54 protein-coding genes (1 of these 54 running past the window's edge) are annotated in these 57,671 nt (G+C 34.0%); 25 read left to right on the top strand and 29 right to left on the bottom strand.

What is annotated here, in order from left to right; genetic code table 11:
• The 3 genes from ACM55G_RS09980 to ACM55G_RS09970 all read left to right on the top strand — a co-directional run.
• Position 1: a 1-nt sliver of a DEAD/DEAH box helicase gene (locus ACM55G_RS09980; RefSeq protein WP_416843775.1), read on the top strand. It extends 1,928 nt beyond the left edge of the window; only 1 of the gene's 1,929 nt is visible here; its start codon lies off the left edge, out of view; the stop codon is cut by the window's left edge — 1 of its three bases falls inside, at position 1.
• A gap of 86 nt (positions 2 to 87) precedes the next feature.
• A complete protein-coding gene (locus ACM55G_RS09975; protein WP_416843774.1) occupies positions 88 to 855 on the top strand; it encodes a carboxypeptidase-like regulatory domain-containing protein in 768 nt (255 codons plus the stop codon).
• A gap of 124 nt (positions 856 to 979) precedes the next feature.
• Positions 980 to 1,135 carry a hypothetical protein gene (locus tag ACM55G_RS09970; RefSeq protein WP_416843773.1) on the top strand — a complete coding sequence of 52 codons (156 nt, stop codon included), beginning with the start codon at positions 980 to 982 and terminating at the stop codon, positions 1,133 to 1,135.
• A 434-nt stretch (positions 1,136 to 1,569) separates the two neighbouring features.
• Here ACM55G_RS09970 and ACM55G_RS09965 read toward each other — a convergent pair whose 3' ends face one another.
• Entirely contained in the window at positions 1,570 to 3,030 is a 1,461-nt protein-coding gene (locus ACM55G_RS09965) for an aminoacyl-histidine dipeptidase (protein ID WP_416843771.1), read from the bottom strand.
• 109 nt (positions 3,031 to 3,139) lie between these two features.
• On the opposite strand from ACM55G_RS09965, the gene ACM55G_RS09960 reads away from it, so the two are divergent.
• Entirely contained in the window at positions 3,140 to 4,204 is a 1,065-nt protein-coding gene (locus ACM55G_RS09960; RefSeq protein ID WP_416843770.1) for a DUF3810 domain-containing protein, read from the top strand.
• A 48-nt stretch (positions 4,205 to 4,252) separates the two neighbouring features.
• Here the strand turns inward: ACM55G_RS09960 and ACM55G_RS09955 are convergent, their stop codons facing one another.
• Together ACM55G_RS09955 and ACM55G_RS09950 are read right to left on the bottom strand one after the other, a co-directional pair.
• On the bottom strand, positions 4,253 to 5,467 hold the full coding sequence (locus ACM55G_RS09955; RefSeq protein WP_416843769.1) for a 3-oxoacyl-[acyl-carrier-protein] synthase III C-terminal domain-containing protein: 1,215 nt from the start codon (positions 5,465 to 5,467) through the stop codon (positions 4,253 to 4,255).
• Between the two features lie 628 nt (positions 5,468 to 6,095).
• Positions 6,096 to 7,400 carry an NAD(P)/FAD-dependent oxidoreductase gene (locus ACM55G_RS09950; RefSeq protein ID WP_416843768.1) on the bottom strand — a complete coding sequence of 435 codons (1,305 nt, stop codon included), beginning with the start codon at positions 7,398 to 7,400 and terminating at the stop codon, positions 6,096 to 6,098.
• A 285-nt stretch (positions 7,401 to 7,685) separates the two neighbouring features.
• On the opposite strand from ACM55G_RS09950, the gene ACM55G_RS09945 reads away from it, so the two are divergent.
• Both ACM55G_RS09945 and ACM55G_RS09940 read left to right on the top strand, forming a co-directional pair.
• Positions 7,686 to 8,189 (top strand): RNA polymerase sigma factor, encoded by a 504-nt coding sequence (locus ACM55G_RS09945; protein ID WP_416843977.1) that lies wholly within the window; start codon positions 7,686 to 7,688, stop codon positions 8,187 to 8,189.
• Positions 8,186 to 8,818: a hypothetical protein gene (locus tag ACM55G_RS09940; RefSeq protein WP_416843767.1), complete on the top strand. Its 633-nt coding sequence runs from the start codon at positions 8,186 to 8,188 to the stop codon at positions 8,816 to 8,818. The genes ACM55G_RS09945 and ACM55G_RS09940 overlap by 4 nt, the downstream gene beginning before the upstream one ends.
• Before the next feature lie 41 nt (positions 8,819 to 8,859).
• Here the strand turns inward: ACM55G_RS09940 and ACM55G_RS09935 are convergent, their stop codons facing one another.
• Positions 8,860 to 9,669: a lysophospholipid acyltransferase family protein gene (locus ACM55G_RS09935; RefSeq protein ID WP_416843766.1), complete on the bottom strand. Its 810-nt coding sequence runs from the start codon at positions 9,667 to 9,669 to the stop codon at positions 8,860 to 8,862.
• 136 nt (positions 9,670 to 9,805) lie between these two features.
• Positions 9,806 to 10,447: an NUDIX hydrolase gene (locus ACM55G_RS09930; RefSeq protein WP_416843765.1), complete on the bottom strand. Its 642-nt coding sequence runs from the start codon at positions 10,445 to 10,447 to the stop codon at positions 9,806 to 9,808.
• Positions 10,448 to 10,544: 97 nt separating this feature from the next.
• On the opposite strand from ACM55G_RS09930, the gene ACM55G_RS09925 reads away from it, so the two are divergent.
• Positions 10,545 to 10,985 (top strand): DUF4268 domain-containing protein, encoded by a 441-nt coding sequence (locus tag ACM55G_RS09925; protein WP_416843764.1) that lies wholly within the window; start codon positions 10,545 to 10,547, stop codon positions 10,983 to 10,985.
• Positions 10,986 to 11,152: 167 nt separating this feature from the next.
• Here the strand turns inward: ACM55G_RS09925 and ACM55G_RS09920 are convergent, their stop codons facing one another.
• From ACM55G_RS09920 to guaA, 11 genes are all read right to left on the bottom strand, one after another.
• Positions 11,153 to 11,563: a hypothetical protein gene (locus ACM55G_RS09920; RefSeq protein ID WP_416843763.1), complete on the bottom strand. Its 411-nt coding sequence runs from the start codon at positions 11,561 to 11,563 to the stop codon at positions 11,153 to 11,155.
• Between the two features lie 3 nt (positions 11,564 to 11,566).
• A complete protein-coding gene (locus ACM55G_RS09915; RefSeq protein ID WP_416843762.1) occupies positions 11,567 to 12,511 on the bottom strand; it encodes an NAD(P)H-dependent flavin oxidoreductase in 945 nt (314 codons plus the stop codon).
• Between the two features lie 16 nt (positions 12,512 to 12,527).
• Positions 12,528 to 14,141, bottom strand: coding sequence for a S8 family peptidase (locus ACM55G_RS09910; RefSeq protein ID WP_416843761.1), 1,614 nt, complete (start codon positions 14,139 to 14,141; stop codon positions 12,528 to 12,530).
• 130 nt (positions 14,142 to 14,271) lie between these two features.
• The gene (mnmA, locus tag ACM55G_RS09905) at positions 14,272 to 15,459 is read right to left on the bottom strand and encodes a tRNA 2-thiouridine(34) synthase MnmA (protein WP_416843760.1); all 1,188 of its coding nucleotides are present in this window, start codon (positions 15,457 to 15,459) and stop codon (positions 14,272 to 14,274) included.
• 83 nt (positions 15,460 to 15,542) lie between these two features.
• The gene (locus ACM55G_RS09900) at positions 15,543 to 16,253 is read right to left on the bottom strand and encodes a toxin-antitoxin system YwqK family antitoxin (protein ID WP_416843759.1); all 711 of its coding nucleotides are present in this window, start codon (positions 16,251 to 16,253) and stop codon (positions 15,543 to 15,545) included.
• A gap of 89 nt (positions 16,254 to 16,342) precedes the next feature.
• Positions 16,343 to 18,247 (bottom strand): membrane protein insertase YidC, encoded by a 1,905-nt coding sequence (yidC, locus tag ACM55G_RS09895; RefSeq protein WP_416843758.1) that lies wholly within the window; start codon positions 18,245 to 18,247, stop codon positions 16,343 to 16,345.
• Between the two features lie 82 nt (positions 18,248 to 18,329).
• Positions 18,330 to 19,943: a CTP synthase gene (locus ACM55G_RS09890; RefSeq protein WP_416843755.1), complete on the bottom strand. Its 1,614-nt coding sequence runs from the start codon at positions 19,941 to 19,943 to the stop codon at positions 18,330 to 18,332.
• Between the two features lie 151 nt (positions 19,944 to 20,094).
• A complete protein-coding gene (locus tag ACM55G_RS09885; protein WP_416843754.1) occupies positions 20,095 to 20,328 on the bottom strand; it encodes a DUF3820 family protein in 234 nt (77 codons plus the stop codon).
• 76 nt (positions 20,329 to 20,404) lie between these two features.
• Positions 20,405 to 20,806: an OsmC family protein gene (locus ACM55G_RS09880; protein ID WP_416843753.1), complete on the bottom strand. Its 402-nt coding sequence runs from the start codon at positions 20,804 to 20,806 to the stop codon at positions 20,405 to 20,407.
• Positions 20,807 to 20,866: 60 nt separating this feature from the next.
• Positions 20,867 to 22,822 carry a LysM peptidoglycan-binding domain-containing protein gene (locus tag ACM55G_RS09875; RefSeq protein ID WP_416843752.1) on the bottom strand — a complete coding sequence of 652 codons (1,956 nt, stop codon included), beginning with the start codon at positions 22,820 to 22,822 and terminating at the stop codon, positions 20,867 to 20,869.
• A gap of 129 nt (positions 22,823 to 22,951) precedes the next feature.
• Positions 22,952 to 24,481, bottom strand: a complete 1,530-nt coding sequence (guaA, locus tag ACM55G_RS09870) for a glutamine-hydrolyzing GMP synthase (protein WP_416843751.1) — start codon at positions 24,479 to 24,481, stop codon at positions 22,952 to 22,954.
• 198 nt (positions 24,482 to 24,679) lie between these two features.
• On the opposite strand from guaA, the gene ACM55G_RS09865 reads away from it, so the two are divergent.
• A complete protein-coding gene (locus ACM55G_RS09865) occupies positions 24,680 to 25,207 on the top strand; it encodes a hypothetical protein (protein ID WP_416843750.1) in 528 nt (175 codons plus the stop codon).
• 26 nt (positions 25,208 to 25,233) lie between these two features.
• Here ACM55G_RS09865 and ACM55G_RS09860 read toward each other — a convergent pair whose 3' ends face one another.
• Positions 25,234 to 25,932 carry a hypothetical protein gene (locus ACM55G_RS09860; RefSeq protein ID WP_416843749.1) on the bottom strand — a complete coding sequence of 233 codons (699 nt, stop codon included), beginning with the start codon at positions 25,930 to 25,932 and terminating at the stop codon, positions 25,234 to 25,236.
• Between the two features lie 120 nt (positions 25,933 to 26,052).
• A complete protein-coding gene (locus ACM55G_RS09855; RefSeq protein WP_416843748.1) occupies positions 26,053 to 26,640 on the bottom strand; it encodes a hypothetical protein in 588 nt (195 codons plus the stop codon).
• A gap of 287 nt (positions 26,641 to 26,927) precedes the next feature.
• Between ACM55G_RS09855 and ACM55G_RS09850 the strand changes: the two genes are divergently transcribed.
• From ACM55G_RS09850 to ACM55G_RS09825, 6 genes are all read left to right on the top strand, one after another.
• Entirely contained in the window at positions 26,928 to 27,320 is a 393-nt protein-coding gene (locus ACM55G_RS09850; protein ID WP_416843747.1) for a RidA family protein, read from the top strand.
• A gap of 49 nt (positions 27,321 to 27,369) precedes the next feature.
• Positions 27,370 to 28,617, top strand: coding sequence for a voltage-gated chloride channel family protein (locus ACM55G_RS09845; protein WP_416843746.1), 1,248 nt, complete (start codon positions 27,370 to 27,372; stop codon positions 28,615 to 28,617).
• 70 nt (positions 28,618 to 28,687) lie between these two features.
• Complete coding sequence (locus ACM55G_RS09840; protein WP_416843745.1) at positions 28,688 to 29,692, top strand: DHH family phosphoesterase; 1,005 nt, start codon at positions 28,688 to 28,690, stop codon at positions 29,690 to 29,692.
• Between the two features lie 4 nt (positions 29,693 to 29,696).
• Complete coding sequence (gldI, locus tag ACM55G_RS09835; RefSeq protein WP_416843744.1) at positions 29,697 to 30,344, top strand: gliding motility-associated peptidyl-prolyl isomerase GldI; 648 nt, start codon at positions 29,697 to 29,699, stop codon at positions 30,342 to 30,344.
• Between the two features lie 16 nt (positions 30,345 to 30,360).
• Positions 30,361 to 31,476, top strand: a complete 1,116-nt coding sequence (locus ACM55G_RS09830) for a peptidylprolyl isomerase (protein WP_416843743.1) — start codon at positions 30,361 to 30,363, stop codon at positions 31,474 to 31,476.
• A 31-nt stretch (positions 31,477 to 31,507) separates the two neighbouring features.
• Positions 31,508 to 32,725: a peptidylprolyl isomerase gene (locus tag ACM55G_RS09825; protein ID WP_416843742.1), complete on the top strand. Its 1,218-nt coding sequence runs from the start codon at positions 31,508 to 31,510 to the stop codon at positions 32,723 to 32,725.
• Between the two features lie 382 nt (positions 32,726 to 33,107).
• On the opposite strand, the gene ACM55G_RS09820 is transcribed toward ACM55G_RS09825, so the two are convergent.
• Positions 33,108 to 33,548, bottom strand: coding sequence for a hypothetical protein (locus tag ACM55G_RS09820; RefSeq protein WP_416843741.1), 441 nt, complete (start codon positions 33,546 to 33,548; stop codon positions 33,108 to 33,110).
• Between the two features lie 459 nt (positions 33,549 to 34,007).
• Between ACM55G_RS09820 and ACM55G_RS09815 the strand changes: the two genes are divergently transcribed.
• From ACM55G_RS09815 to ACM55G_RS09800, 4 genes are all read left to right on the top strand, one after another.
• Entirely contained in the window at positions 34,008 to 34,265 is a 258-nt protein-coding gene (locus ACM55G_RS09815; RefSeq protein ID WP_416843976.1) for a tyrosine-type recombinase/integrase, read from the top strand.
• Positions 34,266 to 34,420: 155 nt separating this feature from the next.
• On the top strand, positions 34,421 to 36,109 hold the full coding sequence (locus tag ACM55G_RS09810; RefSeq protein WP_416843740.1) for a phospholipase D-like domain-containing protein: 1,689 nt from the start codon (positions 34,421 to 34,423) through the stop codon (positions 36,107 to 36,109).
• Between the two features lie 372 nt (positions 36,110 to 36,481).
• On the top strand, positions 36,482 to 37,030 hold the full coding sequence (locus ACM55G_RS09805) for a hypothetical protein (RefSeq protein ID WP_416843739.1): 549 nt from the start codon (positions 36,482 to 36,484) through the stop codon (positions 37,028 to 37,030).
• Positions 37,031 to 37,232: 202 nt separating this feature from the next.
• Entirely contained in the window at positions 37,233 to 37,766 is a 534-nt protein-coding gene (locus ACM55G_RS09800) for a GNAT family N-acetyltransferase (protein ID WP_416843738.1), read from the top strand.
• A 50-nt stretch (positions 37,767 to 37,816) separates the two neighbouring features.
• Here the strand turns inward: ACM55G_RS09800 and ACM55G_RS09795 are convergent, their stop codons facing one another.
• Together ACM55G_RS09795 and ACM55G_RS09790 are read right to left on the bottom strand one after the other, a co-directional pair.
• A complete protein-coding gene (locus ACM55G_RS09795) occupies positions 37,817 to 38,170 on the bottom strand; it encodes a hypothetical protein (RefSeq protein WP_416843737.1) in 354 nt (117 codons plus the stop codon).
• 6 nt (positions 38,171 to 38,176) lie between these two features.
• Positions 38,177 to 38,494, bottom strand: a complete 318-nt coding sequence (locus tag ACM55G_RS09790) for a hypothetical protein (RefSeq protein ID WP_416843736.1) — start codon at positions 38,492 to 38,494, stop codon at positions 38,177 to 38,179.
• Between the two features lie 454 nt (positions 38,495 to 38,948).
• Between ACM55G_RS09790 and ACM55G_RS09785 the strand changes: the two genes are divergently transcribed.
• The 3 genes from ACM55G_RS09785 (at position 38,949) to ACM55G_RS09775 (ending at position 40,891) form a co-directional block, all read left to right on the top strand.
• Positions 38,949 to 39,302 carry a hypothetical protein gene (locus ACM55G_RS09785; protein ID WP_416843735.1) on the top strand — a complete coding sequence of 118 codons (354 nt, stop codon included), beginning with the start codon at positions 38,949 to 38,951 and terminating at the stop codon, positions 39,300 to 39,302.
• Positions 39,299 to 39,964, top strand: coding sequence for a CPBP family intramembrane glutamic endopeptidase (locus ACM55G_RS09780; protein WP_416843734.1), 666 nt, complete (start codon positions 39,299 to 39,301; stop codon positions 39,962 to 39,964). Before ACM55G_RS09785 ends, ACM55G_RS09780 begins: the two co-directional genes overlap by 4 nt.
• Before the next feature lie 213 nt (positions 39,965 to 40,177).
• Positions 40,178 to 40,891 carry a DUF6629 family protein gene (locus ACM55G_RS09775; RefSeq protein WP_416843733.1) on the top strand — a complete coding sequence of 238 codons (714 nt, stop codon included), beginning with the start codon at positions 40,178 to 40,180 and terminating at the stop codon, positions 40,889 to 40,891.
• Between the two features lie 12 nt (positions 40,892 to 40,903).
• Here ACM55G_RS09775 and ACM55G_RS09770 read toward each other — a convergent pair whose 3' ends face one another.
• From ACM55G_RS09770 to ACM55G_RS09760, 3 genes are all read right to left on the bottom strand, one after another.
• Complete coding sequence (locus ACM55G_RS09770) at positions 40,904 to 41,503, bottom strand: GNAT family N-acetyltransferase (protein WP_416843732.1); 600 nt, start codon at positions 41,501 to 41,503, stop codon at positions 40,904 to 40,906.
• A 323-nt stretch (positions 41,504 to 41,826) separates the two neighbouring features.
• On the bottom strand, positions 41,827 to 42,183 hold the full coding sequence (locus tag ACM55G_RS09765) for a hypothetical protein (protein WP_416843731.1): 357 nt from the start codon (positions 42,181 to 42,183) through the stop codon (positions 41,827 to 41,829).
• Between the two features lie 61 nt (positions 42,184 to 42,244).
• Positions 42,245 to 43,423 carry an AIR synthase related protein gene (locus ACM55G_RS09760; protein WP_416843730.1) on the bottom strand — a complete coding sequence of 393 codons (1,179 nt, stop codon included), beginning with the start codon at positions 43,421 to 43,423 and terminating at the stop codon, positions 42,245 to 42,247.
• Between the two features lie 330 nt (positions 43,424 to 43,753).
• On the opposite strand from ACM55G_RS09760, the gene ACM55G_RS09755 reads away from it, so the two are divergent.
• A complete protein-coding gene (locus ACM55G_RS09755; protein WP_416843729.1) occupies positions 43,754 to 44,035 on the top strand; it encodes a DUF4242 domain-containing protein in 282 nt (93 codons plus the stop codon).
• A gap of 70 nt (positions 44,036 to 44,105) precedes the next feature.
• Here the strand turns inward: ACM55G_RS09755 and ACM55G_RS09750 are convergent, their stop codons facing one another.
• Positions 44,106 to 46,295: a glutamine synthetase III family protein gene (locus ACM55G_RS09750; RefSeq protein WP_416843728.1), complete on the bottom strand. Its 2,190-nt coding sequence runs from the start codon at positions 46,293 to 46,295 to the stop codon at positions 44,106 to 44,108.
• A 375-nt stretch (positions 46,296 to 46,670) separates the two neighbouring features.
• Here ACM55G_RS09750 and ACM55G_RS09745 point away from each other — a divergent pair, with 375 nt between their 5' ends.
• On the top strand, positions 46,671 to 47,705 hold the full coding sequence (locus ACM55G_RS09745; protein ID WP_416843727.1) for a glutamine synthetase beta-grasp domain-containing protein: 1,035 nt from the start codon (positions 46,671 to 46,673) through the stop codon (positions 47,703 to 47,705).
• A 181-nt stretch (positions 47,706 to 47,886) separates the two neighbouring features.
• Positions 47,887 to 48,846 carry a TerC family protein gene (locus ACM55G_RS09740; protein ID WP_416843726.1) on the top strand — a complete coding sequence of 320 codons (960 nt, stop codon included), beginning with the start codon at positions 47,887 to 47,889 and terminating at the stop codon, positions 48,844 to 48,846.
• Between the two features lie 71 nt (positions 48,847 to 48,917).
• Here ACM55G_RS09740 and ACM55G_RS09735 read toward each other — a convergent pair whose 3' ends face one another.
• Complete coding sequence (locus ACM55G_RS09735; protein WP_416843725.1) at positions 48,918 to 49,412, bottom strand: hypothetical protein; 495 nt, start codon at positions 49,410 to 49,412, stop codon at positions 48,918 to 48,920.
• 89 nt (positions 49,413 to 49,501) lie between these two features.
• Between ACM55G_RS09735 and ACM55G_RS09730 the strand changes: the two genes are divergently transcribed.
• Entirely contained in the window at positions 49,502 to 50,074 is a 573-nt protein-coding gene (locus ACM55G_RS09730) for a DUF1543 domain-containing protein (protein ID WP_416843724.1), read from the top strand.
• A 76-nt stretch (positions 50,075 to 50,150) separates the two neighbouring features.
• Here ACM55G_RS09730 and ACM55G_RS09725 read toward each other — a convergent pair whose 3' ends face one another.
• The 3 genes from ACM55G_RS09725 to ACM55G_RS09715 all read right to left on the bottom strand — a co-directional run.
• Positions 50,151 to 52,487: a T9SS type A sorting domain-containing protein gene (locus ACM55G_RS09725; RefSeq protein ID WP_416843723.1), complete on the bottom strand. Its 2,337-nt coding sequence runs from the start codon at positions 52,485 to 52,487 to the stop codon at positions 50,151 to 50,153.
• 491 nt (positions 52,488 to 52,978) lie between these two features.
• Positions 52,979 to 55,084 carry a T9SS type A sorting domain-containing protein gene (locus ACM55G_RS09720; protein WP_416843722.1) on the bottom strand — a complete coding sequence of 702 codons (2,106 nt, stop codon included), beginning with the start codon at positions 55,082 to 55,084 and terminating at the stop codon, positions 52,979 to 52,981.
• 726 nt (positions 55,085 to 55,810) lie between these two features.
• On the bottom strand, positions 55,811 to 57,671 hold a 1,861-nt coding region (locus ACM55G_RS09715; RefSeq protein ID WP_416843721.1), incomplete at its 5' end, for a T9SS type A sorting domain-containing protein.

Here is a 57,671-nt window from a genome sequence, read left to right as displayed (position 1 = left end):
ACATTTAGTTAATTTTCTTATAATTATATAGAGAAACTACAAAATATTTAATCCTCTTTTATTACTTTTAAAGTTTTAAATGAGTTTATGAAATATTTTGTAGTTTTCTTTTTTTTAGTACTATCTGCAACCGCTTTCGCGCAAGTTATAGAACATTCCCAAAGAGTTAATGGTATTATTATTAACAACAGTTCTAAGCAACCTTTGTCTAATGTAAATATCATCAACATCAATAAAGTTAGAGGCGCAACTACCGATTCGAGAGGATATTTCGAAATTGATGTGCAACCAAACGACACTTTACACTTTACCATCTTAGGCTTCCAATCTTTAAGAGTACGGGTTACAAATGACTGGATAAAAAATAAAAGCACGAAAATTCAACTTACCGAAAAAGCAATTGCATTAGAGGAAGTAGTCATAAGACCTTTTAATTTAACTGGTTATCTGGAAGTTGATTCAAAATTAATTCCTACAAAAGAAAACTACCGTTATAGCATTTCAGGATTAACACAAGGGTATGAAGCAGGTGAATATTCTCCAAATGCCTTTGGTAGAGTACTTGGTTCTATCTTTAACCCTGCGGATATGCTTTATAATTTCTTTGGTAAAAACCCAAAGGACCTCAAAAAGCTAAAAGAAATGAAAAAGGATGATACGGTTCGAAATCTACTCGAATCTAAATTCGACAGAGAAACAATATCTGTACTTCTTGGTGTGGATAAAAATGAATTAGCCGAAATTTTGCAACGTTGTAATTATTCGGAAGCATTCATACAAACAGCAAATGATTTACAAATCATGGACGCAATAAGTGGCTGTTATGAAGAATATAAAATTTTGAAGAAAAAATAACATAACATCTACGGGTTATTCTCAAGACAATTTCAATACTCTGTATGAAAGCAGCTGAGGATTTTCACTCTTAAAATAATTAAATTTGAGTTTTAGCTAACATTTAAATAATCCAACAAAATTCATGTCTAATATACCTTTCCAATACATCAATTGGGACAAAATAGAAAGAACTGAACATAAAGGGGAAACTGGAACCGCTTATTGGCAAACTTTGCAATTAGGAGGGCTCCAAATTCGGAAAGTTATTTATTCTGAAGGATATTTAGCAGATCATTAATGCCAAAAAGGCCATATTGTACATTGCCTTGAAGGTGATTTCATAAGTGAAATGGAGAATGGAGAACAAACGATTCTGTCTAAAGGAATGACGCGTATGTTGTTTCTGATGATTTGAGCTCTCATCGCTCTATAGCCGCTAATAGAGTTGAATTATTAATCATCGATGGGTATTTTCTAAAATAATATTTAAAACAAATCAAAATATTCTATACATTTACTTATATCAAAATTAAAAACAAAATTTAAATAAAATATCATGGCAAAAAGTCAAGACGCAAAGAAAACAGCAAAAAAAGAGCCTTTAAAAACGGCTAAAGAGAAGAAAGAAGAAAAAAGAGATAAAAAAAACAGTCCTAAAAGAGACTAATTCTTTTATAAAAAAACCCTCGTTTATTGCTAAACGAGGGTTTTGTATTTTATTGAAATTCACTATTATTTGACTGGAATATTGGCTAAAATTTCCAAAACAAATTTCCAAAATTTCTGAGAAGAGGAAATACTCGCTCTTTCATCTGGAGAATGCGCACCGTGAATCGTCGGTCCAAAAGAAATCATATCCATATCAGGATAATTAGTTCCCAAAATTCCGCATTCTAATCCTGCGTGACAAGCCACAACTTTTGGTTTCTCGTTATTTTGTTTTTCGTAAATAGCAACCAGGACGTCTAGAATTTCCGAATTTACATTTGGAGTCCAACCCGGATAAGAACCTGAAAGTTCCACTTCACAACCTACTAATTCGAAAGCTGAACGCAAAGAATTAGCCAAATCATATTTAGCCGTTTCTACAGAAGAACGGGTCAAACATCCTATTGAAATTTCACCATCTTTTACAATTACTCTGGCAATATTATTAGAAGTTTCTACCAGGTTCTCCATATCGGCACTCATTCCATACACTCCGTTATGCGCTGCATAAATTGCCCTGATTATCCCTTCCTGAACACCTAAATCCATCACTTTTTTCGGCAAATCACATTTAACGATTTCGATAGTTAAGTTTGGCTCTGTAGTTTTAAATTCACTTTTGATATCATTAATGATTTCTTGCATGTCAAAAATATAAGCTTCATCAAACATTTCGGAAATAATCACTTTAGCAATACTTTCTCTAGGAATAGCGTTACGCAAACTACCACCGTTTATTTCCACCACTTGCAAACCGAAATTTTCAAAAGCATCAAATAACAAGCGGTTCATGATTTTATTGGCATTACCCAAACCTTTATGAATATCCATTCCAGAATGACCGCCATTCAATCCTTTTACGGTAATAATATGCCCTACAGAACCTTCCGGAACTTCCTCTTCGTGGTAACTTCTTGTAGCCGTTACATCGATTCCTCCAGCGCAGCCAATGTCAATTTCATCATCTTCCTCTGTATCTAAATTTAACAGGATTTGGCCTTGTAGAATTCCCCCTTTTAAGTTCAAAGCTCCGGTCATACCGGTTTCTTCGTCAATGGTAAACAAAGCTTCAATAGCTGGATGCGGAATGTCTTTACTTTCTAAAATTGCCATAATTGTGGCGACTCCAAGACCGTTATCAGCACCTAGAGTTGTCCCTCTAGCGCGAACCCAATCACCATCCACATACATGTCTATTCCTTGTGTATCAAAATCAAAAACAGTATCGGCATTTTTTTGATGCACCATATCCAAATGACCTTGTAGCACAATCGCTTTCCGATTTTCCATTCCTGGAGTAGCCGGTTTGCGAATAATTACATTCCTGATATCATCTTCAAAAGTTTCCAATCCCAGACTGTTTCCGAAATTTTTCATAAACTCAATCACACGTTCTTCTTTTTTAGAAGGACGAGGTACTGCGTTCAAATCGGCAAACTTATTCCAAAGTACTTTAGGTTCTAGGTTTCTTATTTCTTGACTCATTTATTTTTGTTTGAGGTTTAACATTTACAAGTACCAAAGTTACAAAGTTTAAATTCTTTTCGATACTAATTGATATTGTAATTATCTTTACATTTTCAAAATTTATCTAGTGAAACCAAAATATTTTCTTTCATTCTTTCTTTTAATCCAAATACTGTTTTTGCAGATTATTTCTTTTTTCCCACAATATGTCGAGCAATTTTACAGTAATGGCTTGTATCCAATTATTGCTAAATTTTTGAGAATTATTTTTGGCACAATCCCTTTTTCAGTAGGTGATTTTATTTATTTTATAGTGATTCTCTTTATTTTAAAATGGTTTTGGAACAAAAGAAAATCCTGGAAACTAGATTGGAAAAACAACATTTTGGCAGTTTTAAGTTTTCTTTCGGTTTTTTATTTTTTATTTCACATCCTTTGGGCTTACAATTATCACCGCCAGCCACTTTTTGAGAAAATGGCAATCCAAAAAGAATACTCAGATGCAGACTTATTGGCTTTCACCAAAAAATTAATCACCAAAACTAACGCTGTTCAAGGTCAGATTACTAAAAACGACAGCTTAAAAGTGGTGTTCCCATATTTGCAAGAACAAGTTTTTGAAATGAACTTGAATGGTTATAAAAATTTATCCAATCAATACTCTTATTTTACATATAATTATTTAAGTACAAAGAAATCAATTCTCAGTTTGCCGTTGGCTTACATGGGTTTTGGCGGCTATTTGAATCCGTTCACTAATGAGGCACAAGTAAATTATCTTGGACCAATGTATAGTTTCCCAATGACAACCAATCATGAAATGGCACATCAAATGGGTTATGCCAGCGAAAGTGAATGTAATTTTATTGGATTTTTAGCTTCAGTAAAAAATGATAATCTATACTTTAAATATTCTGGATACACCATGGCTTTGCGCTATTGTTTAAGCAATTGGCAGGTTCGAAATGAAAAAATATATAAACAATTGTTAAAAACTGTTCATCCGGGAATTTTGAAAAACTACAAAGAAAGTGACACTTTCTGGAAGCAATATAAAACCCCAATTGAAACTGGGTTTCATGCTTTTTATGACCACTTCCTTAAATTAAATCAACAAAAAGACGGTATGGAAGGATATAGTAAATTTGTGAATTTGATGGTGAATTATTATAAAAACAATAATAGGCTATAAACGTAAACCGCTTATAGCCTATTGTCCTTCTTTAATTTTACTCGAATTTTACATTTTTTCAAGCAATAATCCTGTAGCTGTAAGTCCAGGGCCAAATGCCATTGCTACCACTTTTGTTCCTGATTTTATGTTTGGATCATTTACAATTTCATTAAAAATATGTGGAATTGTTGCCGAAGACATATTCCCCATACGCCGTAATATTTCGTAAGACCAAAAACCCTGGTCTTTAGACAATCCAACGGCATCTATCACATAATCTATGATTTTTGGTCCGCCGGGATGTATAGCAAAATGCATATTGGCTTTCTCTTCATCAAGATCCACATGTCCTTTTTTGCAAAGTGTAGTCAAAAAAGGTTTGATATTTTTACGAATAAAAACCGGAACGCGTTTAGAAAGCGTCATTAAAAAATTATACTCCCCTAAATCCCAAGACATATCTTCCAATGAATCTGGAATAATTACCTCATGAGCCGCTATAATTCGCAATCCTTTTTTCTCTTCAAAGGAATCATCTTGCATATACGATTCCTCATCAAATAAAGAATAGCCTATGAATCCATCTGCAAAAAGAGAACAAATCATGGTGTTTGAATTGGAAAACTCAACTAAATTTAAATGGGCTGACAATAATTCAGTGTGAACTATATCGACTCTACCCCTAGTATCACTAGAGCAAAGCAAACTTCTCCCTGTACGAATTGCTGGAAAAGCACCGTAACATCCCATATGATAGGAATGAGTAACTTGAACCGTTTCCCAATCTCTTTCTATTACTGCTTCCTGGGCAACACTAGGAGAAGAATAACCGGAACAAGTAACATGAATCAGATTTTCCGGACAACAAATTTTATTTAAATAAAACTCATCAAAAACATATCCCATTTTTCTTTTAAACCATTCCATTCGGACCTCTATTTTAGGTCCAGAGAGATTTCCCGCCTTCACCTCAAAACCGCTAGGAAAATGGTATGCAGAAGGAATCGTAATATCCATTTCATTTTCAATAAAATCCTCAACATCTTCAAAAATTAAAATTTGTCTACAATTTATGCTTTCTGAAGAAACCGAATATTTATCTACATGATCAGATATAAATTCAAAACTTAATGGCTCAACTCCATTACTTTCATAATTTCCAGATTGTTGGAGATTTTGAAAATGATAATAAAGGAATTTTGTGTACTGATTGAGCTTTGTTTGATCTATTAATTTTCCTACCAAAATGGGATGAAAATTGGAAAGGATTACATTTTCCATTAATTATATCTTAAATTATTACTATAAAATTAATTAAACATAAATTATTACTATAAAATTAATTAAAATTAATTCTAAAAACAATGTCAATAATTTACTGAAACTAAATAATTTCAAGTAACTGATTATCAATTACTTACAAAAGCCATATTTTTGTTAAAATACTAATTATCAATACATTGTAAGAATGATTCTACATTTAGAAATAGTACTGATTATCAGACCTATAGAAATGTCAGCGCAACTTTTATTGTTAAATTTTAAAATATTAATCGCTAATTTACAGGAACCCATTTTCAAGTTAATTCAAACGTTTAAAAAACTTATTTAGTAAACATTTCTGTTTTAAAAATACGATTCAAATAGAGAAATTGAAACCACTATCTTAAAAGATAAAGATTTTGACATGGGGGTTAGGATCCGTTTTTTTGATGATGTGATACTAATTACGATATTCTTTAATTTGCACACAAGAAGCATTTTCTACTTTTATTTCAGTTCCCGATTTTTCCAACAGACTCGTAACTAAATTTCGTTTGAAAACTATTACGTTAGCACCTTTTTTATCATTTTAAAACGTCTAAGAATTAAAATTTCAGGCAACAAGATCCCCTAAAATTATTATATTTCACACCTCATCACTGGTAAAGACAGTAAAACTTTTCTTTTTATACGGGCGGATAATCAATCGTCCTTCGCGGTCAAAACGAATGTAGTTATACACCCAATTCAAGAAAACTACCGCTTTGTTTTTGAAGCCAATAAGAGAGAACAAATGCACAAACATCCAGACAAACCACGCAAAAACACCACTAAAATGGTATTTTGGCAAATCGACAACCGCTTTATTTCTGCCTATGGTTGCCATGGCCCCTTTGTCAATGTATTCAAAAGCTTCCATGGGTTGTTTCCCAATTAATTTAATTATGTTTTCTCCCAACAATTTGCCTTGTTGCATGGCAGGTTGTGCCATCATGGGATGTCCTTGCGGATATGCTTCAGTTTCCATAGATGCTATATCGCCCACAGCAAAAATATTATTGTAACCTACGACTTGATTGTATTCGTTTACTCGAATGCGCGCTACTTTTTCAATCAAAGATTTAGCATCTAATCCGGCAACTATAGCACCTTCTACACCCGCAGTCCAGATTACCGTCGCAGTTTCAAATGTTAAATCAGAGTTGGTAAGAATCGTTCGCCCGTCATAATTAGTAACGCGAACATTTTTCCAGATTTTCACCCCCAAACGTGTTAGAAATTTTTCGGCGGCTTGTGAGGAATGCTCGCTCATGGTATTGAGAATTCGGTCGCCACTTTGAATGAGATTGATTTCCATCTTTGCAATATCAAGATCAGGATAATCTTTTTGCAAAATGGCTTTTTTCATTTCTGCTAAAGCACCAGCCAGTTCTACTCCTGTTGGCCCGCCACCAACGAGTACAAAATTAATAAGGCTATTTTTTTCGATAATGTCAGTGGTTAAAACGGCTTGTTCGAAATTTTCAAGAATAAGACTGCGAATATTGAGCGACTCCGGTATGGTTTTCATGGACATACTGTTGCGCTCTATTTCTTTATTGCCAAAATAATTGGTTTTGGAACCCGTCGCTATTACGAGATAATCATAACTCAGTTCTCCGATTTCAGCAATTACTTTTTGATTTTTAGTATCAATTTCTGCTACCGTAGTTAATCTAAAATAGACATCATCGTATTCATGAATTACTTTCCGGATAGGATATGCGATAGAACCCGCTTCGAGTCCGCCAGTGGCCACTTGATACAATAAAGGTTGAAAAGTATGATAGTTGTGTTTGTCTAAAAGAACAACTTGGACGTCTTTATTTTTTAATTTTCGGGCCAGTGCAAGTCCTGCAAAGCCTCCTCCTATGATGACTATTCGGGGTAAATCTGAATTAGGGATGTTCATATTTAAAAAGTCTGAATTGTTGATACTCAAAGATACAATGTTTTACAATTTTGAATTCTATCATTATTATCAAAATTTTTGTTTGGAAAAAGTTCTTAAGAAATCTAAACGTGTAAATTAGCCCAGATGGCAATGGAAATCCTTTCTAGTCCTGCTTTTTTTCAGGACTGGAAAGATTGTAATGTACAGCGGGACGAATCCTTCTCTTGGATTCTAAAAACTTGTGCTTCCAGAAAAAAAGGGCTACTTTGTAACAAAATCTATCTTTGGATAACTAACGTCTGTATGAGTGATAATTTAGAACATTCTTTTGTAAAGCAGTTGAAGGAAAATCAGAATATAATCCACAAAATTTGTAGGTTGTATACTAATGGCGATGATGCACACAAGGATTTGTTCCAGGAAATCACGATTCAGCTCTGGAAAGCGTTTCCAAAATTTAGGGGTGACAGCAAATTTTCGACTTGGGCGTATCGCGTGGCTTTGAATACTGCAATCACTTTATACCGAAAAACCAAGCGATCCATAAGTACCATTGAGTTTGAAGGGCGGCAACATTTTTTGAACGATGTTGAGTATAATTATGAGGAAGAAGAACAGATAAAACTCATGTACAAGGCTGTTTATCAGCTAAATGATATTGAAAAAGCGTTAGTTTTTATGTATCTTGAGGATAAAGATTACACCGAAATAGCCGAGACTTTAGGAATTAGTGAAGTGAATGCCAGAGTTAAAATGAATAGAATAAAGGGGAAATTGAAAAAAATATTAAATCCATTAGGAGTATGAAAGAGCTGGATTTATTAAAAAAAGATTGGCAAAAGAATGATAATTCTTTTGAACAAGTTTCGGAAATAGAGATTTACAAAATGATTCATAAAAAATCATCTTCGATAGTGAGATGGATTTTGATTATCAGCATTTTGGAAGTTTTATTGTGGACGTCAATTAGTGTTGTTTTTAATTCGGATGATTATTTAAAAAAGATCAAGCATGATGAATTAATCCAATATTTTGAGGTGCTAACCATTTTTAATTATGGCGTAATATTGGTTTTTATTTATTTATTTTATAAAAACTACATTTTGATTTCGACAACTGATTCCACAAAACAGTTGATGAAAGACATTCTAAAAACCCGTAAAACAGTCCAATATTATGTTTGGTATAATCTTGGAATGATTGTTTTTAGCTTAATTATTGGTTTTGTAATTGCCTTTTCTTACAATCCTGACGTAAGCATGTTAAAGGAAAAGATTGCCAACGACGGAAAAATTATGGCCATCACAATAGGCATTCTAATTTTGACTATCGCTGTACTTTTTGGAATATTCTGGTTGTTTTATAAGTTATTGTATGGAATATTGTTGAAAAGATTATATGCCAATTATAAAGAATTGAAAAAGATAGATTTGTAAATAAAAAGAGGGTAGTTCACAATGAACTGCCCTCTTTTTATTTAATATTCCCAACTTCGGGTTTTATTTAATTCTTGCTGTTCTTTGATTATTTCGGTTGGGATAACTTTTAAAAACGAAGGATGTTGTTCAATAGCATATTCTACTTTTTCAACAATTTCATCAATTGTATCGGTATCGTAATCAATATCTAATGGTTCTTTGATGATAAAGGACTGCAGGATTCCTTTCTTTTTCATGCGCAATCCCTTTTTATCAAACGAACGACGGAAACCATCAATAACAATGGGAACAACAATAGGTCTGTGTTGTTTGATTATATGAGCCGTTCCTTTACGAACGGGTTTGAACGATTTTGTAGTTCCTTGCGGAAAAGTGATTACCCAGCCATCTTTTAGCGCAATTTTGATATTTTCAGTATCATCTGGATTTACATCTTTCTTTTCTTCAACATCGACTCCTTTAGCTCTCCAAGTTCTCTCTACCGAAATTGCACCTGCATAGGCCATAATCCTTGGCAATAAACCGGCTTTCATCGTTTCTTTGGCGGCAACATAATAAATATTCATTTTGGGATGCCAGAGGTAACACACGTTTTTAATTGTATCGTCACGCCCGCTTAAACTAGCATTAAAGACATGAAACATGGCTACAACATCGGCAAAATAGGTTTGATGATTGGAAATAAAAAGTACGCTGGTATCCGGTAAATTTCTGATAATTTCAGAACCTTCAATTTGTAATTCGTTAAATCCTCTGTAACGTCTGTGGGTGATTGCTCCGAAGATTCGGATCAGCCATTTTTTTATAAATAATATGTGCCCAAAAGGATTTCTCTTAAACAATACCATAAAACCGTGTCTTTTTTATTAATCTGGATTACAAACGTACGAAAATTATATTTGTAGTTCCTTACTGATTTTTAGCAAAATTTTTAACAAAACATAGTTAATAAATTGATTTTTCAATCCTGGGAAGACGAATCTTTCAACCTAAAACCGCTTTCAAAACTTCTTTCAATTCACTCAACATCATGGCTGTAGCACCCCAAACTATGTGCTCCTCTATTTTAAAAGCGGGAACATTAATTTTACCGGCGTAGGAAGTTACCATTTCAGCATTAATAACTATCTCATCACTCAAAAAAACCGACAAAGGCAATTCAATTATATTTGCAACTTCATTAGAGTCAGGAACAAAACTGATTTCCGCTCTACTAATTCCTAAAAAAGGATATACCATAAAATTACTTGGCGGAATATACAATGCTGTAAAAGGCTTAATAATTTCTATGTCTCTGGGAAGAATTCCTATTTCCTCATGCGTTTCCCGTAGGGCCGTATTAGCAAAAACAACATCTTCCGGTTCAAATTTACCGCCAGGAAAGGCAATTTGTGAAGAATGGGTCCCATCATAGGAACTTCTTACAATTAGCACCAAATGAGTTTTTCCTTTTTTAGGATAGAACAACATCATGACTGCAGCTTTTCTTGATTTTTTATTATCAAATATTCCATTTTTTAAAGCCTCTATTCGTTCTAAAGGCGCCATTTTAATGTGCGCTTCTAATGCAGGAAGCTTTGCTTGAGCAAAATTGGGAACATATTTTAAAAAATCTTGAAAATCCATAATCAAAGTCTATTTTTGCATACCAAAAGATCTTATAAATATAGTTTAGAAAATAACGTTTTACAAATTTTCTAAAATCAAATTCAAATAAATAAAAATGTACAGCAAAGAAGAAACTCAAAAATTAAAACGTGAATTCTGGGTGACTTTCGCAGAAAAATACCCGAGGAAATGGGTACTATACGATACCAAAATAAAGGATTTCTCTTTCAAGTTTTATGTAGATAATAAAAAGGCCCAAGTTTTAATAGATATTGAGCATCGTAACGATGAAAAACGAATTGCCTATTTTGAAAAAATAGAAGCATTAAAAAATATTTTGGAAGACGAATTCATAAAAGATTTGGTTTTCGAAAAAGACTATACTCTAGAAAACGGCAAAACCATCAGTCGCATTTGGGTTGAGAAAACAGGTGTTGGCGTTAGCAATCGCAACTATTGGGATGAAATATTTGATTTTTATAACGAAAAAATGAATGCCCTGGAATTGTTCTATAGTGAGTATGATGAATTTATCAAAGATATTGAGAAAATGTAGAGCGTGACGCGCTAAAAGAAATCGGTCGAGCTAAACGAGTGTTAGTCCTCGCACTTCTTTTCAGGGTGTGGGTTTTTCACTCTTATTCCAAATGCAAAGAATAAAATAACAATCTATTTTAGGGAATTCAAATTGACATAAAAAATCAGCTTTAAGCTGATTTTTATTTACATATTGAAGATATTATAAACTATTATTCTATCATCATAATTGATATATAATTGCTTTCTGTTGCCTTGTTTTTTACGAGTAATGATTGAAAGGGTACAATCATCGCCATTATTATCTTTACATGTAAACGAATAAACAATATCGGTCTCATTTTCTTCGGTGGCTTGATACTCTATAATTTCAAACAATTGGATAACTTGAGAATAAATTACAATTCTGTTTTTATTGGTATCCAATGTGACTAAAATATTGACCAAATCTAAATCAGACCATTTTCCCCATTTCCCATTTTCCTTTTTTTCTAAAACACTAAAACCTGAAGTTTTAAACTTATAGTTTTGGCTGAAGGAATATTGCAGACCTAAGATCATAAAAAGCAATATTACTACTATTTTTTTTCTCGTCATTATTTAAAAATCAAAATTCATTACTTCTCTTATCGCTTTTTCAAAATCGAATATTATTTCTTCAACGATTGCTCCCACTGGTTTTATCTCGTGAATTAAGCCCGCGACTTGACCTATTTCTAATTCTCCTTCTACTAAATCTCCCTCAAACATACCCCGTTTTGCTCTCGCTCTTCCTAATAAACCAATTAAATCTTCTTTTGTTGCGCATTTTTCATAAAAATGCTGAACATCCTGATAAAATTTATTTTTAATCAATCGAACAGGAGCGAGTTCTTTCAAGGTCAATTGTGTGTCGCCTTCTTTGACATTTACAATCGTTTTCTTAAAATTTTCATGCGCTGATGATTCCTCCGATGCGGCAAATCTACTTCCTAACTGAACTCCATCAGCTCCAAGTACCATAGCGGCAAGCATCCCACTACCGGTAGCAATACCTCCGGCCGCGATCAACGGAATCATAATTTTTTCTTTCACCATTGGAATTAAAGTAAACGTAGTGGTTTCCTCCCTTCCGTTATGTCCTCCGGCTTCAAATCCTTCGGCAACTATGGCGTCAACACCGGCATCTTGAGCTTTCAAGGCAAAAACAGAACTACTGACCACATGCACAACAGTTATGCCATTTTCTTTCAAATGAGAAGTCCATATTTTTGGATTTCCAGCTGATGTAAAAACGATTTTCACTCCTTCCTCAACAATAATTTTCATGATTTCTTCAATGTTGGGATACAACATCGGAACATTTACACCAAAAGGGTTTGAAGTAGCTTTTTTACATTTTTGAATGTGTTCCCGCAAGACTTCAGGATACATCGAACCCGCACCTATCAATCCTAAACCTCCGGCATTACTAACTGCACTCGCTAATTTATAACCACTATTCCAGATCATTCCTCCTTGAATAATTGGATATTTAATCTTGAAAAGCTCCGTGATTTTATTCATTTACTATTTGATACTGCTATTGTTTTATTATTTTTCCACTTTTATAAAAAGAATTTGATTCTATTTTATAAATGTAAATCCCTTCAATTAAAGCTTTTAATGAAATACTTGGCGATTCAATTCTGATTTCTTTATCCAGTACTTTTTGACCTGAAATAGAGTAAATACTAATCATCGCTCTATCTATTCCTACTGGTAATGAAATTGTAATAAAATCAATTGTCGGATTTGGATAAATTATAAAATCATCTTTCGAAAAAGTGTTCAATGACAATCCGTTACTCACCGCTAAATTAAAATCTGGAATACCAAACCCGTATTGATTATTAGGCGTTGTAAATCGATCCGCTGATTTTAGTACCAACTGTCTTATTTCGGCATTAGTTTTACTAGGATTTGCCTGCCATAAACAAGCAATCATTCCTGCCATAATAGGACTGGAAAAAGAAGTCCCATTTGCAGTTATAATATTTCCAAATTCATCAGACAAAACATCGGATTGTCCTTGTGCCATAACATCCGGTTTTATCCTACCGTCGGACGAAGGACCTACTGAACTGAATGAAGTCAGTACTTTAGAAGAATTTACTGCACCTACAGCAATTACAGATACTGCATCGGCTGGTGCACCAATGTATGGATCAGCTGTTCCTCCTGAATTCCCCGCTGACACCACCACAATCATACCTCTACTAAACGCAATTTCAGCACCACGCGATATAAAAGTTGTCGTCCCGTTCATTTCACTGTAGGTATGATTATAAGTACTCTTATCATATCCAAAATACCCTAGAGAAGTGTTTATAATATCCGCTCCCAAACTATCTGCTTTTTCCGCTGCTTCCACCCAAAGGGATTCTTCAACAGGATTTTCGGAAGTGTCATCTTCCGTGATAAATAAATAATAGGAAGCATCCGGCGCTGTCCCTACTAATGAATTTTCTTTGTAACCACCCATTGCCGAAAGCACTGATGTACCGTGAGAAACTCCCGTGTAAAAATCCGGATTTCTTAAAACAAAATTATAGCCGCCTAAAATTCGGTTATTATCTCTTAATCTTTGAAAAGGCTGCGCTGTATTAACACCAGGAAAACCAGCATCTAGAACTGCTATTATTTTTCCGGTACCAGTATAATTTTGTTGATGCAATAAATGTCCATTAAGCATCTGGATTTGATTTGCTGATGTTCCATAAGCAAAATCAATTTTGGTCTTCTTATTTTTAGTTACCTTTTTTACTTTGGACAACTTCGCTATTTTTCCAGTTTTATTGAGGAGTTTATTTGCAAAATCTAATTTACTGACAAAAGAAAATGTCATTAATGAATTTATAATTGCCTGTGTTCCCCGAACATGAATTGCATTCAACCATTTGGATTTTGCCATCACAGTAATCCCTGCAACTGCCTTTACTTGACTCACGTATGATGATTCAATAGGAAAGTCTTTAAAATCTAAAACGATATTCTGGTTCGTTCTTCTGTCCAATGCTCTTTGGGAAAGCATTTTTAAAGGTGTATCTAAATAGGGTTGAGAATTGGGTTTGGCATTGAAATACACCCAGGCATCTTCTTGAGAAAAGCCAACGGAAGTAATGAATAAAAAAAGAAGTAAATATATTTTTATCATAATAATAGTATTTCTTTAAGTCAAAAAAACTTCAATAAAATCTATGACTTAAGTTCAAAAAAAAAATCACGGCATTTAAAATTCTGATAAAACACGATTTTTAGTCTTTTTACAAATTGAAAGTACTAAACTAAGAAATTACTCCCGAACCAACTAATTCATCTTCTAAATACCAAGCAACAAACTGTCCTTCGGTTATTGCGGATTGTGGTTCTTCAAATGCAACAAACATGCCGTTTTCAAATTGATGTAAAGTGGCTTTTTGCAAAGGCTGTCTATAACGAATTCTTGCCATAACGTCCATGGTTTCATTATTTCCCAGAGCCAAATCTTTACGAATCCAATGCACTTCAGTTTTTTCTATCTGCAATGCTTTCTTGAACAATCCAGGATGCTGACTTGATAATCCGGTATAAATCGTATTGGTTGTCACATTTGTAGCGATGATAAATAGTGGATCTGTTGTCCCGCCTACATTCAGTCCTTTTCTTTGTCCAATAGTAAAATAATGAGCACCTTGATGTTTCCCCACTTTTTTACCCATTTCTGGAGTATATGGAAGTTTCCTCGCATCAAATGCTAAATCCTCTTCAAGCGTTAAACCTTCTTGCTTTTCATAATTATAAACAGCATCATTTTTATCAATTTGAATAATAAGGCCGTCTTTGGGTTGCAATTTCTGTTGCAAAAACTCTGGTAACCGTACTTTTCCAATAAAACATAACCCTTGAGAATCTTTCTTTTCAGCAGTTATCAAATCCATTTGGGCTGCAATTTCCCGAACCTCCGGTTTTGTCAATTCTCCAATGGGGAATAATGATTTTGCCAATTGCTCTTGTGATAACTGACACAGAAAATAGGATTGATCTTTATTGGTATCGGCACCCGCTTTCAATTGATAAACGGTGTCACCATTCACTTCAATTTCGCTTTTTTTACAGTAATGACCTGTCGCCACATAATCGGCTCCAAGACTCAAAGCGATTTTCATGAAAACATCAAATTTTATTTCGCGATTACAAAGTACATCAGGATTTGGAGTTCTTCCTTTTTCATATTCATTGAACATATAATCAACGATTTTCTCTTTGTATTCTTCGCTTAAATCTACGGTTTGAAAAGGAATTCCTAATTTTTCAGCCACTAGCAATGCATCGTTGCTGTCTTCCAGCCAGGGACATTCATTAGAAATAGTAACCGAATCATCATGCCAATTTTTCATAAAAAGGCCTATGACTTCATAGCCTTGTTGTTGCAATAAATAAGCAGCAACACTTGAATCTACACCTCCCGAAAGTCCTACAACAACACGCTTCATCTTCAAAAAATTATAATTTTATAAAGATGCAAAGTTACAAAGATTTACAATAGGAAAAGGAACGGCTTTACGACTCTTTTATTTTATTTTTTTGATTTTATAGTATTTTCAGAATAATTCATATTCACGTCTTTCACTTTCTTTCCTTTTTCAAAAAATTCCCAAATTCCTGATTTTTTACCAGCTACAAACTGTCCTTTTGAAACTATATTCCCATCAGTATCTTTGAAAATTGCCAAACCATTATATTCGTTATTCTTGAAAATGGATTCTTCAAGCACAATTCCTTTTTCGGTGTATTTCTTATAAGAACCATTTTTTAAATTATTTTTATAAGTGATTTCTTCAGCAATTTTACCACTCGGATAAAAAACAGTTCGCAAACCTTCCAAATTTCCATTTTTATAATTTTCTATAGTCATCACAATTTTTGAAGCTTGGTGATAATACTTCCATTGTCCTTCAAATAATTTATTAACTACCTTCCCCTCGCTAACTTTATTCTTAGCTTGATCGTAAAAAACAGTATAAGCGGAATTGTCATTCGGATTGAATTCTCTCGTGGCTATTATTGATTTTGCTTTGGTATCATCATAAAATTTAAAAACTCCGGTTTCTTTCCCATGCCTGAAAGTTCCTTCGTATCGAGGTCGTTTGGATTCCTCATACATTCCTTTCCATAAACCATGCTTTTTACCGTTTTGATCTAATTTATTGAAATCTGTTTGCGCATGAAGACAAAAGAAATTCAAAAAAATCAAAACAAATATTCCTTTTTTATAAAATGCTTTCATAATAAATACCCTTTTAATAGTAACGAATTCAGATGAATTAAATTATATCTAAAAAAAAATCTCGAAATATATCGAGATTTTTTTAATTTTTATTTCTTTTTGTCTTTCGCCTTTTGAGCTTCGGCTTGTTCCATAACTTCTTGAAGTTTTTTCTGGAATTTACCTTGCTTCTTAGGCTCTTTCAATTTATTCTCTTGTATTTGAGCGTGAATTTTATCACTGTCTACAATGTAATTTTTAATTACGAACATGATTCCTATTGTAATCAAGTTAGAAATAAAGTTATACAAACTCAATCCGGCACCATAGCTATTGAAGAAAATCAACATCATAATTGGCGAAATATAAATCATATACTTCATCATTTTTGCCATATCAGGCATTCCTTCCTGTTGTGGAGCAGCCATTTGTTGATCCCCAGAAGTCATTTTCATATAAAAGAAAATCGCTATTGCAGCCAAAATTGGAAACAAACTAATATGATCTCCATACATAGGAACATGGAAAGGTAATTTTACAACCTGGTCAAAAGACGATAAATCATCCGCCCAAAGGAAACTTTTTTGTCTTAACTCAAATGCCGACGGGAAAAACTGAAACGAAGCATACATAAAAGGAAGCTGAATCAAGGCCGGAATACATCCTGCCATTGGGTTCACCCCAGCTTTATTGTACAACTTCATGGTTTCCTGTTGTTTCTTCATTGGGTCTTTTTTGAATTTTTCCCCCAATTCAGTAATCTCAGGTCGCAACACTTTCATTTTGGCCTGAGACAAAAATGATTTATAAGTAATAGGCGACATTGCAATTTTAACAATAATCGTAAAGATAATTATCGCAATTCCATAAGCGATGTAAGAACTTAAAAATCCGAATAATGGAATAAAAATAAATTTGTTAATCCATCCAAAAATCCCCCAACCTAAAGGAATAATTTTTTCTAAATTTTTATTATATCCTTTTAATGTCTTATAATCCGATGGCCCAAAATACCAGCTCATTTTATAATCTACTTCGCCATTTGTAAATGCCAAAGGAACATTCGCTTTAAATTGTTTGATGTAAGTAGTATCCACTTTTTCATCGACAACTAATTTATGAGATTTCAAGGAAGATTTAGCAAACGGTATATCTGTCAATAAGATAGTACTGAAAAAATGCTGTTTGAAAGCAATAAATCTGACATTTTCTGGTGTTTCTTCTTTGTCTTTTCCATCTCCTACGTTGTTAAATTTCTCGTCTCCATACTCATAGTTAAGTAATGTATAACGGTCTTCGTAAGCAATGCTTTTTTCTGTTCTGTAGGTTTTTAAATTCCACTCTAAATCCAAAGGTTTAGCAGTATTCAACACTTTATTCAATCCTTGTGAACGAATATCAAAACCAACCATAAAATCATTTGGTTTCAATATGTATTTGTATTCTAAAAACTCATTTACACCAGCTTTTAGTTTCATAGACAGTATTTGATCGGCTCCAACTTTGGTTAATGTTGGTTCAAAAAACAAGTCTTTCGTGTTTAAAGTACGATTATCACTGGTTTGTAATTGCAGATTCAAATTAGCATTCTTGTCTTTAATCAATTCCACTAATTGTCCAGAACCTTTTTTAAATTTTTCAAAATTTTTCAAAGTAGCTTCAACAATATACCCCCCTTTATTGGCAACTCTCAATTTTACAAATTCGTTTTCTATTGTTGTAAAACCTTCTTTAGCCGAAGGAAGTGTAGCAGAATAAGCAAAATTTCCTAATGTTTTTTCCAATTGGGCTAATTGTGTAGAATCTCCCGCAACAACACCACCAACAGTTGCCGGTGTAATCATTTTAGCGCTTGCCTCTTTAGCTTTAGCTTCTTTGATGACCAATTCTTTCTTTGCTTTATCAGCAGCAAGTTCTTTATCAGAAGGTTGATTTTGATACATTATCCAAATCAAAATACCAAAAATCAATACAAAACCTATAATCGAATTGAGGTCAAATTTTTTTTCTTCCATTATTTTATTTAAAAAAGTTTATTGTTTAAAGTATAAAATTTTAAGAATACAGCGATTGAACACTAATTCTAAAAACTAAATACTATTTTTTCTTTGCTTGAACTGCCGCTGCAACAAAATTCACAAAAATAGGATGTGGATTTGCAACTGTACTTTTATATTCAGGATGGTATTGAACGCCAATAAAAAATGGATGATCCTCAATTTCAATAACCTCAACTAAACCAGTATCCGGGTTAATACCAGAAGCTACTAATCCTGCTTTTTCCAATTGATTTACATATTCACTATTATATTCATAACGGTGGCGATGACGCTCAGAAATAGTTGATTTACCGTATATTTTATACGCCAAAGTATCTGGTTTCAAATCACATTTCCAAGCACCAAGACGCATGGTTCCCCCTTTGTCAGTGATTGTTTTTTGCTCTTCCATCAAATTTACTACCGGATGAGGCGTTTTGTCATTCATTTCAGTAGAATTAGCTTCTGAAAGTCCAAGAATGTTTCTTGAATATTCAATAATAGCCATTTGCATACCCAGACAAATTCCGAAAAATGGAACTTTATTTTCACGGGCATAACGAACGGTTTCAATTTTCCCTTCAATTCCTCTTTCACCAAAACCTGGTGCAACAAGAATTCCGTCTAATCCCGCTAATTTCACGTCTACATTACCAGCATCGATATATTCTGAATGGATTGAAATAACATTTACTTTGGTTTCATTCGCAGCGCCTGCATGAATGAACGCTTCCAAAATAGATTTGTAACAATCTTGCATTTCTACATATTTCCCAATCAAACCAATGTTTATAGTATGCTTAGGATTTTTTAATCGGCGTAAAAAAGTATTCCAGTTTTTTAAATCCGGAGCTGCTTTTTTAGGCAAATCCAATTTCTTCAAAGCCACAATATCAAGTCCTTCTTCCAACATTAGATTTGGAACTTCATAAATAGTGGAAGCATCAATTGATTGGATAACGGCTTCTCTTTTTACATTACAAAACAAAGCCAGTTTATTTCGTAATTCTTCCGAAATTTCATGCTCTGTTCTACAAACTAAAATATCCGCTTTTATACCGCTTTCCATCAAAGTTTTAACAGAATGTTGCGTTGGTTTTGTTTTTAATTCACCCGCAGCAGCCAAATAAGGAACTAATGTCAAATGAATCACTAAACCGTTATGTTCTCCTAATTCCCATACTAATTGACGAACCGACTCGATATATGGTAACGATTCGATATCCCCTACTGTACCACCGATTTCGGTAATCACAATATCATAATCACCTGATTTACCAAGCAATTGCATTCTATCTTTAATTTCATTCGTGATATGAGGAACAACCTGAACCGTTTTACCAAGAAATTCTCCTCTTCGTTCTTTTTCAATAACCGAAAGATAAATCCTTCCTGTAGTAACATTATTCGCCTGAGAAGTAGGAACATTCAAAAAACGCTCGTAATGACCTAAATCCAAATCTGTTTCTGCACCATCATCGGTAACATAACATTCCCCATGTTCATATGGATTTAAAGTACCTGGATCAACATTGATATACGGGTCGAATTTTTGGATAGTAGTTCTGTATCCCCTTGCTTGTAATAATTTTGCCAAAGATGCCGCTATAATTCCTTTTCCTAAAGAAGAAGTCACACCGCCTGTAACAAAAATATATTTCGTTTGATTCATTCTGTTGTTATTTGTAATGTAGTTGTGTAAAAAACGTGGCAAAAATACAATTATAAATTGAGAAAAAGCTAATTTGAAAATGAGATAATTTGAAAATTTGACAATTCAATACTACACCTATTTTCAAATTAGCTTTTTCCTAATTCATAAATTAAAGCGGTTTTGGATATCGCTTTTTAATGTTCCGAATTAACTCCTCCAATCCATTGAGTTTTAATTCATAAATCAATTGCAATTGTTGTCCTAAATCTCCTTTTGGAAAACCTTTATTGCTATACCAAACCACATAATATTCAGGTAAATCAATAAGATATTTACCTTCATATTTGCCAAAAGGCATTTTGGTATGAGCGAGTTTGACGAGTTGTTTTTGGTTTTGTTCCAAAGTAAGTTCCTAGTTTAAAGTTTATGCTTAAAGTTCAATATATAAACTAAAAAAATTGCCTGAATCTGCTAACGGATTACTTCCAGTTAAAAGTAATTTGTTTCTCGATTTCAGTATTTAAACTTAGGAAAACAGGGCATGTCATCGCGGTTCTTTCAAGAATCGTTTTATTCTTTTGATCCGTTGTTCCTACCATTTCAAAAGTTACTACAATCGTTCCTATTCGTCTTGGCTCGGCATTCATAACTTTAGTTACTTCAGCGGTAGATCCTTTCAAATCTACTTCAATATCACGGGCTTTTATTCCCATAACGGTCATCATACAACTTGCCAAAGCATTCGCAACGGTATCGGTTGGAGAGAAAGCCTCGCCTTTTCCATTATTATCTACCGGAGCATCCGATACGATTTCAGTTCCGGATTGTACATGTATTGACGATGTTCTTAAATCGCCTAAGTAAGTTACTTTTGATGTCATATTTTTTTTATTATTTTATTCTTCTGCCACTAACACTAATTACTGATTATTGAACACTTTTTAATTAGCTTCTTTTATGGTTAAATCGGTGTCATAATATAAGATGTAAACACCTTTATTCGTATATCCACCTTCTTCTTTTTTATAGTATTCAAATTTATTATCTACTTGCTCAGTTGCCATTGCATTTGCAGTTTCTTCATACTTTTTCCCTTGTGACAATCGCATCATGGTATCAAATGTAATGTCAAAACCACGGGTTGCAAAAGCACTAGGGGCAATTTTATTTTTCTTTTTAAACTCTTTATCGAAAATTAAAGCCCCGGGAGATTCATTTTCACGAGTAACAGAAGGATACATCAATTTCAGTTTTGTCAGATTCACAAAATTGATTTCATCAGTATCTAATGTTTCATTCGGTTCTAAAATAACCAACTGTACCCTATACATTGCCATAGCACCCATCATAGTTGCCATTGTTGATTTTATCATCCCCGTATTTCCGGTTTCCATTACCACATAGTTCATTTTATCTTTTACAAATAAACTTTTTAAATTTTCAGGCAACAAACTTCCATTTGCAGCAAGAACCGAAAACTTTACATCTTTATGATTTTCCTTAATAAACTGAATCATTGTTTCTTTTTTCTTATCTACTACAGCAATCATATTGCCACCTTTTGCTCTCATGTAATCAAACATGGTATTTTTGACTACTGCAGCTGTTGGAATTGTTTGGTACAAATTACTGAATGAATTTCCAATATCTTTAGATAAAGGAGAAATCACAGGAACTTGATTCATATTCAATAATTCAGCAGTTTTCTCCACGTTAGTAAGATAAAAGGGACCAACGACAGCATCGGAATTTTCCAGATTATTTTCTTTAATTATAGAAGCAACATTCGAAGTATTTTTAGTTTCCTGCGAATCATAAATTTTCACATCCAAAGAAAGTCCTATTTGTTTTGCCGAATCAATCGCCATCATAGCTCCCGCATAAAAATCTAAAGTCATATTCAGAAACTTGTCTTTTTTCAAACGCATTGCAGTTGAATTGACAGTATCTCCTTCAATTTTCGGCATATTAAAAGGTAAAAGTAACACTAGCTTCTTTCTATCATTACCCCCCATTTTCTTTGACAAAACAGCGTATTCTTTTTTGGATTCGACAGCTGGAATAGTTATTGTTCCGGGAACTTTCAAAATCATTCCTTCCACAACACCTTGAGACAAATCTGGATTCAGTTTCATTAATTCTTCCTGAGTCATACCAAACATTTTTGATAAACTATAAAGTGTTTCTTTCGGCTTCACTTCATAATTCAAATAACTGACAGCTTTTACAGCCTTTACAGGATTTGGTTTTGCAATTTCTTTTTTGGCTTCAACAACTGGGATTGTTTTCTCTATTTTTGGAGCATTTCCCTTGATGACTAATTTATAACCAACAGGTAAATTAGAAACAATTTCAGGATTTTTTTTCTCTAATTCTTGAATAGTAATTCCATATTTTTTGGCAATGGAATATTTAGTCTCCTTTGGAAGTACCTCGTGATAAACTACTTTTTCCTGAATTACAGTAGCAACAGCTATCTTCGGGCTACTTTTGGATGGAATAGTCAGGATTTGTCCAATTTTCAATCCTTCTTTTTCTAAACTTGGATTGGCTTTCTTCAAATCTTCATCTGAAATGCCGTATTTTTTTTCAATACCATACAACGTTTCTTTGGGTGCTACTTCATGAGTTGTAGTTTTCACGATTGATTTAGCTGGGACTGTAGTCTTTTGTTTTGCTCCACTTTTGGGAATCAATAAAATACTATTTGGTTTTAATCCACTTTGCGCATCTGGATTTAATTGATAAATATCATAAGGAGTAACATTGTACTTTATTGCAATCTGACTTATCGTTTCTCCTTTTTCTACTTTATGGGTACTATTTTTTTCTTGTGAAAAAACATTATAGTTAAACAACAAAGCAGTAATACAAATTGCAAAAAAATATTTCATCATTTTAATTATAAATTATTCAAATTATTAATAATGGAACGGTATCAAATTTTATTGCAAAATCTGATACCGTTTATATAAAGAACATTAAAAATAATGAAATTCCAAGAAGGGATTAACAAAAATTTAATCTTATTCCCACTCAATAGTTGCTGGCGGTTTTGAACTAATATCATAAACCACTCTATTTACTCCTTTTACTTTATTGATAATATCATTGGATATTTTCATCAGGAATTCATACGGTAAATGTACCCAGTCAGCCGTCATACCATCCGTAGATTCAACAGCACGAAGTGCAATTACTTTTTCATACGTACGCTCATCACCCATCACACCAACACTATTTACAGGAAGTAAAATAGCTCCGGCTTGCCAAACTTTGTCGTATAATCCCCAAGATTTCAGTCCTTCGATAAAAACAAAATCTACTTCTTGTAAAATTCTAACTTTCTCAGGTGTGATATCACCTAAAATTCTGATTGATAATCCCGGTCCAGGGAAAGGATGTCTTCCTAATAATTCTGGGTCAATTCCTAATGAAGCTCCTACTCTACGTACTTCATCTTTGAAAAGCATGCGAAGTGGTTCTACAATTTTCAATTTCATGTAATCCGGCAAACCTCCAACATTATGGTGTGATTTAATAGTAGCAGAAGGTCCTTTTACTGAAACTGATTCAATAACATCAGGATAAATTGTTCCTTGCGCCAACCATTTTACATCTTCTATAAGGTGAGATTCATCATCAAAAACTTCGATAAATACACGTCCAATAATTTTACGTTTGGTTTCTGGGTCACTCACACCTGCTAATTCAGATAAGAAACGATCTCCTGAATCTACTCCTTTTACGTTTAAACCCATTCCTTTGTATTGATCCAATACATTTTGGAATTCATTTTTGCGAAGCAAACCGTTATTTACAAAAATACAGTATAGATTCTTCCCAATAGCCTGATGCAATAAAACTGCCGCTACAGTAGAATCTACTCCTCCTGAAAGGCCAAGAACTACTTTATCGTCTTGTAATTTTTCTTTTAATTCGGCTACCATTTCACTAACAAAAGCTTTTGGTGTAAAGTTTTGAGAAACTTCAGCAATTTTAACTAAAAAATTCTCCAGCATTTTTGATCCATCTGTAGAGTGAAAAACCTCTGGATGGTACTGAATTGCATATGTTGTTTCGCCTTCAATTTTATAAGCCGCAAATTCGACATCATGTGTACTTGCCAATTTCACTCCGTTTGTTGGCAAAGCTTTAATACTATCGCTATGACTCATCCAAACCTGGCTGTTTTCAGAAACACCTTCAAAGAAAACTTCATTCTCTTTTATAAATGACAAATTAGCTCTACCATATTCTCTAGTGTTTGAAGCCGCTACTTCTCCACCGCTAAAATGGGATAAATATTGTGCTCCGTAACAAACGGCTAGCATAGGAAGTTTTCCTCTAATTTCTGATAAATCAGGATGTGGCGCATCGTCTCCTCTAACAGAAAAAGGGCTACCGCCAAGAATTACTGCTTTATAAGATGATAAATCACTCGGAAAATGATTGTAAGGGAAGATTTCGCAGAATATATTTAATTCGCGAACTCTACGCGCAATAAGCTGTGTGTATTGCGATCCGAAATCTAAAATAAGTACGTTGTGTTGCATGCGCAAAAATACTTTTTATATTTTGAATTGAAAAATTGATTTTAAAAAATATTTATTTAATTTACTGTGTTTAAATAATGCGGCTGCTTCAGTAAAAAGCCAACTGCCACTAGTTCAGAATTGTTTATTTTCTAAAATCAACTTTAGAAAAATAAAAGCTTACTTTTGTATCTCTGATAATCTACTAAAACAAAAAAAATGAAAATAAAGGAATACTTAACCGTTGCAATTTTTGGTCTTCTAGCCCTTTCATGCAATATCATTGATAATTTACTTACCTTTTCAATAAACAACGAAACGTCCGTTACTATTCCAGCTGGAATTCCTGTCAATATACCTTTTGAATTAAGTAGAGATACCCCTTCTAATTCTAGTACCGTATTAGAAAACAACAATACAAAAGCAGAATTAGTTAAGGATGTAAGACTAAAAGAGATGAAATTGACTATAACAGATCCAACTGATAAATCCTTTTCATTTTTGAAATCCATCCATATGTATATTTCTTCAAGTGACGGTAGCGACGAGATAGAACTAGCTTTTTTTGATGATATTAATTCCACTTCAAATATTATAAATCTAACTTGTACTCCAGAAAAATTAGATAAATATATTAAGGCTTCAAGTTTCAAATTAAGAGTGAAAGTCGTTACTAAAGAAACAAATACTCAAAACGTAACAATAAAAACGAACATGAAATTTCAAGTTACTGCTGATCCATTTTAACAAATCAGCCGTTTTTCAATTAAGTTTTATTCTCTAATAATTACAAACTTCCCTTTTACTCCCGCATCCCAATTCTCCCAATAATCAGACTTAATCAGTTTTCCCTTGTCATCATAAATTTGAAATTCCGCTGTATTTCCGCCTAATGCGCCTCTATTTAAAGCTTCTATTTCGAATGTGTTGATTCCTTCTTTAAGAAATATTTTAAATTCCTGATAATTTCCTTTCATTAATAATCGTTCTTCGACTATACTTCCGTTCATCGTCGCTTTGGCTAAATCTCCATCTATCTGCCCAAAATCACGATATTTAATCACAAAAAAATCAGATTTAGTTCTAATCTCACCAAAATTAACATCGATTTTTACCAAAAGCCTTGAATCTTCTTTTAAACCTTCTTTAACTAATGTTTTACCTAAATCCTTTTCCATTTTATCCCTATACACATCTCCTGGATTAATAAAATCATTTTTCGGGGTCATGTTTATGCTGCTAGTTTTTTCTCCAATTTTTAATACGGAACTAGGGGTTTTAGTTGCAGGGCTTTTAAAAACATTTGGGATATACGTTGGCGGTATGTCCGTTTCAGGAGGAACTTCTTTTTTAAACTTCGGATTTTTATTTATAGGAGGAATTGCTTTAAACTTTTTACCAAATTCAATTTGACTGTAGCTTTTTGAAGAAATACCAATACTAATTATTATAAAAAAAAGAATCTGTTTCATATAAAGTGAACATTGATAAATCAATATTTATTAAAAATTTAAAAATAAAAACATAGTATAAACAACAAAAATAGTAATAAATTAATTTTATTTATTTATCGAATTAAAAAAAGAACATTCCTATTCTTTCAATAATAGTAGCGTTGCTTTGTAATCTATCCCAAGATTCCAATGGCTAGCAGAAATAATACTTCCTTTATCGTCATACACTTGAAATTCTGCTGTATTAGGGGGTGCAAAACCTTCGTTCAACGCTTCAAAATCAATCTTATTAATCCCTTTTTCTAATTTTATTTCGAAACCTTTAAAATCTCCATCCAAAACGACCTCATATTCCACTACCTTATCATTTAAATACACTCTAATCTTATCCCCATCAACATAGGCGGCATCACGATATCTAACTTTAGCAGTTAGAGAACCCGTTTTAAAACTTCCTAAATTTTGATTTTTCTTATAATTAACAACCTCTGAATTTTCTGCTTTTTTAGTGATTTTATCAGAATTTACAAAATTTATTTTTGGCACATCAAGGGGAATATCTTGTTTTTTTATAACTTTTGCAGAAGTATTTTTTGGCAATTCTGCCTTTGGCGGAATAACTTTTTTGACTTTCAAATTTTTATCTTTGAGTGGAATTGCTTTAAATTTTGAGCTAAATTCATTCTGTGCATATCCGCTAAGGGACATACATAAAACAATAATCAAAAATAGAATTCTTTTCATAACTTTTTAGATAAACTTATTAGTGCTTGTAAAAAAAACCAATCTTAACGTGACCCAAAATGGCGTATTTTCACTTTCTATAATAACATTTAATTTCCCTTTATATTACATTTTAGAGAATATATATTTACTACAAAACAAAAATCAAAATTGAACTTTTTAATTAAAAATTAGTGTTTTTTATTTCTCATTTTTTTCTAAATTGCAAAAAATATACCAAAAATTAAAATAGGTTCTAAAATTTTAAAAATCAGTTAAAAAACAAACAAATGAAAAGAGAAAACATATTGACAGGCTCACCATGGGAAGACAAAATGGGATATTGTCGCGCAGTACGTATTGGAAATATTATTGAAGTATCCGGAACAGTAGCTATAATTGATGGTGACAAAGTAAAAGCAGACGACGCACACGCACAAACTCTTAATATTTTAGAGCGCGTAGAAAAAATACTTGAAGACCTGAATGTAGGTATGAAAGATGTGATTCGCACCCGAATATTTACTACTGATGTTTCCACATTTGAAGCAGTCGCTACAGCACATTCCAAATTTTTTAAAGACATAAAACCTACAACTGGTTTTTACGGAATTAACCAATTAGTTGCACCCGAATATTTGGTTGAAATCGAATTTACAGCCATTGCTCCTGAAAAATCATAAATTCAGAAAGGATTGTAATACTTTAGCAAAAAAATCCGACAGTTCAATAATGAATTTAGAAAACGCTAAAAAAATAATGCATATCACACTCAAATGGATTTTCATTTGTGCTTTGACAGGCATTTTTTCTGGATCAGCTTCCGCATTTTTTTTAGTGGCCCTAGAATGGGTTACACACTACAGAGAACACAACAATTGGGTTATTTGGTTCTTGCCCTTAGGCGGACTAATCATAGGGTTGTGTTACCATTATTGTGGAAAAGATGTTATAAAAGGCAATAATTTATTGCTGGAAGAATACGAAAACCCACAGAAAACAATCCCTTTAAAAATGGCGCCACTGGTACTTTTAGGCACCTTAATAACACATTTTTTTGGAGGTTCTGCAGGTCGTGAGGGAACAGCAGTACAAATGGGAGGCTCCATTACCGACCAATTTACAAAACTTTTCAAACTTGATAATCCGGAAAGAAAAACACTAATCATTCTGGGAATCAGTGCTGGTTTTGCATCGGTTTTTGGAACACCTTTAGCTGGAGCGCTTTTTGCTTTGGAAGTTTTGTATTTCAGTAAAATCAGTTTCAAAAGCATTCCGTTGTCCTTTATAACCGCTTACATTGCTTATTTCACCGTTGAATTCTGGCACGTAAAACACACTCATTATAGTATTCCTATTATTCCCGAAATGAATTTAACCAACTTATTTTGGGTGATTCTTGCGAGCATCCTTTTTGGTTTGGCCGCCATGTTATTCTCCCGAAGCACGCACTTTTGGAGCGCTTTGTTTTCAAAAACAATATCCTTTCCTCCGCTTCGTCCTTTTATAGGAGGAATAATTCTTTCTTTAGCGATATACTTTATTGGAACCACAAAATACATCGGCTTGGGAATTCCTGTAATCGTAGATGCCTTTTTGAACCCAAATGCTTCCTACGATTTTCTTCTAAAAATACTATTTACAGGATTTACGCTGGGCGCAGGATTCAAGGGTGGCGAAGTAACACCATTATTTTTTGTTGGTGCCACATTAGGAAGTGCTTTATCACTAGTCGTCCCTTTACCGATTGCGCTTTTGGCAGGAATAGGCTTCGTTGCCGTTTTCTCGGGAGCAACCCACACTCCTATTGCCTGTACGGTTATGGGAATGGAGCTTTTTGGGATAGAAAGTGGTATTTTCATTGGTATTGCTTGTATAATCGCTTACTTTGGTTCTGGTTCAGTTGGGATTTACAAAGCCCAAATTGTAAAAGGCGCTAAATACCATTTGTATCAAAAAGTAAAAATAGGGAACTTTTAAACATTGTAAAAGTTTGTTAATTCTACAAATGATTTCAACATTACATTAAAAAAATGTAATTTCGCAAACTATGAAAACACAAGACATTCAAGCGATACAGTTGTTATTATCAACTCCAAAAAAAATTGTAATTATTCCACACAGAGGTCCTGATGGTGATGCTATGGGCTCGACGTTAGGATTATATCATTTTTTATTGAAAAATAACCATCATCCTGTTGTGGTTTCTCCAAATGAATTTCCTGATTTTTTAGCTTGGATGCCCGGATCAGAAACGATCAAAATATACGAGAAAGACAAAGCTAACTGCACCAAAATTCTTGAAGAAGCGGAACTAATTTTTACATTAGATTTTAATGCTTTTCACCGCACAGGAGAAATGGAAACTGTTTTAGCTAAGCTGAAAGCACCATTTATAATGATTGATCACCATCAAAAACCGGATGATTACGCTACATTTACCTATTCAGATACTTCATTTGGGTCAACTTGCGAAATGTTGTACAATTTCATTTGTTTCCTTGGAAAAAAAGAGGCCATCGACAAAACTATCGGGACTTGCATTTACACAGGAATTCTAACGGATTCAGGTTCGTTTCGTTTTCCAAAAACAACTGGAGATACCCATAGAATTGTTGCTGAATTGATTGATTTAGGTGTCGAAAACACCGAGATTCCGAACTTATTATTTGACAACAGTTCTTTTGGACGTTTGCAATTACTGGGACGAGCGCTTCAAAACATGAAAGTGTTAACAGAAAGCAAAACAGCGTATACCACACTTACACAAGACGAGTTAAACTCTTTTGATTACGTAAAAGGGGATACGGAAGGCATCGTAAATTACGGATTAAGCATTAAAGGAATTCTTTTTACGGCAATTTTCATCGAAAATAAAGAAGAAAAAATCATCAAGATTTCATTCCGTTCCCAAGGTGATTTTGATGTTAATCAATTTGCAAGAGACCATTTCCATGGTGGCGGACATCGCAATGCTGCTGGAGGAAAATCAGAAGTATCGATGCAAGAAACCATAAATAAATTTGAGGATTTAATAAAAAAAATAACAATATAAGTACATGAAAAACAGCAAATTAATCGCAGTTGTATTCTTTTTGTTCCTGTTAGTTTCCAGTTGTAAGCAACATCAAGAAGCCCGAAGACCTATTTCTCAAGCTTGCGGAACTTTCATGAAAAAATCTATAGTGCGAAATAAAAAATTAATTGCCAGTGAGGAAGGCCAAATTAATGCTGTAATAAAAAGAAATCCTAAAGCTAAATTTATCGCTTCAACTAAAGGATATTGGTATTCCTATTCGATAAAAAATACGCTGGATACACTAACACCTAAAAAAGGAGATGTCGCGTTTTTTGATTATGAACTCAAAGATTTGAAAGGGAATATTATTTATTCCGAATTAGAATTAAGACCCCAAATTTATTATGTTGACAAACAAAATATTATGATGGGATTGAGAGACGGCATTAAATTGATGCATAAAAAAGAGAAAGTTAATTTTCTTTTCACCTCACACATGGGCTATGGGTATCATGGCGACAATAAAAAAATTGGTACGAATCAACCTTTACTTTGTACGGTGACGTTGCGCGATTTCATGTCGGAAGCTGCGTATAAAAAACAAAATGAAGTAAAACCAGCTGCTGCTCCTGTTCCTAAATCGGAAGTTACCACTGAAATCAAATCACAAGATACTATAACACAATAAAAAAAATAATTTAGAAATGAAAAAAAGTTTCCTGCTCGTATTCCTTGTAATTGCCTCATTTCATTCTTGTAAAGAAGAGCATAACAATCTACCTGATGGTTTATATGCCAAAATAGAAACCAATAAAGGAGAAATTATTGTACAATTAGATTTCGAAAAAGCGCCTATCACAGTGGCTAATTATGTGACTTTGGCCGAAGGAAAAAATGAATTTGTTACCAATGAAAATCTTAAAAACAGACCTTTTTTCGACGGTTTGAAATTTCACAGAGTTATTAAAGAATTCATGATACAAACTGGAGATCCGTTAGGAACTGGATCTGGAGATACCGGTTATAAATTTAAAGACGAGTTTACTGATTTAAAATTTGACAAAGGCGGTGTTTTGGCTATGGCCAATAACGGTGCGGCAACTAACAGCAGTCAGTTTTTCATTACGCATCTTGCGACACCTTGGCTAGATGGCAAACATACTATTTTTGGTCATGTGGTAGAAAAAGGAATGGATGTAGTCAACAAGATTGAGCAAAATGATTTCATCAACAAAGTGACCATTATACGAAATGGTGAAGCTGCGAAAAAGTTTAATGCCGTAAAAACATTCAGTGATTATTTCGCTGTAGAATCTCAAAATCAAAAGAAAAAATTAGCTGTAGAAGCCGAAAATAAAAAAGTGTACGACCAAAAATACAAAGCAGTCCGGGACCAAAAAATAGCTTATTTTGCTGCTTTAAAAGCCAAAGCTACAAAAACGCCAACCGGATTAGAATACGTAATAACCAAGAAAAGTGGCGGTAAAAAACCAGCTAATGGTACTAATCTTTTCATTCATTATGCCGGTTTTCTTGAAGACGGTGAACTTTTTGACGCAAGTATAGAAAGTGTTGCTAAATCTTTTGGAAAATACGATGAAAACAGAGCAGCCCAAAACGGCTACCAACCGATTCCTTTTCAAGCCGGAAAAAAAGATGGCATGATTCCTGGTTTCATTGAAGGATTAGAAAAATTAAATTTTGGCGACAAAGCCACACTTTTCATACCGTCAAAATTGGCCTATGGAGAAGCGGGTGCCGGAGGAGTAATACCGCCAAATGCCAATATTATTTTTGAAATTGAATTAATGCAACAATAACTAAAAAAGTCAGACCTTAAATTATTATCAAATGAAATTTAAAATTCTAATTTTATTATTCTTAGGAATGCTAACCGTACATTCTCAAACTAAGAAACCTGTTCCTGCTAAAAAACCGGTAACAGCAGTAAAAGCTCCTGTAAAAAAAGCTCCCGTAGCAGTTGAAGGGATTTTCGCCACTATTACTACTACTAAAGGAGATATTACCGTTCAGCTGGAATACAAAAAAACACCAGTTACCGTAGCTAACTTTATAGCACTTTCCGAAGGAAAAAATGCTTTTGTAGCCGATGAAAAACTAAAAGGAAAACCATTTTTTGATGGGTTAAAATTCCACCGCGTCATTAAAGATTTCATGATTCAAGGCGGCGATCCATCCGGAAACGGTTCTGGTGGCCCCGGTTTTGCATTCAAAGATGAGTTTACCGATTTGAAATTTGACAAAAGCGGTATTTTGGCTATGGCCAATTCAGGTCCAACTACCAATGGAAGCCAATTCTTTATCACACACAAAGACACCCCTTGGTTAAACGGGAAACACACTATTTTTGGTCATGTAACGCAAGGAATGAACGTTGTAAACTTGATTGCGCAAGATGATGTTATCAAGAAAATTACCATTATTAGAAAAGGAGCTTTAGCAAAACAATTTAATGCCCCAAAAGTATTCTCAGACTATTATGGCAACAAAGCCGAAGATGGTAAGAAACAAGCTTTAATTGATGCTGAAAACCAAAAAAAGCAAGCTGCAATTATTACCGAAGAGAAAAAAGCATATTTTGAAAAATACGGCAGCATAATCACTGCTAAAGTAGCTGAATTTAAAACGAATAAAGCAACCGCAACTACAACAGCTTCAGGCTTAGCCTATAAAATAATCCAAAAAGGGAGCGGTGTAAAACCTACTGACGGAACGACTTTCTATTTTCATTATGCCGGTTATTTTGAAGATGGAACCTTATTTGACAGCAGTTATGAAGACGTAAGCAAAGCCTACGGAAAATACGATGCTAACAGAGCCGCTCAAAACGGATACCAAGCCTTCCCTTTTCAAGCAGGTAAAAAAGACGGAATGATTCCTGGATTTTTGGAAGGATTGAGCCTATTGTCTCTTGGAGACAAAACGGTAATTTTTATCCCATCAAATTTGGCCTATGGCTCAAGTGGTGCAGGAGGCGTGATTCCTCCAAATGCAAATCTTATTTTCGAATTGGAAATATTTGAAAAACAACCGGCTCCAAAACAGTAATTCTCAAAAGCATATAATAAACAAACCCGACACGTTTAGTAACCTGTCGGGTTTTTTATGCGCTACTATTTTAAATTTCACTCAAGCCTTAAATGAACTTCCTTATATGGTTAGATTTTAAAACATATAAGGAATTAAGTTCATTTAAGTTTTTAATTCGATAACAGCTAATTCTAAAAAAGTATGCAATAAAAAACCCGACAGTTCTCAGTAAAATGAATTGTTGGGTTTATTATTTTAAATTATTCCGAATGGATACTAACCGCAAAAAATCAGCACACGATTAGACGGATTTACACTGATTGTAAAAACCTTTAAAATCCGTGTTTTTCTGTAAGATCCGTGTTATCTGTGTGCTATAAAACGCCAATCAGAAAGGAGATTATTTCTTTCCAAATTTCCAGTCGAATTCGTCTTTTTGATTGAAAATTGCACCAATCTCAAATTTCACGACCTCATCAAATTCCGTTTGAAAGATAATCCAGTTTTCCTCGTTGAAATAGTTTTCGAAAGTATCGAATTCTTCCTGAGTGAATTTAGTGATTCCTTTGGCAGCCAAGTCTTTCTTGACGTCGCTGATTTTTCTATTGATAATTTTATATCCAAATAACTCCAGTTCCGGACTCGAAGCCACGATATACCCTAATTTGAATTCTTCCTCCACATAGAAAGTCAAACGCGTTTTAAGTTTATTGTAGGCAAAAATCACATTGTCATCTTCGTCCTTGTAATTCCTGTCTGGTTTGCCGTAAATAGCAGTTACATCACTTTGTTTCATTCCGAAAATGAGCTTGTCAATTCCGTTTTTTGGATTTATTTTCATACGTAGTTTATATTTGTTTTTTAATGGAATATGGTATCGCCAGATCTTCATTGGTGTTTGCGACAAATGTTGTCATGGCGATTTCATAGGTAGTTTATATTTTTTTTAAAGGAATGTGTAATTTGCATCGCGCTATCGGTGTTTATTTCAAATTTGCGTTGCGCGCATTTCTCATTCATTTATTTGACCGCAAAGTTCGCAAAGTTTTTCGCAAATTCCACTACCTTTTTTATTTAAAAATTAGTGCTACAAAAACTCAAATCAGCCTTCCAAAAGTAAGAATTTGGGCGTGACAGGATGAAAAATCGGGTCGGGCTATTAGTTGCAAACAAGTTCATTGAACTCAACTCAAAATGAAAGTATTGTAAAGTAATCATTTATTCCGCTGTGCTTCATAAAAGGATTTTCACTGCAAACGAAGTTCACTGAACTCCTAAGAAACATCAAAAAAGTGACGTAATCCCTCACGCAAAACAGCTTCAATACCATAAGAAGTATTGCTGTCTCAAACAAGCATTACATAAAGGCCAACTTACAAAACCAGCTACACTACATTGGTTGCGACATAGTTACGCCACTCATTTACTAGAAAGCGGAACCGATTTGCGTTATATACAAGAATTACTAGGCCATAATAGCAGTAAAACTACAGAAATTTACACCCATGTGAGTACCAAAAGTATCCAACAAATAAAAGGTCCATTTGATGATTTGTAAGATAAAAATTAAAGTGTATATTTGAAAGTAATACGCTACACAGTAGCGCCTATCCACCCAAAATGAGATGTATATGCGCTATTTTGTAGCGCCTATGTATAAGTTGGCTGCAAGCATATCTGAAAATTGCGCATAAAAATAACCTTTAAGAAAATATGCAAGTAGATTTCATAGGACACGGATTAAATAAAAACAACAAATTAAATGTTGGAGACCAAATTGCAACATCACTAGTAAGTCCAAATTTTGATGTGTTTATTGGGTTTGTCGCTTTTACAGCTATTTCAGGTGTAAATAAATTATTGAAATTTCTATTAGAAGCAAAAGAAAAAAATAAAAAAGTAGTTTTTTTTATTGGAGTTGACAATAAAGGAACTTCAAAACAATCTTTAGAAATATTGCTTGAAAATAATATTGATGCGTTTATTTATCATAAAAACGAAGAGTTTATTACTTATCATCCGAAACTTTTTCTATTTGAGGGAAAAACATATTCAAGGATTATTATAGGTTCTTCAAATTTAACAAATTCAGGTTTTTTAAGCAATATTGAAGCCTCTGTTCAACTTGACTTTAGAACAGAAACAGATAAACAAGGCAGAAAATTAGTAAAAGAAATAAAAGAATATTTTGACGGAATTATAAGTTTAAAAGATGAAAATGTTTTTAAATTAGATAAGGAATTAATTGAAAAATATGATAAAATGGGTTTATTATATTCCCAAATTAAATCAGGTCAATCAAAAGAAATTCAATCTAATGACGGTGAGAATCCAAATGAAAAGTTTATTACAACTCCATTTTTTGAAAATGAATTTGGACAAGGTGAAGAACCTGACAATAAATTATCTAAAAATAAAGCAATTGCGATTTCAACAAGTGATTATGAAAATTTTCAATATTTTTTAGAAAAATATATAGTTTACAAAAGAGATATTAAAACTACTGGAGCTGTTGCAAAACATAATGCGGAGCCAGATTTATTTCGGTGGTATAATAGAATAAAAGAGTTAATTAAAGTAGATTCTTTACCTTATGAGTTGGCAAGTCAGCTAATTGATGTTGGGTTTCCAATTGGAAACGCTTGGGAAGGACAAATCAGATATTTTTGGGATAAAAAATTTGCAGAATTAGTCGAATTCAAGAACAAGTATCAAAGCCATTTAGACTTCACGTATGTTCCAAATACAAAGAATAAAGATTTACCATATTTTGAACTTGGTGTTTGGTGTGTTCGACAAAAAAGAAGAAGAAAAGAACTCGAAACACCAAAATGGGATTGGAATTATGAAGAAGAAAAAATGAAATCTATAAATTTTCTTTGGGAAGTTCCAGAAAATTTCGGAAATCAAAGTGTGGCAAACGAGGATAAATGGACAGAAAATTTATTAGAATTAGAAGAATATTACGAAAATAAAGAAAATTATAATACACTTCCTAAACAAAAAACATATTTAGGCAAGTGGATTAATGACCAAATTACTTTAAAACTTACTGGTTCTAGAGGAAAAAAGAAAGTTTTTTTGCATCCGGTTAGAGAAACATTACTTGGAGAAGTTTTAAAAAGGAACAATATTGAATGGGAAAGACAAAAACAGAATGAAAGAGAAAGTATTGAGAATGTAATTGAAAAGTGGAAAATCATTACTGATTGGGATAAAAAATCACAATCAGAACAAGACAAAGCAACTGAAACATTTAAAAATAAGATTAGTGAAATGAGACAATTGATGTCAAGTACAAAGTTTAGAATGAAAAAGTGGAAAATCGAAGAAAGTAAATGGAAATTGGAAATGTTTAAAAAAGTAGGTTTTCCAATTCCAAAAGAAATAGAATTTAAATAAAATGCCAGACAGCCAACAGCTGTTTTGATATAGCTGGAGTTTAGTGGAATTACCGTTTCGCATCATATTTTCGTTAAGCCGAAAATTGAGCGGTTACGAACTTCCAGGAATCTCAAAGCAGCGGGACGTTAGCAGTAATTCTGGGTGGTTATCCGTCATAGCGCAAACCGTTCTAGTTTTTATGTAAACTGCTGTCCTTTCTTTTCGGAAACAATAAAATGGTCTTCAACATTGAAGCCAAGTTTACGTATCCATTCCTCCTGTAGTAAAATTACAGGGATTGTTTCAGTAAATACTATTTACGATTTATTTACTAAATTTACATTTTTATTTACAATCCAATTCGCAGCATCATTTAAAAGGATTAATCATATGAAAAAAACCATCTATTTTCTGATCTTACTGCTGGCTGTGGTGAGCGGACTCGTATTTGCTAATCGTGAAATTAAAAATGAAACTAAGCCATCCCCAAAGCCGCTGTCCATTGCTAACAGGAAAGCCGACCTGGATGACAGGAAAAAATGGGAGGCTTCTCCTGACGGTATAAAGTACAAAGAATGGGAGGTTTCTCCTGAAGGTAAAAAAGTGCACGCCAGTTATGACAAAATAAAGAAGTACATAAAAGCTTTCACCAATATGGAGGCCGTGGTAACCTCTGTTACTTTTCAGCGCGCAAACGGGAAATCATCAGGACCAAAATGGCTTATCGTCCGGATTAATGGCGAAGAATACATGATGCAATTTATTCCTAAGGATTTTCAGCAGTTAAATAGCCTGAAAGTTAACGACAAAATAATTGTAAGAAGCCGCAGCGCAGGGTATTCGCCTAATCATCCCTATTTGATTATATCGGGCGACTATATTGCGCGAAATAATAAGATCCTTTTTAAACGTGACTTTAGCAAAAATAAACGTTGCTGAGGATTAGGGGCCTCGCGATTAGCGACATCCGAGGCTGCAAGCCGAACGGAGCGGAGCTAATGGCAATTAAAACCGGCTCTAACGTCTCAAAAAAAATCTATCTTAGCGGAAAGAACGCAGCTCGTTTTTGCCGCAACGCAGGCAAGCCCGCGAAACGTCAGACTATGACACCCCACAACTTTGACGAATTAAATATGATAAAATGGTAAACAGAAATTTTACACCTTTTCCAATTTTGACAACCCAAAGGCTAACTCTTAGACAATTATCAACTGAGGACGGGCAAGATATTTTTACTTTGCGTTCAGACACAGAAATAAACAAATATCTTGACAGAGAACCAAGCAAGACAATTGAAGATGCAATGAACTTTATCAACAAGGTTAATGATACCATTAAAAACAACAACTCCATTTATTGGGTAATTAGCTTGACAACGACCAAAACATTTGTTGGGACCATTTGCCTTTTTGACTTTTCAGACGAAAAAAATAGTTGTGAAATCGGGTATGAACTTATGACAAAATTTCAAGGGCAAGGAATAATGAAAGAAGCAACAGAAGAAGTTATTGACTATGCTTTTCAGACATTGGAGTTTCAAAAAATTGTAGCGTGTACTCATAAAGGAAATCAGAATTCAACTAAACTATTGACAAAATTTAATTTTCTTCAATCCAAAGAGGCCTACAAAGAAAACCCTGACTTAAATATTTTTACTTTGATACAATCAAAGTGACAATAAGAGCTATTAATAAGCTATACTCATAAAACTATTAAAAAAAGCTCTTATTTTTTAATGGTATAATAGGTGTTTTTGACTACAGGAATTCCAGCTACGGTTATCCCTTCTAAAGCTACTTTTACTTTAGTTTCAACTTTGGTGTTGAAATAACTCACACTGGCATTACCTGTTTTGTCTGGATGCACATACGGATTCCAATAAAGCGTGTTTCTTACCTCTGCTTTATTATCTAACGCTGTTTGGGCTTGTTCTGGATTTGGTGAATAAAAAACACGTGCCGTGTAAAAGCCGTCAATTTCTTTTTTAATAGAATGAAAACCTCCTTTTTCAAATGGTTTTGTTCTTGGTTTTGTATAAACCGCAATAATACCATTAGCCGCTTCTGCCCCATAAAACATTGTTGCTTATACTTTTAATGCATCTATTTTTTCAACATCGCTTGGTTGAATAAAGTCTATTTCGGTCTTAAACGCTGTAGTACCATTTAATAAAAAAAGCGGTTCTCCATCAAAACGCATAAAACGAACTGAGTCATCATAAGAAATGACGCCTGGAATTTTTTGTGCTATAATATCGATAAATGTAGCTACACTTTCGTCTGGAACATACCTATTGTCTGGAATTCCATAGAATATAGGTGTTTGATTTTTCTTTTTAGCAACGATTTTAACTTCGTCCAAAACATTTTCAGGCTTTATTCTAAAAGCATTGGGCATACCCATAGATTTAGAACATGCTAAATAGCTTTATTTTCAACAAATTAAATAAGATCTAAAATCAACTGGGTTTTAGTAATTCTAAATGAGGTTTATTAAAGAAACTTACTTTATAAATTTATTTTATAATATACTGATTTTCAGTTGCTGGAGTCGAAATTTATTTTTAATTTAGCTCTTATGAAGGAATTCTCATTTTAGAATCCTACTATCCCCAAAATCTTATTATTTTTTACAAGTTAGGTTGGAATATCAATTTAACTAACTTACAGGATAAATCAATTGTTAAAAAAAATGATGGGTGTAACTCCTCATTGTATTTTAGGAATCATTTTAAGCATTTCCATTTTCAATAACCCTATTACATTTTAATCCGTTTACAATAATGACATAATGACAAAGTGCACACAATTTGTTTCTATGGTTCTAACCAAGCTATTAATACCTAAACCACTACGTTATGAACACCTTTCAAGACAGTATAAGTACTAAACCAAAACCGATTAGCTGGATATCCATTGTACTCGTGGCATTACTATTGGCGCTATTGTTATGGGTTACTTATCAATTTAAAGGAGAGCAACGTTTTGCTTTTGTAAAGCTTTTTGACAAAGGCCATATTATAAGCTTTTCAGAAAATTACAGTTCTGTTGAATTACCTTCCGATAAAAAATATTATGGAGTTATAATTGCTGAAAAAGGAGCTTGTATGGGTTCAGGATGGCTGCTTTTGCTAGTGCCTACAGTATTTTTGTTCAGTTTAGTTTTTCCAAGAAAATTATTAAAAAAATCATTTAAAAAGGAGAAAAAATGAACTATTCCGATCAAGTTAAAGCGATACCGAGACGAACCAAAAAAGGAGTCCTAGATGCAGTAATCAGCAGTGCTGAAATTATGGTGTTTGCCTATTTAATCACCTACCCTTTTCCATTTAAAGCGGTCGCTTTTATTCCTTTGATAATGGTCGCTTTTATTATAAGCCGTGATATCGATTCCCCTACGGTAACATTCAGGCTTATATTTAAGAATCTTTTCTCACTAAAAATGCTTATTCAAATTGTTATTGGTCTTGAACTTGGTATTATTGCGGCAATTTATTACCGAGGCCATCTGGGAATGCCTGTTCTACCTGCAGATATTAGGACATTTGTATTAGTGGCAGTAAGTGTTGCTGCAATCGAAGAATTAGTTTTTCGTGGTTTCATACAAGGTCAAATTAGCAAGTTAAATACAGATTTTGCCGTAGTATTTGCTGCATTTGCTCATGCATCTTACAAAGCTTGTCTATTCCTTTCACCTGTGGCAATACATCAACAAAACATTGTAGCTTTTTTTATATGGTCATTTACGGCTTATATAGTACTTGGATTTTTAAAGCATTATTCAAAAAGCATCGTGCCTGTTATTATTACGCATGCCATTTTCGATCTGGTTGTTTATGCCGAAGTCCTGCAAGCGCCATGGTGGGTGTGGTAATTAATAAACTTAAAATTAACAATACAAATCAAGGGTTGAAAGTCTGTTTTTTTTGTGCCATTAGCTACTGAATATTGGTAGTATTAATTGGGGTCAAAATTTGTCAACGTACCATATCATAGGTACGCTAAATACATATTGGTTATCGTTTTCTACCAATATTCGGTGCCTAATGGCATATTCAGAGTCATAAATCATTAAAAACTAAAGCCTATGTATTTTTCAGCTACTACCAGTTTTACAGCGGGTATTGTTCTTGCAGCGATAAGTGTTGCGGTACTAAAAAAAGTAAAAAAACCTTCTGAAATTTATTTTGCCTGCATCCCGATTATTTTTTGTGTCCAACAGATTTCTGAGGGCTTTTTATGGTTAGCATTGACCAAACCTTATTTCGCCCCATTGCAACAAGTCTCAACCTATACCTTTTTGTTTTTTGCTCAAGTGGTTTGGCCCTTATGGATTCCTTTTGCATCCTTGAAACTCAAAAAAGAAGAGGAGAACATTCTTTTTCAGTGGGTACTGGTAGTAATAGGCTTATCAGTAGCTTTATATCTGGGGTATTGTTTGATCAATTATTCTGTAGAAGCCAAAATTATTGGACACCATATCTCCTACCTACAAGGGTATCCAATAGCATTTAGCTCTTATGGCGACCTACTTTATATCATTGCCACTGTTGCTCCACCACTATTCTCAGAGATCAAAAAAATGTGGATTTTAAGCATTACCCTGATAATTTCCTATATCATCACAACCATTTTGTATGTAGATTATATCGTTTCGATTTGGTGTTTCTTTTCTTTGATTATTAGTATATCAGTACTAATCGTTATGGATGAAATTAAAAATCCGAGTAAAAAACATTCCAAATACTATTCCAGATACTATTGTGATGATCATAATAAGGGAACCCGTATTAAAACCTGAAATTTAGATTTATCATAATTTATTCTTCAAGTTTTCTTTCACACTATCGAACCATTCATTTTTAAGAATACTTAAAATAATACTGTCTCTACGAATTGCACTACCAAAAGTAGGCATGTGATTTCGCATGACGCCTTCTACAGTACAGCCAATGCTTTTCATGGCGGCAATGCTTCGCTGGTTATTATTATCCGCACGAAATTCTACACGTTCCATTCCTAGGGTTTCGAAAGCAAATTGCAATAGCAAAAATTTACAGCGTTTGTTAAGTCCGGTGCCTCGGAAATCTTTACCGTACCAAGTGTATCCTAGTTGCAGGGTTTTGAATGCCAAATTAATATCGTAAAAACGAGTGCTTCCAGCATATTTTCCTGAATTTTTATCGAAAACAATAAAGGGGTATTCGGTTTGATTTTCTTTGGCTTTTAAGGCTAATTTGATGTAGTTTTCCAGATTTTCTTTGCCGTTTGCACGCACTAAAGAATATTCCCAAGTTTCAGGTTCGTTGAGGGATATTTCCAATAAATTTTCGACATCCGTTTCCTGTAAAGGACGCAGTAAAATTGATTCGTCTTCGAGTATTGTATTTTCAAGGAATTGAGAAACAGACATGATCTTTTTTGGGCTAATTTATAAAAAAAAGACATACCTAACTATGAGTATTGAAATCTAAAACATTTAGTACGCTTTTTTAAACATATAAGGAATATAAGTCCATTTAAGCGGGACTCTTTTGAATTCATAAATGAAATAACAACCCCTTCATAGATAATCGCTGATATCTTAGCCCAGATAAAAGAGAAAAGCCCAAAGTATAAAATACTAATTTTTCTTGTTATAAAAGAGCGACCAACGGAAGCTCCTTTTATGACTTAGAAAAAATAATATTTTATGCGCGGACTTGAAACGGTTAGCTGGATTAGCTCCTAAAAATACTACTCACTCATTTCGTCGTAACGCTCTGGAACTTGGGGATCGTAAAGTGGACAATTGAACTCTGCCAATGCATCTACCAATTGATTCATGATTTTTCCTTCGGTTCCATAGCAATCGATTTGAATGCTTTGAGGAGTGGTTTTTATTTGAAAAGCGCCTTTCCCTTTGTTATTTTTCCAACTGTTGTCATCTACTTTTTCCCAGTGAGAGAACAGCGTATTAATCCTGTTGAGAATCACAGTCACAGGAAGTTCTTCGAGACCTGCTACTTCTTGTTCCTCAATAATGGCTTCGTAAACCAAGTGATGGTTTAGATAAATGCCGTCCTGGTATTTCCAAAAAAGTAATTCGTACATTTAAAAAAATTGAAAAATTGAAAATTTAATAGATTGAAAATCAGCAATTAATTAAAGTTTTTTAATATTCGAAAGTTCCGTATTCGCTGGTAATTGTCAATTTTTTAGAATCTGCTGCTTCTACTCTACCTACGATTTGCGCATCAACATTAAACGATTTTGAAATCGCAATAATGTCTTGGGCAATAGCTTCGGGAACATATATTTCCATGCGGTGTCCGCAATTAAAAACTTGGTACATTTCTTTCCAATCGGTTTGGGATTGTTCTTGTATCAGTTGAAACAATGGTGGAACCGGAAATAAATTGTCTTTTATAATGTGTAGATTTTGTACAAAATGTAAAATCTTGGTTTGTGCTCCTCCACTGCAATGCACCATTCCGTGAATTTCATGGGCAGTATATTGATCTAAAATTTTCTTGATAATAGGCGCATACGTTCTGGTTGGCGAAAGCACTAATTGACCTGCGTCGATTGGTGAGTTTTCTACTGAGTCAGTAAGATTTACCTGTCCGGAATAAATCAATTCTTCCGGAACTGCAGCATCAAAACTCTCCGGATATTTGGTGGCCAAATATTTCCCAAAAACATCATGACGCGCCGATGTCAATCCATTGCTCCCCATTCCGCCATTATAGCTTTTTTCGTAAGTAGCCTGACCAAAAGAAGCCAAACCTACAATTACATCACCCGCTTTAATATTGGCATTGTCAATTACTTTAGAACGTTTCATGCGAGCGGTAACGGTAGAATCTACGATAATAGTTCGAACGATATCGCCTACATCAGCCGTTTCACCTCCTGTGGAATGAATGGTCACGCCAAAAGAATCCAGTTCTTTGATTAACTCTTCGGTTCCATTGATAATTGCCGAAATTACTTCGGCAGGAATAAGGTTTTTGTTTCTACCAATAGTGGAGGAAAGCAAAATATTATCCGTTGCTCCTACACACAATAAATCATCTATATTCATAATCAATGCATCCTGTGCAATGCCTTTCCAAACAGAGATATTTCCTGTTTCTTTCCAATACATATATGCCAAAGAAGATTTAGTTCCCGCTCCGTCAGCATGCATAATAAGGCAATACGCTTCGTCTTGGGTTAAATAATCAGGAACAATTTTACAAAATGCTTGAGGAAACAATCCTTTATCAATGTTTTTTATGGCGTTATGCACGTCTTCTTTAGATGCCGAAACACCGCGAAGCGCATATCTTTTTGAAGTATCTGAACTCATGTAGTCTAGTTGTGTAATCTGCTTTAGGGCAGATGGGTTTTGCCGCAAAGATAATTATTTTTTCGGGTTTTGCCTATCGGGTTTTCAAGTGTTTAGTTAAAACAGTAATCAGTAAATCGAATGTGAATTTATTTCATTAAATTTACATTAATATTTTATATGTCAGCACTTTATAATAATTAAAAAAGACAAATGGATAAACAAACACCATTATTATAACAAATTTAAAAACATGAATTAAGCTTAGAAAAGTGGAAAACAGGGACCACTATAAAAAACGGGGCCTTACCGAAAAGCCATACGAGTAGGAAACTAAAAAACCACAACATCATGCCTAAATATGTAATTGAAAGAGAAATTCCCGGCGCAGGCAACCTTACTGCCGATCAGTTAAGAGCCATTTCACAAACTTCTTGTGGAGTACTGGGTAAAATGGGACCTCAAATTCAATGGGTCAACAGCCAAGTAACCGCTGACAAAATCTATTGTACCTATATCGCTCCCAACGAGGAAATCATTCGCGAACATGCAAAGCTAGGAGGATTTCCTGCAAATTCGATAAGTCAAATATTTACAACCATTGACCCAACAACTGCAGAACAAACCGTGTAAAAATTAAATGCATTAAGCTAAAAAATGCCTATCCAAAACGGATAGGCATTTTTATGAGATTGAATATATATTATTTTGTAAACAATAATTCTCTATATTTAGTTAATGTCCATAGTTCATTATCTACCAGCAATTCTAGTTTATCACAGTGATTTCTAATGATTTCAAAATATGGTTTCACCTTATTACAATAGGCTTCTGCCATTTCTTGCGCATCGGTCAAATTGTTTGCTATTCTTCTTTCGTTAGTCATCTCTTCAACTTTAGAATTGATTCCTTCTATGTGTCCTGAAATCTCTTTAATCAAGATTATCTGCTCTTTAGCAATTGTTTCAAAGTCCGATCCAAAAATATCTTTTAACCCTTTTACATTGGTAATCAAAGTATTTTGGTAGCGAATTGCAGTTGGAATTACGTGATTTTTTGAAATATCACCTAAAACTCTTCCTTCAATTTGAATTTTCTTAGTGTACTCCTCCAATTCAATTTCGTAACGCGCTTCCACCTCGATATGATTCATGATATTCAATTGAGAAAACAAATCTAGAGACTGTTTAGAAATTCTAGCTTTTAAAGCTTCAGGAGTTGTTTTAAAGTTACTCAATCCACGTTTTCCTGCTTCGATTTCCCATTCTTCACTGTATCCATCTCCTTCAAAAAGGATTTTTTTAGATTGTTTGATATACTCTCTTAAAACGTTAAAGATTGCATCGTCTTTCTTCATGTCTTTAGATTCAATCAAAGCATCGACTTCTACTTTAAAGTCTCTCAATTGTTTAGCAACAATAGCATTCAAAGTAGTCATTGCATTAGAACAGTTTGCCGTTGAACCAACAGCTCTAAACTCAAATTTATTTCCTGTAAAGGCAAATGGTGATGTTCTATTTCTATCTGTATTATCCAAAAGTACATCGGGAATCTTTCCTACTACGTTTAATTTTAAGTCGGTTTTCTCCTCAGGTGATAATTTCCCTGTAGTTACACCTTCTAATTCCGCTAAAACTTTAGTTAATTGCTCTCCAATAAACACAGAGATAATTGCTGGTGGCGCTTCATTTGCACCAAGTCTGTGATCATTACTCGCTGATGCAATCGCCGCTCTCAATAATGTTTCATTATCATTTACTGCTTTGATTGTGTTGATAAAGAAAGTCAAAAACTGTAAATTACTCATTGGTGTTTTACTTGGACTTAACAGGTTAACCCCAGTATCTGTTGCTAATGACCAGTTGTTATGTTTCCCTGAACCGTTGACTCCTTTAAATGGTTTTTCATGAAATAACACTTTGAAATCATGGCGTTCAGCTACTTTTTCCATCACATCCATTAACAAACAGTTATGGTCTACTGCTAGATTAGTTTCCTCAAAAATAGGCGCTAACTCAAATTGATTTGGAGCAACTTCATTATGACGCGTTTTTACTGGAATTCCTAACAACATACATTCCTGTTCTAAATCTCTCATGTAGGTTAACGCACGTGTTGGAATAGAACCAAAATAATGGTCGTCTAATTGTTGTCCTTTAGCAGAAGTATGTCCAAGCAAAGTTCTTCCTGTCATCATAAGATCAGGACGAGAATTTGCTAATGCTCTATCAACTAGGAAATATTCTTGCTCCCATCCCAGTGTTGCAGTAACTTTTTTTACATTTTTGTCAAAATACTTACATACTTCGGTAGCGGCTTCATCCATAACCATTAAAGCTCTCAACAAAGGGGTTTTATAATCTAAAGCTTCTCCTGTGTAAGAAATAAAAACGGTTGGAATACATAATGTAGTTCCAAAAATAAATGCTGGAGATGTTGGATCCCAAGCCGTATATCCTCTTGCTTCAAAGGTGTTTCTAATCCCACCATTTGGAAAACTAGAAGCGTCCGGTTCTTGTTGTACTAATTGAGCTCCACCAAATTTTTCTACCGGATCACTACCGTCATATGATGTTTCAAAAAAAGCATCATGTTTTTCAGCAGTTGTTCCTGTAAGCGGTTGAAACCAGTGTGTATAATGAGTAACCCCTTTTGATAAGGCCCACTCTTTCATTCCCATCGCAATATAATCCGCTAATTTTCTATCTATTTTAGTTCCATGCTGAACGGCACCTTGTACTCCTTTGAAAGCATCCGAAGTCAAATATTGCTTCATTGCCTTTTCATTAAACACATTTGCACCAAAAATAGTTGATTTTCTATCAGTCTCTTCAAATTGAACTGGCGTTCTGGTTGAAGCTTCTCTCAAAGCTTGAAAACGTAGTGTTGACATAATTATAAATTTAAAATATTAATCGTGATTTAAAATACACACAAATATAATTCATTCCGGTAATAATTTAATCTTCTCATTTACATATATTAACTTTCTTTTTTAACCTAGAATTAAAATTAAAAAAATTAATCATTTCACATTTGAAGTAATAAAAATCTTAACTATTTATTAATGACTAAAAAACCAGCATTGTGAATTTAATTTTTATAACTAATTAAAATTGCATTTTTTTAAATATACCCCTAAAAAAATGAAGTAATGCTAAAAATTATACCTGATTAAATAAAAATTACCCCCTGATTTTACGACATCCACAAATTAATTTATATTTGCAAAAGAAAATCATCAAAAAGGAAATAAATTTATATTATTATGGCTAAAATAAAGTTAGAATACATTTGGTTAGATGGATACGAACCAACTCAAAATTTAAGAAGTAAAACCAAAGTTGAAGAACACGAAAATTTCAAAGGAACATTAGAAGAAATAGGAAACTGGTCATTTGATGGTTCATCTACAAAACAAGCAGAAGGTGGTTCATCTGATTGTTTATTAGTGCCTGTTGCTATTTATCCAGATCCTACACGTATCAATGGATACTTGGTAATGACAGAAGTTATGAATGCGGATGGTACTGCTCACTCTTCTAACGGTAGAGCTACTATTGATGATGATGGTGATTTCTGGTTTGGTTTCGAACAAGAATATTTCATTATGGATACTAAAACTTTATTGCCTTTAGGATTTCCAATTGGAGGATACCCTGCACCACAAGGGATGTACTACTGTTCAGTAGGTGGTAAAAACACACATGGAAGAGGCTTAGTTGAAGAGCACGCTGATTTGTGTATTGCTGCCGGAATTAACTTTGAAGGTATCAATCAAGAAGTTGCTTGTGGACAATGGGAATTTCAATTATTCGCTCAAGGAGCTAAAAAAGCAGGTGACGAAATATGGATTGCTAGGTATTTACTAGATCGTTTAACTGAAAAATACGGTTATTATATTGATTACCATCCAAAACCATTAGGTGATACTGATTGGAATGGATCTGGAATGCATGCTAATTTCTCTAATGAAACATTAAGAACATGTGGTTCTCAAGAAGTTTACGAAAAAATATGTGAGGCATTTAGACCTGTAACTGCAGAACATATTGCTGTTTACGGAGCTTATAATGACCAACGTTTAACTGGTAAACACGAAACTGCTTCTATCCATGATTTCTCTTATGGAGTTTCTGATAGAGGAGCTTCAATCAGAATTCCATTAATTACTGTTCAAAAAGGATGGAAAGGATGGTTGGAAGACAGAAGACCAGCATCTAACGGTGATCCATACAAAATTGCTGCCAGAATTGTAAAAACTGTAAAATCTGTTTTAATTGAAGATTCAGTTTTAGTATAAGAATCTATTTTTAAACTTGATTAGTTTATAAAAAAAGTGCCCTCATTTGTGATGGCACTTTTTTTTTTAGGATTAGACATCGACAGGAATATTTTTCTAACCACTACTTTATTTTAAATAAGTTTCAAATTTAAAAAATCAAAAAGTATCTTTACCAAACGTATAATTAATAACTTAATATATGATTGTCTGGATTTCATTTTTAGCTGCCATCTTACTATTTCTTGCTCTCGATTTAGGTGTTTTTAATAAAACGCCACATATTATTAGTTCTAAAGAAGCTGGTAAATGGACTGCTATATGGGTCACTTTATCTTTTTTATTTTCCGGAGTTATCTATTGGCTATATAGTAATAATTATATTTCCAATCCAGATGGATTAAAACCCGCAGCAGCATCCATAAAATTTATTACTGGATATTTAATAGAATTATCGTTAAGCGTAGACAATATATTTGTTATTGCTATAATTTTTTCTTCTTTTAAAATACCGCGAAAATACCAGCATCGCGTTTTGTTTTGGGGAATTCTAGGTGCTGTTATTTTTAGAGGTCTAATGATCTATTTTGGTGTTTTACTTATCAATAAATTTTCGTGGACAACCTATGTTTTCGGTATATTCCTGGTTTACACCGCAATTCGGATGCTTTTCACCAACGAAGACGACAAATTTGAACCCAAAAAATCTTTTGTATACAAAACGTTACGAAAAATCATGCCGATCACTAGTCATATCGATGAAGAACATTTCTTTGTAAAAAGACGACATATTACTGCCGCAACACCTCTTTTTGTAGCATTAGTAATTATTGAAGTTATGGATGTTATCTTTGCACTTGATAGCGTTCCTGCAATTTTGGCTATTACAAATGATCCTTTTTTAGTTTTTAGTTCGAATATTTTTGCCATATTAGGGTTGCGTTCCATGTATTTCTTTTTGGCCAATATGTTAGAAAAATTTGCTCATTTAGAATACAGCCTAATTGCTATTTTAACTTTTGTGGGACTCAAAATGTTACTTCACGATTTTATAGAAATCCCCGAATGGGTATCATTAGTTTTTATAGCCGTTTCGCTATTGACCGGAATTATTGTATCTATAAAATTAGGAAAAGAAACAGTTGCTGAAGAAAATAGTTAATCTGCAATCCTAAAAATAAAAACATAAAAAAAGGAAATCTTACGATTTCCTTTTTTCTTTATAAACTAAAATTACAGTTGAATTTTTTGAATTTGACTTTCATTAAGTTTTAGAGACGACATAACGGCTTCAAAATTATTTTTATTGATTGAACTGGCATAACCCGCAGGCACAATAACAACTCTTAAGACTTGATTCAATCTAAAGTCCGCAGAAACCGTTTGCAAATTATTACCAATCATAAATACATTTACATCTCTTGTAGTATGATCTTGATCATAGCCAAAATCTAATGTTCCGTCAGTAAAATAATGAGTTTCAGGCAATAATTTCCATACGTCATTACCTTGTGAAGTACCGGATAATCGGTAAACTAATACTACATCCGAAGAATAAATAGGATAACTAAAAGTGATTAATTTACTGTAATCATTCGTTGCAGTAAACGATGCGTTAACTTCAAATACTTCACTAATCGTGTTATCTACTATAGGTCCATCGTTTACGGTACAACTCTGTAAACTAAATAATCCTACAATGGCTAAAATGGTAAATATCTTTTTCATTTTTTTTTAAATTTAAATAGTTAATTTTATTATCTATATTCATGAATTGTGCCAAACTTTATTTCCGAAAAAAAATGCAACTTTTAAAAATGGAAAAACAACTAAAACTTTACATGCTAATGCTGGGCTGTAAGCCAATAGGAAGGTTTACAGAACAACACGATATTTTTTTCGGAATTGGAAATTCTTTAAAAAATTTGATTCCGCAGATGAAATTTTTTTGGCCTGAAGCCAAAGGAAAACTTCATATTGATGCCTGGAGAGAAGTTACTGTAGTCAATAATTATTCAATTGAGATTACTGCCAAAGACACAGCCGAAAATACCGCTTCCGAAAAATTATTTTTTATTAATCTGGGTGGTTACAAAGAAAATGAATTTGAAGAATACCATTATAAAATACTTTCTGTTGCCAAAAGTTTAGGATTAGCATCCAAAAATGCTAGGAAAACTACTTTCTATAAACATTGTGGTTTTAAAGGAGCCATTACCCATATTGATGATAAATACATAATAGAGGTGGATGATATTTATAATGTATCCGATATATTAGACAAACAATTTAAAGAAAAATATGCATTGAAAATCATAAAAACTGAAACTGATTTAAAAGAAGATGAATTGCATATTGGCTATTTAAAATTAAATAAAATTACTTTTTAATTTTTGTAGTAAAATTATATATACAAAAAAAGCATCCGCCAAACGGATGCTTTAAAATTAAAACTAGTTTTTAAAATTATCTGGAAGACATTACTTTTTTTACAATGCTTTCTCGATCAGTAGTCACTTTCACAATATACATTTGCTCTTTTCCTTTATTTAATTTGAGGTCTAGCGCAATTTCTTTATTCAGATAACTATTGGTATCCCTTTTTGAAAGTATGGAAATACCTTGTGCATTAAACACCTCAATTTTCACATCAGACACATAATCAAAATTGTATTTGATTGTAAGTCTGTCTTTGAAAGGAACTGGATACACTTCAAAACCTGCGGTTGTGGTTTTAACGGTTAGCGTTGTTTCAATCGGAATAATTTCAGATGTAGTTTTAGTAGTTGGATTGGCAATTTTAGCTAATGGTACTGGACAAGGTGATATGGAGCAATCGGATACATCACAACTTGCTGCATTCGAAACACAACCAGTGTTTTTATTTCTAACTCTTATGCCAGTTACGTCCCCCGGATTCAAATTGTCAAAGTGTATCGCTGATTGCCATGTTCCGGCGCCACCGTTTTTAATACTGTATTCATAATCCGCACCACACGGACTATTTATAGTAACACTTCCTCTATCTGTACTACACAGAGATGGTTGAACTATGCAAACAGTTGGAGTTAATGGTAAAGCTTTATCTACAGTCACTATTACATCGTCTGTTTTTGTACACCCATTTGCTCCTGTTACCGTTACAGTATAGGTTGTTGTAGCAGCTGGTGTGGCTGTTGGATTAGCACTATTTGTTGCGCTCAATCCCGTTGCTGGTGACCAGGAATATGAAACCCCTCCTGTCGCAGCTAATGTTGCACTTGCAGTGGTACAATTTATCGTTACATCGTTTCCTGCATTGGCTAACGGTAAGGCTTTGTCTACAGTCACTATTACATCGTCTGTTTTTGTACACCCATTTGCTCCTGTTACCGTTACGGTATAGGTTGTTGTAACAGCTGGTGTGGCTGATGGATTAGCACTATTTGTTGCGCTCAATCCCGTTGCTGGTGACCAGGAATATGAAACCCCTCCTGTCGCCCCTAATGTTGCACTTGCAGTGGTACAATTTATCGTTACATCGTTTCCTGCATTGGCTAACGGTAAGGCTTTGTCTACAGTCACTATAACATCATCTGTTTTTGTACACCCATTTGCTCCTGTTACCGTTACGGTATAGGTTGTTGTAATAGCTGGTGTGGCTGTTGGATTAGCACTATTTGTTGCGCTCAATCCCATTGCTGGCGACCATGAGTATGAAACCCCTCCTGTCGCCCCTAATGTTGCACTTGGAGTGGTACAATTTATCGTTACATCGTTTCCTGCAGCTGCCACTGGAGTTACTGTGTCTACTGTTACAAGCACACTTGCCTGTGCTGAACATCCATTTGCGATAGTAGTTTTAGTAACGGTATAGGTTGTTGTTGACGTAGGATTTGCTGTTGGATTGCTCGCCGTTGAAGAAGTCAAACCGCTCGTTGGATTCCATAAATAAGTTGCTAGTGGATCGTTTGTTTCACCGATTGCTATTCCATCTGGATTCAAAGTACATGTCTTAGTAAAGGGAGCACCTGCACTTACTATTGGCGCTGAAGAAGCCCCCACAGTTCTGGTTTTAGTTGTAGAACAGCCGTTAACATCTTTAATGATAAAAGTATGGCTACCAGCTACTAGATTTGAATATGATGTTAAAGTCGTAAATAGAGAACCATCTATAGAGATCAAGTAAGGAGCTTTACCCCCGGAGGGAGACACAGTAATTGAACCTCCTGTAGAACAAGTGGCATTAGTAATTGCAAAGGCTGCATCTACACCAACACCAATTGGAATAAAAGGTAATGTTCCACATTTAGGATTAATCGTTGATGGGTTGTTGAACAGAACATCGCAGGTTTCGCCGGGAGAAGCTGAAGTCCATGCTAAATATAAATCAACAATTTCCAATGATTGATTGCAAGCAATCGCTATATCTGTGGTTCCGTATGTAGTTGGCAAAAAATTATCACTTGATTTTTTTATATCAGAAGCACAGGCGAAAATTTTCACTCCTATTGGTTGTCCCGCAGGAATCAAAACACCGCTAGCATTAATGGGATCACCATTAGCATTTCGTCTAATCAAAGTACCCCAGAAAGCAAAAGAGGTTCTTGTTGAGCCCGTCTTATTTCTAATACCTAAAACTAGTTTTCTGGCACCAGTACAACTACATAGATCATTAGCAGGGGCTGGTAATGTTACGCTAATTAGTTCCAAATCTTTAGATGTACACGAACTTAAACCTGGAAAAGTTTGCGCAGTTGCGGTCTTTAAACTAAAGAAACTTATTGCTAAAAAAATAAGTATGCTTCTTGAATAATGAAACATTACCTTACTTTTTAATACTCTACTGTTATTATGGGAATATCCTTTTATAAGGATCCTATTTTCTAATTTAGGACTAAAAAAGAAGCAATTACACCTACAAAAACTTAATTTATAAATTGTATTTTTCGGTAAAAAGCAAGAATTAATTTTGCCCAACAAAACTTCCAAAAACCTCAGGAGTGAATTTTTTTTCATGATAATAAAGTTTTAATACCATACTTGTTAAAAGTAGGAAACTAGCAGAGTGGGGACTGAAAAATTTCATAATAAAAAACCTTCAAAAAAAAATTGAATAGATCCGCCATTAAAAGGATGTGATATTGTGGGGAGCAATAACTAGATTCTTTTAGCACCAATAAATTGTTTAAATAAAAATAACTTCAAACACAATTAAAAAAGAAGAAATAAACCCCGAAAATCTTACTTTCGAGGTCTATTGGCATATTCTAATCCAAATTATTATTTTGCGGATCAGATAGTTAGTTAAAAATTTATCTGGATGATATTACTTTTTTTACACTGCTTCCTCTATTAGTAGTTACTTTGACAACATAAACTTGTTCTTTTCCTTTGTTCATACGAAGGTCTAGCGTAATTTCCTTGTTTAGATAAACATTAGTATCGATTTTTGAAAGTATTGAAATACCTTGTGCATTGAACACCTCAATTTTTACATCAGATGCATAATCAAAATTATATTTGACAGTGAGCAAATCTTTGAAGGGAACTGGATACGCGTCAAAACCCGCAGTTTCAATTTTCGCCGCGATTGGAGCTATTACTTCTTTTGCTTTGAGAGCTGAACTAACGAGTTTAGCCGCTGGTGGACAACTGTTGGCAGCGGAATTACAATCACCAACTGAAACTGAAACCTGATAACCCCTTCCTGCAGGAATATTACTAAATACAATATTCGTTGTATTTGGAGCTTGATAAGGTACTGATGGAGAAATTCCTGTAATCGGATTTCCATTTTTGTCCTTTACTGTATAACTAGCACCATTGGTTACACTGAAGACAGTAATACTGAACGTGTCTTGATCACATGTAGGTGCAGTGTAACTAACACTTGGTGTACCAGGATTTGCCTTTACTGTAATTGTAGTGTTCGCAGTTGATGTACAGCCATTAGTATTTGTAACGGTTACTGTAAATTTCTCTCCATTAATAAATCCTGTCGCCATTGGACTTTGATCTGTCGGATTGGTTATGGTAGCACTTCCGTCACTAACCCAAGACCATGATACCGCATCCCCACCAGTTTCATTTAATGTTATCGTTGTTGTATCCGCACATACCGGACCATTGTTACTTGCTGTCGCGGTAGGTAATGTATTCACCATAATCGGCTCTGTCGTTGTACAACTACCATCAGTGGTAACATAAGTAATAGTTTTAGTCCCGGCACCGCCGGCATTAGAAGGTGTAAAATAATAGCTACCGCCAGTATGGCTTAATCCTGGTCCGCTAAAAACACCACCAGGTGGTGTAGCTGATAAAAGATAAGCTGTATTATCGCTTGCACATTTTGCGGCAATAGGATCAATATCCGTGCTGCCAAAAACTAAATCCACAGGAATAGGGGTGATAAAGTCTTTGAGGGCAGCCGTTGACGAAGCGGAAGCCTTAGTTTTAACCCATAAAGTTTTTATGTTAAGATTACTGCAACTTGTACCTCCAAGTATATTAGTTAGATAAGTAACATTAACGGCTGCTTCTACAAAAGCAAATTGTTGATAAGTGGTGCTCCCAAATGCAGAATAGGGCAGATTAGTTTCAGAACCCGTTCTGTTGGTCTCAGCAAATGCATTTGCTAATAACGCGGCAGAAGATGGTACTTGTTGGTAGGACCAATTGTTACCGCTCCCCTTCCATTGGTAGATAAATACATTAGGCTTTGAACCACCATTAGTATATTCCATAGAAATGATTACATCATTTTCTGTTCTGCCGCCACCATTTGGCTTAGTAGCTACGGGAGTACCGGTAAAAGTACCATTTGCATTTTGGACGATACTGCCTTGCAATAATTCAAAATCAATATAACTGGTTCCATTAGTAGACAAACGATCCCCGGAAATAAAAATCCATTGGTTGTTACCGCCGTCACGAGATACATGATACAATGCATTGTTAATATCGTTTTTATCCGGCGCAGAATTCTCAAACCATCGTAAAGAGGATACAAAATCATTAAATTTACTACCATTAGTAAAAACGTTGTCTTTGCCATTAAAGTTCTCGCCATATGAACGCCCGCTTGTTTGAGTGGTAGCCTGCGCTATCACTGCTCCTAAATTATCAAAAACAGATCCACCTGTAGCACCGGCAAGCGTTCCAGGATACCAATCGCCTTGATTACTCGCAAAGGGAATAGGGCTAATTGGTGTATTGGCTCTTAAACCTCCATCAATAGCAAATCCCCCTGTTGGTGGGTTTACATTAGCAAACTGTCCATAAGTTTGTGAAGAAAAAAACAAGAAGCATATTGATGAAAATAGCACGAAATTTCTAAAAACGCTCTCTTTCGTTAAAAAGGAACTAATCATTTTACGGGATAATACATCGAAAATATTCGAAATTGTAATATTTTTCATAATACTGTAATTTTACTCCATAGTTGTTAAAAAGCAGGAAAACAGTGGACTTGGGATCGATAAAAACATAGATAAATAAAACACTTTCATAAAAATTTATGAAGTTCTCCGTCATCAAAATTTTTTTTTACTTTGGGGAAATAAAGAAACTTTTATTAACCAGAAAGGAGCTTTAAAAAAAATTAAAAACCTTATTTTAAAATTAATTAATAAAGTAAGAAGAGAAAAACAGAAAGCTATCCGATTCGGATTAGAAAACCTACTGTAATAAAAACACTTCAAAAAAAATTGAAGCAATACATTATCAAAGAATATTATATTGCGGGGAACAATAACAAAATTCTTTTTTTCCCTTAAACTGCTTACCAAAAACAGCTTAGTATTAAATTATTTTTTTTACTATATTAAAGATAATCAATTACAATGCAATTTTAAAAGCAAAAACAAATCAGATAAAGAACAAATTTATTCGATAAAAAACCTCTTAATTAAGAAATTTATTACGCTAAAAAGAGCAGCAATAATTGATTAATTTTTGATTTAAAACATTGATTTTCAATATATTAATTAATAAAAATAATTTTTTAATATTTATAAAAAAATTTATACACTAATTGGAAAAACACGCTAAAAAAAAGCATAAAAAACCTCGAAAATTTTACCTTTCGAGGTTTCATTTTATATTCTAATCCGTTTCATTTTTCTGGACTAGATGATTATAAAAAACTACTTGGAAGTCATTACTTTTTTCACACTGCTTCCTCGATCGGTAGTTACTTTCACAATATAAACTTGTTCCTGACCTTTATAGGAATGAAGGTGTAACGTAATTTCTTTGTTCAAATAACTATTGGTATCTGTTTTTGAAAGTACTGAAATCCCTTGTGCATCAAACACTTCAATTTTCACATCTGAGGCATAATCAAAATCATATCTGATTGTAAGAATGTCTTTGAAAGGAACCGGATAAGCTGTAAAACCAGCAGTTTCATTAGTAATATTTGAAGTTTTAGGATCTTTTGATCCTTTTGTATCATCACAAACTATGGTAATACATTGACTGCATTTAGATGAATTAGCACAATCATCTGTTGCTTCCCATGTTCTACAATGTGTAATGGAACCATCAGGATTAACAGTAACAACATCACTATTAATCACTTCTAAAACTGGATTTGGATCACAGCTGTCGGAAACAGTTGGAGTATCAAAAGTTACAGGAATATCAACAATACATGGTTTTTCAACCATTACCTGATTGTCTCTGTTGCCTAAAGAATGATTATCCAGTTGTTCCAATTTGAAGTGATAAGGTCCGCCATTAATAGATCCGGCACCGTAACAAGAGCCATACCCACAAGAACCCTCTCCTACAGCGGCTCGGCCTGCCATTTTAATCATGACAGCATCTGAAGTCGATTTCCAAGTAACTGTGTACCAAGCATAGTTATCTCCATCAGCTCTACCTGAATATCCATCAAACACAATATTGAAGTTGGTTATAGGGGAATTTCCTTCAATCTCGATTTGTCTGTTTCCATAAGTGCTTTCAAAACATGATATCGCATTGTTAACACTATTGTTTCCGTGATGATTTGGAGGATTACCCATATTATCGGTAACAGTTGCCCAAGCACTGGTTGTGAAATTTTCACAAGCATTGCCTGCAGTTGCACTTATTCCCTCATTACAAGTTTGAGCCATCAAGTTTTGAAGTTCGTTTACAGCACCATTTCCTATTGTTGCCGCAGTTGCAATGGCTTGCTCCCATGACATTAAGAAATCATAAGCATGTCTGTCGCCTGATTGGTGTTTAACCGCTTCATGGCGGAACCTAAACGTATGGGTATTCCCTTTTAATTGGGTAAATATTATACGTTGAGGCACTCCCATACCTTCAAAATATTCAGCTTGGGTCGCGTTATTAATACCATTAGTCCAATCAAGCGGAATTTCTGGATGATCTTGATTTCTTGGCTGACTGAAATCAACTTTATCATTCTGCAAAGGTGGTCCATTACTGGTTTTATCATCTACCGTAGCAACGCCTCCACCTCCTAAATCTACACACTCTGCCGATGGTATATCTCCTGAATTGATTACCTTATTTGCAGGACATTCAATTACTGGCGCGGTGTTATCATGAACATTGATTGTTTGTGAAGCAGAAGAATGGTTGCCACAATCATCTGTTGCAGTCCAGGTTCTGGTCAAACTGTAATTACCCGGACAGTTACCTGGGGTAGTCACATCGGCGAAAGTCAAAGAAGCAACTGCACAATTATCCGTTGCAGTAGCTTGCGCAAAGGCAGGCAAGACTGGACAATTGATCGTTGATACTACAGGCAAGGCAATGATAATTGGTGCCACTAAATCCACAGTCCAAGTTGTTGTGCGGGAAACTGGTATAGCTGCGTTGCCACAGGCATCAGTAACGTTCCAAGTTCTGGTTTGTGAACGTAAACAACCAGTGATTACCACTGTTGCATCGGTGAATGTCGGAGTTACAGCACCACAAGTATCGGTGGCTGTTGCTGTTCCAAGCGCTGCATTTATTGCATCCGCTGTTGGGTTACAGCCCAAAGTA

This window comes from Flavobacterium algoriphilum, from assembly GCF_048158655.1.
GTDB classification, from domain to species: Bacteria; Bacteroidota; Bacteroidia; order Flavobacteriales; family Flavobacteriaceae; genus Flavobacterium; species Flavobacterium algoriphilum.
This window is presented reverse-complemented; position numbering and strand designations above follow the sequence as displayed.

Excerpts from the sequence above, each read along its gene's own strand:
- ACM55G_RS09975 (WP_416843774.1), top strand. The coding sequence starts at position 88 with ATGAAATATTTTGTAGTTTTCTTTTTTTTAGTACTATCTGCAACCGCT.
- ACM55G_RS09970 (WP_416843773.1), top strand. The coding sequence starts at position 980 with ATGTCTAATATACCTTTCCAATACATCAATTGGGACAAAATAGAAAGA.
- ACM55G_RS09965 (WP_416843771.1), bottom strand. The coding sequence starts at position 3,030 with ATGAGTCAAGAAATAAGAAACCTAGAACCTAAAGTACTTTGGAATAAG.
- ACM55G_RS09955 (WP_416843769.1), bottom strand. The coding sequence starts at position 5,467 with ATGGAAAATGTAATCCTTTCCAATTTTCATCCCATTTTGGTAGGAAAA.
- ACM55G_RS09950 (WP_416843768.1), bottom strand. The coding sequence starts at position 7,400 with ATGAACATCCCTAATTCAGATTTACCCCGAATAGTCATCATAGGAGGA.
- ACM55G_RS09945 (WP_416843977.1), top strand. The coding sequence starts at position 7,686 with ATGAGTGATAATTTAGAACATTCTTTTGTAAAGCAGTTGAAGGAAAAT.
- ACM55G_RS09940 (WP_416843767.1), top strand. The coding sequence starts at position 8,186 with ATGAAAGAGCTGGATTTATTAAAAAAAGATTGGCAAAAGAATGATAAT.
- ACM55G_RS09935 (WP_416843766.1), bottom strand. The coding sequence starts at position 9,669 with ATGGTATTGTTTAAGAGAAATCCTTTTGGGCACATATTATTTATAAAA.
- ACM55G_RS09930 (WP_416843765.1), bottom strand. The coding sequence starts at position 10,447 with ATGGATTTTCAAGATTTTTTAAAATATGTTCCCAATTTTGCTCAAGCA.
- ACM55G_RS09925 (WP_416843764.1), top strand. The coding sequence starts at position 10,545 with ATGTACAGCAAAGAAGAAACTCAAAAATTAAAACGTGAATTCTGGGTG.
- ACM55G_RS09920 (WP_416843763.1), bottom strand. The coding sequence starts at position 11,563 with ATGACGAGAAAAAAAATAGTAGTAATATTGCTTTTTATGATCTTAGGT.
- ACM55G_RS09915 (WP_416843762.1), bottom strand. The coding sequence starts at position 12,511 with ATGAATAAAATCACGGAGCTTTTCAAGATTAAATATCCAATTATTCAA.
- ACM55G_RS09910 (WP_416843761.1), bottom strand. The coding sequence starts at position 14,141 with ATGATAAAAATATATTTACTTCTTTTTTTATTCATTACTTCCGTTGGC.
- mnmA (WP_416843760.1), bottom strand. The coding sequence starts at position 15,459 with ATGAAGCGTGTTGTTGTAGGACTTTCGGGAGGTGTAGATTCAAGTGTT.
- ACM55G_RS09900 (WP_416843759.1), bottom strand. The coding sequence starts at position 16,253 with ATGAAAGCATTTTATAAAAAAGGAATATTTGTTTTGATTTTTTTGAAT.
- yidC (WP_416843758.1), bottom strand. The coding sequence starts at position 18,247 with ATGGAAGAAAAAAAATTTGACCTCAATTCGATTATAGGTTTTGTATTG.
- ACM55G_RS09890 (WP_416843755.1), bottom strand. The coding sequence starts at position 19,943 with ATGAATCAAACGAAATATATTTTTGTTACAGGCGGTGTGACTTCTTCT.
- ACM55G_RS09880 (WP_416843753.1), bottom strand. The coding sequence starts at position 20,806 with ATGACATCAAAAGTAACTTACTTAGGCGATTTAAGAACATCGTCAATA.
- ACM55G_RS09875 (WP_416843752.1), bottom strand. The coding sequence starts at position 22,822 with ATGATGAAATATTTTTTTGCAATTTGTATTACTGCTTTGTTGTTTAAC.
- guaA (WP_416843751.1), bottom strand. The coding sequence starts at position 24,481 with ATGCAACACAACGTACTTATTTTAGATTTCGGATCGCAATACACACAG.
- ACM55G_RS09865 (WP_416843750.1), top strand. The coding sequence starts at position 24,680 with ATGAAAATAAAGGAATACTTAACCGTTGCAATTTTTGGTCTTCTAGCC.
- ACM55G_RS09860 (WP_416843749.1), bottom strand. The coding sequence starts at position 25,932 with ATGAAACAGATTCTTTTTTTTATAATAATTAGTATTGGTATTTCTTCA.
- ACM55G_RS09850 (WP_416843747.1), top strand. The coding sequence starts at position 26,928 with ATGAAAAGAGAAAACATATTGACAGGCTCACCATGGGAAGACAAAATG.
- ACM55G_RS09845 (WP_416843746.1), top strand. The coding sequence starts at position 27,370 with ATGAATTTAGAAAACGCTAAAAAAATAATGCATATCACACTCAAATGG.
- ACM55G_RS09840 (WP_416843745.1), top strand. The coding sequence starts at position 28,688 with ATGAAAACACAAGACATTCAAGCGATACAGTTGTTATTATCAACTCCA.
- gldI (WP_416843744.1), top strand. The coding sequence starts at position 29,697 with ATGAAAAACAGCAAATTAATCGCAGTTGTATTCTTTTTGTTCCTGTTA.
- ACM55G_RS09830 (WP_416843743.1), top strand. The coding sequence starts at position 30,361 with ATGAAAAAAAGTTTCCTGCTCGTATTCCTTGTAATTGCCTCATTTCAT.
- ACM55G_RS09825 (WP_416843742.1), top strand. The coding sequence starts at position 31,508 with ATGAAATTTAAAATTCTAATTTTATTATTCTTAGGAATGCTAACCGTA.
- ACM55G_RS09820 (WP_416843741.1), bottom strand. The coding sequence starts at position 33,548 with ATGAAAATAAATCCAAAAAACGGAATTGACAAGCTCATTTTCGGAATG.
- ACM55G_RS09810 (WP_416843740.1), top strand. The coding sequence starts at position 34,421 with ATGCAAGTAGATTTCATAGGACACGGATTAAATAAAAACAACAAATTA.
- ACM55G_RS09805 (WP_416843739.1), top strand. The coding sequence starts at position 36,482 with ATGAAAAAAACCATCTATTTTCTGATCTTACTGCTGGCTGTGGTGAGC.
- ACM55G_RS09800 (WP_416843738.1), top strand. The coding sequence starts at position 37,233 with ATGGTAAACAGAAATTTTACACCTTTTCCAATTTTGACAACCCAAAGG.
- ACM55G_RS09795 (WP_416843737.1), bottom strand. The coding sequence starts at position 38,170 with ATGTTTTATGGGGCAGAAGCGGCTAATGGTATTATTGCGGTTTATACA.
- ACM55G_RS09790 (WP_416843736.1), bottom strand. The coding sequence starts at position 38,494 with ATGGGTATGCCCAATGCTTTTAGAATAAAGCCTGAAAATGTTTTGGAC.
- ACM55G_RS09785 (WP_416843735.1), top strand. The coding sequence starts at position 38,949 with ATGAACACCTTTCAAGACAGTATAAGTACTAAACCAAAACCGATTAGC.
- ACM55G_RS09780 (WP_416843734.1), top strand. The coding sequence starts at position 39,299 with ATGAACTATTCCGATCAAGTTAAAGCGATACCGAGACGAACCAAAAAA.
- ACM55G_RS09775 (WP_416843733.1), top strand. The coding sequence starts at position 40,178 with ATGTATTTTTCAGCTACTACCAGTTTTACAGCGGGTATTGTTCTTGCA.
- ACM55G_RS09770 (WP_416843732.1), bottom strand. The coding sequence starts at position 41,503 with ATGTCTGTTTCTCAATTCCTTGAAAATACAATACTCGAAGACGAATCA.
- ACM55G_RS09765 (WP_416843731.1), bottom strand. The coding sequence starts at position 42,183 with ATGTACGAATTACTTTTTTGGAAATACCAGGACGGCATTTATCTAAAC.
- ACM55G_RS09760 (WP_416843730.1), bottom strand. The coding sequence starts at position 43,423 with ATGAGTTCAGATACTTCAAAAAGATATGCGCTTCGCGGTGTTTCGGCA.
- ACM55G_RS09755 (WP_416843729.1), top strand. The coding sequence starts at position 43,754 with ATGCCTAAATATGTAATTGAAAGAGAAATTCCCGGCGCAGGCAACCTT.
- ACM55G_RS09750 (WP_416843728.1), bottom strand. The coding sequence starts at position 46,295 with ATGTCAACACTACGTTTTCAAGCTTTGAGAGAAGCTTCAACCAGAACG.
- ACM55G_RS09745 (WP_416843727.1), top strand. The coding sequence starts at position 46,671 with ATGGCTAAAATAAAGTTAGAATACATTTGGTTAGATGGATACGAACCA.
- ACM55G_RS09740 (WP_416843726.1), top strand. The coding sequence starts at position 47,887 with ATGATTGTCTGGATTTCATTTTTAGCTGCCATCTTACTATTTCTTGCT.
- ACM55G_RS09735 (WP_416843725.1), bottom strand. The coding sequence starts at position 49,412 with ATGAAAAAGATATTTACCATTTTAGCCATTGTAGGATTATTTAGTTTA.
- ACM55G_RS09730 (WP_416843724.1), top strand. The coding sequence starts at position 49,502 with ATGGAAAAACAACTAAAACTTTACATGCTAATGCTGGGCTGTAAGCCA.
- ACM55G_RS09725 (WP_416843723.1), bottom strand. The coding sequence starts at position 52,487 with ATGTTTCATTATTCAAGAAGCATACTTATTTTTTTAGCAATAAGTTTC.
- ACM55G_RS09720 (WP_416843722.1), bottom strand. The coding sequence starts at position 55,084 with ATGAAAAATATTACAATTTCGAATATTTTCGATGTATTATCCCGTAAA.